Source organism: Streptomyces sp. NPDC050211, from assembly GCF_040656035.1.
In the GTDB taxonomy this organism is placed as follows: domain Bacteria; phylum Actinomycetota; class Actinomycetes; order Streptomycetales; family Streptomycetaceae; genus Streptomyces.
Map to the genome: position 1 here is coordinate 1 of NZ_JBFALC010000053.1, position 57,671 is coordinate 57,671.

Genomic DNA, 57,671 nt, shown 5'->3' on the forward strand with positions numbered 1-57,671 from the left:
GAGAAGGGTTTGGCCAGGTAGTCATCGGCCCCCGTGTCCAGGGCCTCTGCCTGATCCCAGTCCCCGTCCTTGGCGGTGAGTACCAGGATGGGGGTGGCGTTGCCCTCCCGGCGCAACTGGGCGCAGACCTTGTAGCCGTTGAGTCCGGGAAGCATCAAGTCCAGGACGACCAGGGCGTATTCGCCGGTCCGGGCCATCCACAGTCCCTGCCGGCCGTCATGGGCGAGGTCGACGCTGTAGCCCTCGGCGGTCAGACCGGTGTGCAGGGTGTGGGCAAGGTCCACCTCGTCTTCGACCACCAGGATGCGCATGCGGTGCAGCCTCGCACAGCGCAGGCCCGCTTTCCTGATCGGCCGGTCAGGTTGGATCAGCATCCGGTCAACGAGGTTCCGGCACGCTGGCGGCACGTTTCCGCCACTGCTGAAAGGCCCTGCCACACGTGTCCGTTGATGAACGTGCCCCCGCCGCGGCCAGGACGGTTTCCCCTTCCGCACCCGCCCGTCGACGATCACCGAGCCCAGCCAAAGCCATTGTCGTCACCGCACCCTTGTCGCTGACCATCGCTCTCGCCTCGCGCTTTCAGCGCGACGTGAAGTCGCTGTCATGCAGTGGTAGTTGCAAAGAGAGGGGTCGACTGCTCCGGCCTGTGACCGATGGCCGGTCCCCAGCCTCGGGTGCGTCACCGGTGACGCGGGGGTGCTGAGCCGAGGTGGTCAAGCTCAAGGGCACGAAGGGCCATCATCACGCCACAAGCGAAGGGGAAGTCCGAGCGGGCGGGCGAAAGCGAACCCTTGTCCTTACGAGCCGACATGAGGAACACCGCGTCAATGGCGAAGCGGGCGGCGGCAAATTTACGCCTGACCAGCAGAAACCCGGCGATTACACCCGGAAGACAACAAGTTCTCAGATAGCCTCCAGGGGGAGACTTGCGCAGACAAGTGAAAAGAGCGTGCGCGGCCACGATCGCCACGGCGGCAGCCGTGGCCCTGGCGGCGGGCATGACCGGCCCGGCGTCGGCGGAGGCCGAGCGTGCAGCCAATGACCCGGCCGGCGCCTCGGCCGTGCAGACCGCGCCCAAGCACCGCATCACCCTGATCACCGGCGACCGCGTCGTCGTCGACGCCAAGGGCCGTGTCATCGGCCTGGAGCGGGCCAAGGGCCGTGAGGGGATACCCGTCCAGATCCGCAAGGCCGAAGGACACACCCTCGTCGTGCCGGCCGACGCCGCGCGGCTGATCGCCACCGGCAAGCTCGACCAGCGGCTCTTCGACGTCACCGAGCTCAACAAGTCGGCCAACCGCAAGGCGCAGAAGCAGGGACTCAAGCTGATCGTCGGCTACCGCGGTGCGGCCGCGGCGGCGAAGGCGGACGTCCGTGACGCAGGTGACACCGAGGTCCGCAGGACTCTCAAGTCGCTGAACGCGGACGCCGTGCTGACACCCAGGGGTGACGCGCCCGACCTGTGGGCCGCGGTCACCGACGCGGGGTCCGGCGGCGCGAGGACCGCCTCCGGTGTCGCCCATGTGTGGCTCGACGGGGTCCGAAAGGCCAGCCTCGACAAGTCCGTTCCGCAGATCGGCGCCCCCAAGGCGTGGGCGGCCGGGTACGACGGCAAGGGCGTCAAGATCGCCGTCCTCGACACCGGTGTCGACGCGACCCACCCGGACCTCAAGGAGCAGGTGGTCGGGGAGAAGAACTTCTCCAGGTCCCCCGACGCCACCGACCGCTTGGGCCACGGTACGCACGTCGCGTCCATCGCGGCCGGTACGGGCGCCAAGTCGGCGGGCAAGTACAAGGGCGTCGCGCCGGGCGCCAAGCTGCTCAACGGCAAGGTGCTCGACGACGACGGCTACGGCGACGACTCCGGCATCATCGCCGGTATGGACTGGGCGGCCGAGCAGGGCGCCGACGTCGTGAACCTCAGCCTCGGCCGCGGGGACACTCCCGAGATCGATCCGCTTGAGGTCCAGGTCAACAAGTTGTCCAAGGAGAAGGGCATCCTCTTCGCGATCGCCGCGGGGAACGACGGGGGTGAGCAGACGATCGGCTCCCCGGGCAGCGCGGAGGCCGCGCTCACCGTGGGCGCCGTCGACGACTTGGACAAGCTGGCCGAGTTCTCCAGCACGGGCCCCGGCCTCGACGGGCAGATCAAGCCCGACGTGACCGCACCCGGCGTGGACACCACGGCCGCCTCGGCCCCGGGCAGCGTCATAGCCCAGGAGGTCGGCGAGAACCCGGCCGGCTACGTGAGCATCTCGGGTACGTCGATGGCCACCCCGCATGTCGCGGGCGCCGCGGCGATCCTGAAGCAGCAGCACCCGGAGTGGACGTACACCCAGCTCAAGGGCGCGCTGACCGGTTCCACCAAGGGCGGCAAGTACACGCCGTTCCAGCAGGGTTCGGGCCGCATCCAGGTCGACAAGGCCATCAAGCAGACCGTGATCGCCGACCCGGTGTCGGTGAGCTTCGGTACGCAGCAGTGGCCGCACACCGACGACACACCGGTCACCGACAAGGTCACGTACAAGAACCTCGGGACGACCGACGTCAAGCTGACCCTCGCGGTGGCGGGCACCGATCCGAAGGGGCAGGCCGCACCGGCCGGCTTCTTCACGCTCGGCACCAAGACGCTGACCGTCCCGGCGGGCGGCTCGGCCTCCGCCGACCTCACGGTCAACACCAAGCTGGGCGGCACGGTCGACGGAACCTACTCGGCATATGTGACCGCGACGGGCGGCGGCCAGAGCGTACGCACGGCGGCGGCGGTGCAGCGCGAGGCGGAGGCGTACGACGTCACGCTGAAGTTCCTCGGCCGTGACGGCAACCCGGCGAAGTACTACAGCGCCAACCTGGTCGGTGTCTCCGGGCTCGCCCAGGACAAGTACTACTCGCCCTACGACGAGTCCGGCACCGTCAAGGTCCGTGTTCCCAAGGGCGGTTACATCTTCAACACGGGGATCCTGGGCGACCCGGAGGACGCCGCCAAGGGTATCGACTGGGTGGCGCAGCCGAAGCTGAGCGTCACCAAGAAGGCCACGATCACGGTGGACGCGCGGACCGCCAAGCCGGTGGACATCACCGTGCCCGACGCGGCGGCGAAGTCGGGGGCCGTCTGGCCGACCTACACCGTCGGCACGGCGTACGGCTACGAGGGGTTCGGCTGGTCGCTGGACTCGTACGCCAACTTCCGTACCGCGCACGCCGGCCCGCAGGTCACCGACGGCACCCTGTACCAGCAATGGGCCGGTCTCTGGGCCAAGCCCGCCGAGGAGTACGACATCATCGTCGGCGGCAAGGTCAAGCAGCTCGCCACCGGTTACACCAAGCACTACAAGGCGAGTGAGCTGGCCACGGTGAAGACCGGTCTGGGCGCCTCGTCGAGCGGCAAGAAGGGCGCGATCTTCGTCGAGGGGAGGCTGCCCGGCAGTCCAGGCTACTTTCCGACCGGGATCCAGCAGACGCTGCCCGGCACGCGTACGCTGCACCTGTCCACCGCGGGCGGGGCGAAGTGGAAGCTCGACTTCGAGCAGCACGGCGGGCTCGACGAAGACGGCTTCCCGATCGTCGAGGCCCAATACAAGCTCGGCACTCCGCAGACCTTCAAGGCGGGCAAGAGCTACGAGAAGACCTTCAACACGGCTGTCTTCGGCCCGCGCGTCGGCTCAAGCCTCGGTATCTACCGCGAGGGCAACGGCATCTACGGCTCTCTGCCGCTGTTCACCGACGGCAAGACCCACGTCGGCGGGTCGCTCTACTCGTCGGCCACCACGACCCTCTACCGCAACGGCACCAAGGTCGGCTCGAACAGCGACCCACTGGAAGGGGCGGGCATCTTCAAAGTCCCGGCCGGCGACGCCGCGTACAAGCTGACCACCTCCGTCAAGCGCAGCGTCAAGGTCGCCGCGGCCTCCACCCGCGTCGACGCCAGCTGGACCTTCCGCTCCAAGAAGGCCGACCTGGCCAAGCTGCCCGCGTCCTCGATCCGCTTCGACGCGGCCGTCGGCCTGGACAGCAGGGCCCCGGCCAACAAGAAGGTCTCCGTCCCGGTGACCGTCCAGGGCTCGGCAGCGGGCTCGAACCTGAAGTCCCTGTCGGTGTACGTGTCGTACGACTACGGCCAGACCTGGAAGAAGGTCACCGTCAAGAACGGCAAGATCGCGGTCACGAACCCGGCCAAGGGCAAGGGGATCTCATTCCACGCCAAGATCGCCGACAAGAAGGGCAACAAGTCGACGATCTCGATCTACAACGCGTACTACGGGAAGTGACCTGATCCGGTGGATCACCGACAGGTTCGCTGAACGCGCTCATACACGGATGGCCCGTGTATGAGCGCGTTGCGGCAAAGGGAGTCTCTGTTCCATGTGCAAGGGCTTCTTCGTGTGCGGGGCGTGATCGCGACGGGGTAGGGGCAGGCAGCGGGCGGCTTGTTGTTGATCGAGGAGGTCGCGATGCCGTCGGTGCTGGGGCTGATGGAACAGCGTGAGGTGCGGGCGAGGCAGGATCTGGACACCACGATCATGTGTCCATCGGGGACGTCGCCGTGCGTGTCCGCGAACGCCACGTCCCTCCACCCCGGCGACCTCATCTTCACCGAAGGCTCCGCGTCCTGGCCGGAACACGTGTCGATGGCGATCGGCGACGGACTCCTCGTAAGCGCCCCAAAGCCGGGCCGCGTCGTCGAGGTCGCGAAGATCTCAACCCACGGCATCATCCTCGTCGTACGGCGGATCGTGTAGCGGCACATGGGTGGGACTGCAGTCATCGCCTGTTCTGGGCGCGCCGTCGGTGAAGGCTCATAGGCTTATCCCTCTGTTGAAATATCGGGGGGGACACGTGAGTTCTGCTGGCCAACCGTCGTGGGCGCACCCAAGGCTGCGGCTGCATCACCAATACGTCGTGAGACGCTTGACTGAGGCGCAAGCCGCGGCGGCCGAACTGGAGCTCGCACTGGCGGTGGACACGATCCGCTCCGCCCTGACGTACGAGCAGGGCTACTTTCGACGAGCGGCGCTCAAGATCGCCATCCCTGTGAACGTCCTCTTCGTGGTACTCATCGCCGGTAACCGCGCGGCGTGCACGCCAGGCGGAGTACTCGAGCCGCAACCCACCTCCGACTGCACAAGCGTGTACGCGCCTTGGCTCACCCAACTGGGAGCGTTCAACCTCTTGGTGGTGCTCGCCCTCTTCGTGCTGTGGACGCGTGTCACAGGAGAGGGCATCGCCATACCACGCTGCTCGAAGCCGATATACCCGCTACTCAGCCTGCTGACAGCCAGCGCAATCGTCACCCGCCCAACCACCAGATACACCGAAGCCATCAAGCTCAGCCAGCAGATCTCCCGCCCGGGACCCCCGTTGCGGACTGTCGCCAGCAACGCCGCTGCGGACTTCGGCAACCGCCGTGCCCTCCGGAGCGAACTGGCCACACACCTCAATCGTGTCGACGCCGCGTTCATTGAACGGTGTGCATCGTGAAGTCTCAGGTCACGGGTCTGGTGTGAATGGCGGGTTGGGTACTCGTGCGGGTCGGCGGCCCGATGGCCATGGCGTAGATCATCGGGCAGGTCCGGCTCCGGCGGGATGCCGGGTTCGGCTGCGCCCATGACCGGCCCCCGCCTACGATCCGTCAGCAGGTCGCTGCCCTAGCGGGGCCTCAGTCGCTATGGGTGACCGGCTCGGGACCGGCGTCGAGCGCATCGAGCACTGCGTCGCCGTTCGCCCTCGCCCACTCGGTCAGGATGTGGATTGGATCGATCAGCGTCGCTCCGAGCGGGGTGAGCTCGTACCTGCCGGTTCCTATCGGAAACCTAGCCTGGGTTCTCTCCCCCTTCAAAGCCAGGAGAGTCATGCGAGTCATCACCCAGCACACCCTCGGCGGTCCCGAGGTACTCACCATCGTGGAACGCACCCGAGCCCCAGCCTCGGCCGTAGTCGACCGATGTCGCCACGACATGCCCGCTTGCCCCGCATGAAACGAAGAATCGGGATCAGGTCTCATGCAGCCCTCTGGCGGGCGTACCGGCCGGGAGCCGATCCTGTAACGCGGGAAAACGCGGTGCTGAAGGCACTGGTCGAGCCGTAACCAACCTTCCGGGCGATCTCGGCGATCGGCTGATCCCCTTGTCGCAGAGCACGTTTGGCGATGGCCATCCGCCAGGACAGCAGGTACTCGATCGGCGTCAGGCCCACGCGCCGGACGAACCGCTCGGCCAGGACCGATCGTGAGATCCGTGCCTCGGCCGCCAGGCTGGCCACTGTCCAGGGCCGTGCGACGTTCGCGTGGATCGCGTGCAGGGCAGCCGCCACCGGGGGGTCGCCCAGGCCTGCCAAAAGGCTGGCCGGGGGTTGTTCCAGCGTCGCCGGAGCGCTGCGCAGCGCCTCCACCAGCATCACTTCGACGAGCCGGGTCAGCACCAGCGACGCACCGGGCCGGTCCGCGCCGGCCTCGTCGCCGATCAGCTCGAGCAGCCTCGCGATCCGCCCGGCGCCGTCGGTGCTCGCCCGCAGGTGGACCACGGTTGGCAGCAGGTCCAGCAGGAGATCGGCGTTTTCCGGCTCGATCGCGAAGTGCCCGGCGAGCAACTGCACTGCTGGCCCTCCTTCGCTGCCCAGTCTCAGGTGGTTGTCCTGGGTGCCGGCCAGTGTCTGTTCCCCGTCGACGACGTCCCCGCCGGTGTCCTCGCCGATGTCACTGCTGAAGGTGAAGGCAGGCGGGCCCGACAGCAGCAGGAAGTCTCCCTTCGCGAGGCGGACCGGGCTTCCCTCGCACTCCAGCCAGCAGTGGCCGGTGGTGACTACACCGAAGTTGACGTCGGGATTGGCCTCGAATCGCAGTCCCCACCGCCCGGAGCCCTCGATCTGTTTCCAGAGGACAACGCGCGGGTGCAGCAGGCCGATCACATCGGCCAGGGGATCGGTCAATCGGACGCTCGCTAACTAGTATAGGAGTATTGATGATAGACAGTCCGGACGGGTGACGTCGAGACTCAATGCATGAGCACACAGACCCGCAAGACCGTCCTGATCACCGGCAGCTCGTCGGGGTTCGGCAAGGCCACGGCCGCACTCTTCCTGGACCGGGGGTGGAACGTCGTCGCGACGGCCCGCCGCCCGGCGCCGGAGGGCCAACTCGGCCCGGACACCGAGCACCTGCTGACCTGCGCGCTGGACATCACCGACCCGGACTCGATCCAGGCCGCCCTCCGGGACGCCCTGATCCGCTTCGGCCGGCTCGACTGCGTCGTCAACAACGCCGGCGCCGGGCTGTTCTCCGTCTTCGAGTCCACCCCGATGGCCACCATCCGGGCGCTGTTCGAGACCAACGTATTCGGGATGATGCAGGTGACGCAGGCCGCCCTGCCGATCCTCGCGGCCCAGGGCAGCGGGTGCCTGATCGCGATCAGTTCCGGAGCCGCGATCGTCCCTGAGCCGCTGCTGTCGGTTTACAGCGCCACCAAGTTCGCCGTCGAAGGCTTCACCGAATCCCTGCGGTACGAGGCAGCTGCGCGCGGGGTCTCGGTCAAGCTCGTCGAGCCCGGGTTGGTGCGGGGAACCAACTTTCTGGCCCACACCGCCGAGAGTGCTCAGGCCATCCCCGTCGCCGCCGGCTACGAAACGCTCGTGCAGCAGGTGATGGGCGCATTCGAGCAGGAGTGGCCCTACCGGCTCGCGACCGCTCAGACGGTGGCCGAAGTCGTCGTCACTGCGGCCGGCGACGACAGCACGCAGCTTCGGTACCTGGTCGGCGAGGACGTCGAGACCTCCGCCCGGATGCGGCGCGAGACCTCCGAGAAGGACTACAACGACTGGGCCCTGGCCCGCGTCGGCGCTCAGTGAGAGCGCCGGTCGCCCGCCCTTTCACCCCATTAGGCGAAAAACCATGAACACAATGTGAGGCCGGCGGTGACGGCGTCGAGGTCAAGGCACAGGCCCTGTGCGAAGGAACGGATGGGGGGCCGGTGAGTCGTGTGGACCGAGGTCGGCCTCAACTACATTCTCCGCAAACCCCTGCCACCAGCCGAAACGCCGCGGACGGCGGCGGCATTCTCTTCCCGCTCGCCCCGCTCTCACACTCGTCGTTCGCATGAATATGGAAGTCGTCTCCTGAGGAGCGGGGCGAGACAAGGAGGTGCACGTGGAAGCCTTCTTGGAAGGCGGCCTCACCATCAGGGGTGCATCCGCTGAGGCCACGGCTCTTTCTCCTTGCCCTGGGGCACTGTCCCATGACACCAGAGCCTGGGCTGCCCGCGTGACTCGTTTGATCGCTGAGGCGCGGTTTGTTGATTGAGGGCCGCGGAAAGGCTGATGAACGCGGGGAAGCGTTCGGTCTTCCGCTCATAGCGGCGGTGCAGGCGTCGGTACTCCGAGAGCCAGACCCACGACCGTGATCGAATAGAGGAGTGAGTCCGAACGTTCTGGCGCTTCAGGGGAGTTGGCCAGGAACCCACAGGTAGTGGACGATGCTCTCGCCATTGTCGGATACGGCGGTCTGGCCGGTGGGTGTGAAGCCGATGCCTTCGTAGAGGCGTTGGGCGCGGGTGTTGTCGGCGTGTGTGAACAGTTGGAACCGGTTGTAGCCGAGGCCACGGCCGTGGGGGAGCAGTGCCTGGAGCAGTCGCCTACCGACCCCCATGCCCCAGTGCTCGGGGCGGACGGCGACGGTGCTGATGTGGCACAGCCCGGGGATGGTGGGGCCCATGCCGCCGTCCTGGCGGCCACTCATACCGACCGCAAGGCCGATCGGATTGTTCTCGGTGCTCTGTGCGACGAAGAAGAACGTGTCGGGACCGGCGAGTCTCTGGCGGAGCCGACCACGGCTTTCTTCCTCGAGACGTAAACGACCGCGCCGCCGGGCTTCGGCAGCGCGCACGATCGTCAGCGCCTCCTCGATGTCAGTCGCGGTTCCGGGGCGGATGGTGACGGCGTGATCGGCTGACACGGTGGCACGGTAGCCGTCGACCGGCAGGTGTGGTCAACCCCGGGAACGCCAACGAGCCGTGCCGCGTGATCAATGGTCGTGCAATGAGCGAGCGTGAGACCGCGGCGCCAGGCTGCAGACGCTCACCTCGCTCAGTTTGATTGTGGGGGCGGGAGTGCGCCCGGAGCGATGACGGCGGTTTGTGGCGTGTGGATGGTTCGGTGAGGGAGTTCGTGCCTGTGGTGCCCGGTGCCGTGGGAGCGGATCACATCGTCTATGGCACGGATCAGGACGCGTTCCATGACCTCAGGCGGATTGAGTGTGCCGCTTCCGTCGGGAGGGCAGAGCCAGCGCAGGTCTCCCCAGCGGCAGTGCGGGGCGGGGGTGGCGATCCATCCGTCCCTCGTGACATGGCGCGTGCCCTGGCCGACCCAGGTGGACGCGGGGTCAGGCGGCAGGAAGAAGCCGACGTGTTGCCGCCTCTCGTCGAGGAGGGCAGGGCCGGGCTCGAGGCGGGGAATGCGGTCGAGGAGGTCGGCGACGCGCAGGCCAAGGCAGGCGGGGACGATCAGTACGTCCCAGAAGCGTCCGGCGGCCAGGAGATGGGTTCCGGAAGTGCCGTGTTGCCAGTCGTTCTTGCAGGCCTGTGGGTCCTGTGCGGCCGCGGCCAGCCACTCGGTCGCGTTCGTCCACTGTGCCAGTGCCATGAACAAACCTCCTGCGTGATGCCGGGCCCTGTCCCCGGCAGGCCAAAGGGTGTTTCAACCACCACGGCCATCTGTTGCAGCGAGCCGGAAGGAGGCGACACGTGGGGCCCAGTGATGTGGGCCCGAGCTGGTGTCGCTGCCAGGGGCTCCCGCTGCGCACCGCCCCCGGCAGCTTCCGTGTGGTGGCGGACCAACTCGCTACGGAGAGCCGCACGGATCGGAGGGCGCACCCCCTATTGCGGTGCAGCGTGTACCAGATGGCACTTGGTGATCTTTATGCTCTTGTTGGCGCCTTGCTTCCGTAGGTGGGCGGTCAGTGTCCTATTGCTACGGGGCGCTCGACGGCACGGCCACATACCCGGGGCCCAGTTCACCGGACCTCGCGAGCGCCAGCGCACCAAGGGCGCAGATCTATGCAGACGGGCGCCGTCGTGCGGTTCTCTGCTGCTGTCCAGTGCGTTGAGAGTGAGCCGGTCCACCTATCTACGCCGAGCTCGCCGACCGGTGGGTCACCACCGGACGCTTCCTCCCCCAGGCCGACCCGGCTTCTCGCCCTCGCCTGGGCCGAGTTGATGACGTGTGCAGCGCGTGCCTGGTGCCCCTCCGTCCGATGGTCGCGGGCCGTCAGTCGTCCTCGTCGCCCTCCTCGTCCTGCCGCGCCTCGTATCGCTTCTCCAGCTCCGCCTTCTCATCGTCACGCTGTTCCTGGCTGTCGCTCGGCTCCGCTGTCGGGCTCGGGGATGTGGTGGGGGACGTACTTGAGGCCAGGGGTGACGCGGTGGCGGGCGTGCTGTTGCCGGGCGACGGGTCGGGTTGCGTGCCCTCGGCCGCGGTGTTGTCGGGGGAGAACCACAGCATGCCGAGGAGCACCGCGGCCACGAAGAGCACCGCGACCCCGGCCGTGGCCGCCACGCGTGGCTGGCGTGTGAGGAGGGCGAGAAGCCCGGGGTGCTGGCCTCGCCGACCTGATGCGCGCCTGGCCAGGTGTTGTGTAGCGTTTCGCGGCCTCGACCGGCGCCCGTGGTCGTGGTGGGGCCTGGGGACATCGTCGCCGGCCGGGCAGTCGGCGTCGCGTCGGGGAGCGGTTCGGGGCGCCCGAGCCAGGCGCCGTCGGCGAACCATTCGGCGGCTTGCTGGGCGGTGGGCCGGTGCTCGGGGTCCTTGGCGAGCAGGCCGAGGAGGGGACGATCTAAGCCGCTGCGGGCATCCGCCTACATAGTTCAGAGAAGTCCAGTGCAGCGCCGTGCGGGTACTCCACGTCGGCACCGTCAGGACGCTCGGCGCTATCGATGGCCAGGCGGATGCGGCCTTGCGGACCGCCCGCGAGAAGGAGCCGACCGCCCTGGCTGTGCCGGTGCCCGTCGCCGTTCATGCCTTCAGGTATCGGTCCTGCATGGTCGACTTGACTCATTGTACTTCTCCGGCAGGTGGACCCACTGTGTTCCGGTCGCCCTCAACCCCACCTGCCTTGTCCATCATGGGGACGGCATCGCAGCTGTCCCTTCTGCCTCGGCCGACACATTTTTAGCTGGCATCAGCATGCTCGGCCTGGGCTTTGGTGTAGGCGAGATCTCGTGGGGAGTTGGCGGCCCCGATGCCGCCCAAGTCCCAGGTCGATCCGCCGTGATGCCCGTGCGGGCCTGTAGAACCGGCCCTGCAGCGTAAGTGCGGACCGGCACGCGGAGTGAATGCAAGTCTGTTCGCCGGGGCAGCCTCGGCGTTCGCCGGTTCGGCGGGCCGCCATTGCCGCTGCCGCATCCAGCTGTGGCGGCCGCTTCTCAGCCTCCCAGGGTGAAGGTGTGCCAGTGGACGCCGTCGGCGGAGGCCTCGTACGAGCCCTGGCCGAGGCTGCCGGTGCCGAGATAGCCGATCGGGGTCCGAGTCGGTGCTCCGGCCGGCCCGGCGTCGGCTGTCCTGTGGAAGCTGCTGCCGCCGTCCGTGCTGCGGTAGGCGCCGGTCTCGCCATGTATCGTCAGGCTCCCGTCCGTGGCGGCCACGGGGTGCCCGAGGATGGACAAGGGCTCGTGTCCGGGGCGGTACGTCCACACGCGTGCCCAGCTGCGGCCGCCGTCCGTGCTCCGGTAGAGCGCCCGCAGGCCGTTCTTGATCTCTTCCTTCTCCGGTAGCTGTCCGGGCTCGGCCGCGTAGAGGGCGTCCTGTCCCTCGACGACCTGGAGTCCCCAGCCTGGAGTCGGCGCCTTCGGGCCGGGCAGCTTACCGGCCGTCCAGGTGTGTCCCTGGTCGTGCGAGACGGCGAGCGCCGACGTGCCGGTCCTGGCGTCCAGGCCCGACGCCCACAGCGCACCGCTGTTCGACGAGCCCGCGGGGAGCACCACCCCGGCCAGCGGAGGCTGCGCAGCCAGCGCCTTGCGCCGACCGCTGTCCGGCATGGTCACGACGAGTCGGCTGCGGCCGCACCCGCCCTGCTCCTCCGCCTTCAGGCAGTCCCAGGTGAGCTGGGCCGACCCCGGTACGGCGCGCACGGTGCCGGAAACCCGCGTTGTGCCGCTCTTCCAGGTCCTGGCGCCGTCGTCGGTGAACCAGGTGCGGTCCGGGTTCCTGCCGGTCCCCACGGTGATCAACGCCCGGCCCGGGCCCAGCGCGAAGATGTCGGCGGTGAAGCCGTCACCACCGCTGAGATCGGGCAGCGGAGACTCGCCCAACCGCCACTTTCCATCCTCCAGGACCGCCACATGCTGTCGGCAGACGTGGTCGTCGTCAGTGCCCGTCTCGGTCTCCTGGCCCGTGCATTCCCCCATGACGGCGAATCCGTTGTGCTCGTCGGCAAACGCTACGAACACGGCATGGCCCGGCAGTTCAGGCGCCGAAGGAATGCCCGGCGGAGGAAGCGAGGTCACGGCAGCCGAATGGGACGACGAACGCTCCGCAGCCGTCCCGGCCGCATCTGTGTCGCGGTCGGTGTCGCACGCCGTCAGGCACACGACGGCCGTGACGGTGACCAGAACTGACCTGCTGTTCAGGCGCATGGGCTTCCCCTATGGCTGCGGCGGGCCGCCCCTCGGCCCCGCTCACCTCCTATACACCGCAGCCCCCGGGGAGGTTCCCACCCTCGACTCGGAACGCCGCCTCGCTCCGCATGAGTCGACAAGATCACGACGATGGCCGGCCGACCATGCGTGTCTGACCGGACGGCACGGCCCGCATCTGCGGGCGGTGCCAATCCAGGCTCCGCCGTCAGGCCAACCCGTGCGCCGTCTGCGGACGTCACGACATCGCCTTCCGCGACCGGGAAGGGCGTCCCCGCTGCCGGTCGCACCCGCCCGAGGGTGGCACGGACCCGCTCGGCGAGTTGTGCGGGCTGGTTCAACGGGACTGCCCGGAGGTGTCCTTGGGCGTGATCGCCGAGGTCGCGCGTGGCATCGAGCCGGCCAGGAACCGCCAACGCCAGCTGCTGTGGGCTCTGTTGGACCACCCAGACCTGCTCACCGGCGGCGCGAGGGGCCCGCGCAAGACGGTCGCGCTGATCAAGGTCCTGCAGCAGCACGGCGCCAAGAGGCTGGTAATTCCTCCCTGACCCGCTGTGCGGGCGCCAGCAGACCCACCGTGCGGCCGACAAATCGGGCTCCGGCCCGGAAGATGCCGTAAGCGGTCCGCAGCAGGCACGTCTCCTCCGGCCACCACGGGACCACCACCCGGGCCCCGTACCTCTGCCGGTAGTACTCGCGCCGCTTCCGCTCCGGCGTCGTCGAGATCACCCAGCAACGCCGCACCTGGTGACCGCCGAGCAGCAGCCGCTCAAGGGCCGCGTCCCGGGCCTCGCAGACGATCGGCAGGTGCGCGGGGATGAACTGGCGACCATGGCCGTTGTCACGAGAGGCCGCCCGTCTCTGCCATGGGGTGTGGCCACAGTGCCCGGCAGCGCCGCTACTTGATCGCGCCTGTCCAGTGGGGGTCGTCGCCGAGGAAGCTGCCGTCCTCCAGCCAGGCCTCGTCCGTGCGGGTCATGGTGAACACGATGTCCTTGCCGTCGCTCTTGGCGATGGAGTACTCGGAGGTGAAGGTGCCGCTGCGCCCAGGGGCGAGGCGGCCGGCCATCTGCTTGGAGCCGGCCTCGACGTACAGGGATTCGGTCTGGCCGCCGGTGGTGGCGCCTTGGGCGTCGTAACCGAAGTTCTCTTCGAGGTCGTACGGCTTGGCCGTGCCGTTGGTGATGGTGAAGGTGACGCGGAACGGCGTCTCGTCAGCGTCGGGCTTGTCGTCGAAGTCGCCGAAGCGGGTGATGGTGCTGATCCTGTCGACCTTGACCTTGATGCCGTCGGTGTAGGCGAAGGTGTCGCCCACGGCGAGTTCGGTGTCCGCCTGCTTGGTGTCCGGCGGCTCGGTCTCCATGCCGGCGGCTGGGCCGCACTGGTCGATCCAATCGGCTTGCGACAACTGTGAGTCGGGGCCGCAGTCGGGCGTCTCGGAGGCCAGCGTGCTGCTGGTGGCGCGTTCGGCCTTGCCTTGCGAGGGCTCGCTACAGGCGGTGAGTGCGGCCGCGAGAATCGCGATGGTGGTGAGCGCGGCTCTGGCGTGCATGGTCCCCCCAAGGACGGTGCTGGTGGTTCGTCAGTGTGGGGAGCCTACGCAGGTACACCCGGGGCATGTGCACGGTTCGTGGCCGATTCGTGATGGTAGCAAGTGCCCACCTCCACTTAGGCGTTGACCTTGCAACCGTCCTCCGTCACCCGTGACACTGCATGATCGCGGGGCGCTGAAGAGAGTGACCCACCACTGGGGTCGAGGCGCCCGCCCTCTTGGGGGAGGTTCGCGGGCGCCATCGTGCAGGGGCAGGCTGGTTCCCCCCGTGACGGGTCTGCCCCTGCTCGAACGTGAAGGCTGGCCCTGGGTGCCCAACCGCCGTCCGGCACCCAGGGCCCTCTCATGTCGTCGTCGACCACACTTCGGGGCCTCCGCCGTGCCACTCGATCAGGGGCGATTCCATCACGTCGACTTCGTCCATGCCCGTCAGGCCGGCGCGGTCCAGGAACACGCTCACGTCGTGCAGGCCGTACGCGGTGCCGAGGGTCTCGCCGTCGACGCGGACCTGACGGCCGCCAGTGTCTGAGGGCGGGCATACGATCACGCGCAGCTGGGACATGATCCCAGCCTCACCCGGCCCGCATGCACGCGCACGTGGGAGAGGGCCGTCGATGATGCCGTGCTGCCGCCGCGCTGCTTTACTGACACGGACTCGGCTGCATGCGCCAGGGATGGTGAGCGAGGCGAGCCAGGTGTGGCCGACCAAGGTCGGCCCGGAGTGCGTACCCACGCTGACACGGGCGCCCTGCATGGTGAGGCATCTGCGACTGCGTCGCTCCCTTCGAGCCTGCGCTGATCACCCGTTCGGGCGCGCGCCGCGACGCCAGAGTGATCATTCGGGGCAAGAGTGATCACAGTGAGTGACGGAAGGCCGCGGCACCCATCGCCGAGGTGCCCGGGCCTTCCCGGTGGGCGGGGCGACAGGGGCGACTCGTCAGGCTTCGTCATGATCGACGGTGGCAGTTGAGGAAGTCGAAGCGGAGGGTGTGCGTCCCGGACGGTGATGACGGTCTTCGTCTGGGTCGTCGAGAAAGTTCTAACGGCCGCCGGAACCGAAGCCCCGGGTGACCGTCCAGCGCACGCCGACGTAGTTGCTGGGCAGCCCGGCGGCGGGGGCGCCGGTACCCCAGTTCGTGGCGCACTCTATGCCAGAGCCGTTCAGCGGCCCCGGCATGTTCAACTGGCTCCAGATTGTGGATGATTGGCGAAGATCAGGCGTCTTGAGATGACCCCGGAGGGCGGTCTGTTCCGGGACCGCCAGGGTGATGCGGGTGCGGATTCAGACGACAGGGCTTCTGAACGGATCAGTGGGGATGATCTCTGCTTCGTCGAAGAGTTGCTCCAATGCCTCGTGTCCGTGGCTCCTGCGGAACTCAATCTCGGCGGCCGTCACGGGCAGGGTCCACAGGATGCGGGCGTGTCCTTTGGGCAGTGGGCAGTGTTCTAGGTCCGGTCCGTGGAGGTAGGGCAGGCTGATGAGCAGGTGGTCGCAGGTAGAACCCGGGACCCAGGGTTCACCGATTGGCATGCTGTGTTCCAGGTCGAGCTGGTGGCCTCCGCAGTGGTAGTAGGCGATCATCGCCATGAGTTCGATGAATCGCTCGTCGCGGACGTGGGCGGTCATGACGAACTCAAGCCCGTGGCCGTCCTTCTCCATCGAGGCCCAGCACCCAACGGTCACGTAGGCCCAGCTGTCGCTGCGGGGACCGGGCGCCACGACGAGAACTCGCAGGTCGGGCACCACGTCTCGCCGTTCTGGCCCGAGGTCGTAGTCGACGACCTCCACGGAATGCCCCTCGAAGAACGCCCAGACATGGGACTCAACAGCCTCCGCGGCCGGCAGCCTCGCATCACTCACCGCGCGATCATGCCAGACCGTTCGACCGCTCCTGAATTCTTGTTGGGTGCGGATCCTCTGAAGTGAAGATCGGGATCAGGCGGTGAGCTCGTATTCCTGCTGGTGGAGTACGAGGCAAGGGTGCTGGCGGGCGGCTGAAGTTGCTTGTAGCAGTCGGTGTCTCCGCTGGTGATCAGGGCGCGGATTTTGAAGGCGGCTTCTGAGCGGTGTGCCTTCGCGATCATGCTTCGGTGGGTGGGAGTGGCCGCGAGCACGTTGAGGTGGCGATGTAGGCAAACCCGTCGTACTCCTGCGCCAGCACGGTGGGGCTTCGGTGCAGGTGGTAGGTCCAGTGTGGTACCTGGGCACCGAAGCTACGCATGGTTGAGGTGCTGTGGAGCCACTGCCGCACGGTTGCCGACGCATCGGCTCCGGAGCGGAGATCGACGAGATGGTTCCCAGCGGTAGCGGCGGCGAGCTGAGCCCCTGCCGTGGCGGGACCGGCCATACCGATGCTGTTCTCCTTCGGGCGTCGGAGGCGAGGGCCGGGCCATATCCGGCCGGCCCGGAAGGCTCCCTGGCCGAACAGCAGACCCAGGGCGTAGTAGGCGTCTCCGAGCCGTTTATGCAAGTGCTGTCCCAGGGGCGGCGGTCCGCTGCCGTACCGGCTCTTGGCGATATGGCCGTTGTGCGCCCATAGGGCGACCTTCGCGGACGGGTCGTCAAGCAACTCCCGTACCCTGTCAGCCATATACCGGTCGCGCACGGCGTACACGGTCTGCTCCGGGTCCTCATGCATCCGGTTGCGCGTCACCAAGTCGGCCGCTTGGGCCAGGATCCGCGCATGTCGGATTGCCTCGGCTGCTTCAGGAGCGTCATTGGATAGAACAGTCGACCAGCTGCTCGGCAGCATGCACCGGACGCCGCTGCGGGTCGGGGTACTGCCCCGGATGGGCCCCTCCGAGTACGCCGAGCTTGGCGTGAAGTCCCGCCACCCGTTCCGGCGCGCGCTCACGCAAGAAGGCGTCGAGCACGGCAATCGAGTCGCCGCACCGCTGCGGATCGATTCCCACGAAGCGGACTTGCTCGTCCTCGGCCCGCTCCCGGTTGTACTCACGCATCCACTCGATCATCGCAAGTACCTCGCCGGTCCGCCAGGTCCAGAACCCAAGCCCGGTGAGTGCCCTGCCCCCGTCCCCGATGCCGTGACGTACGTAAGCGTCGACGGCTAGCCCCGCCGACGCGCTCGCCTCCATGGCCAGTACGGAACAGCCCATCTCCGTGACCAGGAACTCCAGTAGTCGGTGCTTGAGTTGGAAGAACTCACGCGTACCGTGCGTGGCCTCCCTCAATCCCACAACGCGCACGTCCCCCAGCGTCTCCATCAGCGGCTGAAGGTCATCCCTGGGCGAGCCCGCAGCGAGGCTGGCCAGTGGCAGAGCGTTCTCTCGCAGCCAGCCCGTCACCTCGGCAGACACAACTTCCCCGTCCCGTCGCTCTTATGTGCGGATGAGGCTACCCACAACCAACCGGGAAGGGACATCTGATTCGGGTCCACCCCGCGGGTGTTCAGTGCGGCGCCGGACGCCGAGCTGAGCGTCCGTACCAGCGCGGCGTTCCTGGACCGTTGGACCGCGGGCGACCTCGGCTGGGACGACGGCCGCGCACGCGGCGAGGTGACGGTGGACGGAGCGGAGACGTCCTGGCTCCGCTGGCTGGCCGCCACCGGCTATCTCCTCCGTATAGAACCCGCGCCTGTGGAAGACGCCGAGCCCATGGATCCCGCCGAGCCCGCAGAACCCGCCGAGCCCATGGACCCCGCCGAGCCCGCAGAACCAGACAGCCCGCAGAACCAGCCGGGCGCGGCTGAACCCGAGCCACTGGAGATGTCCGATGCCTGAGAACCCTTCCGACTTCTTCACCGCTGTCAGCGCGCCCTTGCTGACCGAGCCCGGAGTCGCGACCGGCACGATGATGGGTTTCCCGTGTTCGCGGGTGACGGGCGCGTTCTTCGCCTCCGGCGACCCGCGTACCGGCGACCTCGTCGTGAAACTCCCCCGCGAGCGCGTTGCGGAACTCATCGCCGCGGGCCGTGGCAAAGCCTTCGCCCCGGCCGGGCGGACGTTCCGCGAGTGGGGTCCTGGTGGACGACCGCGACGAGGACCACTGGACCGAACTGATCGAGCCCGTCCCCACCCCCACCCCCACAGCACCAGGCACCCGCGCGCCCACAGGGCCGACGACCGTGTCCCTGCGTTCGAGCGAACTGGGCCGGATCCGGGTCGACGACAAGGGCCGCACGCTGTACTTGTTCGAGGCCGACAAGACGTCCGAGTCGACCTGCAACGACGCAATGCGCGCGAGCATGGCCTGCACTGACCACGTCCGGTGAACCCAAGGCCGGCGAGGGCGTCAAAGCCGACCTGCTCGGCACGACCACCCGCGACAACGGGAACACCCAAGTCACCTACAACGGCCATCCGCTGTACTACTACCGGGGCGATGAGAAGCCTGGTGACACGACCGGCCAGGGGCTCGACCAGTTCGGCGCCAAGTGGTACGTGCTCAACGCGGACGGCAACAAGGCCGAGGGCGAGGGGCAAGACGCAGACCAGGACGGCGGCTACTGAGCCGGAACATCCCCTCGCCGTCCCCTGATCTGACGCGGCCGGCATGCGGTCCATTTCCGCGACGCCGCGCAGCATCGGCACCATGCGCGAGCCATCCACGCGGGCCTGGCCCAGGGCGCCAGCCCCATGTACGGTCCGCGGTCCGTCCAGCACCGCGGACCCTACGGTGGCTGCTGCCGATACCGCCGGCCGGGAAGGGGCCACAGTGCCCCGCCCGGTCCGTCGGCGCTGGGTCGCTGACCTCGTCCCGGGTCTTGGCCGCCCCGCCGGGCCAGTGCGCCCGCGCGAACTCGGCCGCGATGGCGTACCAGCTCAGCCGGCTCCGCACCGAACTCGCCCGCCAGATGCGCGACCGTGCTGTCGCGGTCCCACCCAGGCGGTCAGGCCAGGGTGGTTGCCTTCCTCTTCTTGGCTGGTAGGAACAGCACGAACAAGACCGCTGCCGCGACCAGCGCGGCGGTGATGAGGTGGGCGGTTGCCATGGCGTTGGTGAACGCGGTCGATGCCGCTTGCTTCAAAGCCTGGCGATGGTCGCTGTCCAAGTTCCCCGCGATGACGATCGCTTCCGCGAGGTCGCTGGGCACCGGAGTGCCTGCCGGGCCGGTCATCGCGGCACGGAAATGTGCTGTGGTGATGCCGGCCACGACTGCTGTGCCGAGTGCCCCGCCGAGGTAACGGCTGGTGTCGGCGATCGCTGAGGCGACGCCTGCCTGCCCGGGGGGCTGCGCGTTGATCATCGTTGTGGGCACGAGCGGCAGGATGACGCCCATGCCAAGTCCGACCAGGAGCAAGGCCGTGAGTACGACACCGAAGCCGGCGCTCGCAGTCGCCTCTGACATCACTACGAGCCCCAGGATGAGAAGCAAGAGCCCGAGTGACACGACCGTCCGCAGCCCCAGACGCTTTGCCAGCTCGCCTGCGGAAATGAAGGAGATCGCTGTCGTGGCTACGACCGGCAGCACCCGCAGCCCAGCGTCGAGTGGGCTGTATCCCAGCACGAGTTGAAGGTACTGCGCGACCGCGAACAGGCTCCCCAGCAAGGCGAAGTAGCACCAGAACAGCACCGCGGCGCCTGCCGTCGTGACGCGGCTGAGGCTGCGCAGGGGCAGCATCGGCTGCGGTGTCCGACGCTGCCGGACGACGAAGGCCGTCAGCAGCGCGAAGGCCACGACCGTGACGACCGCCACCTGTGGGTCGAGCCAGGCACGTTGTGGGGCCTCCACGATTGACCAGACGACCGCGCTTGTGCCGGTAGTCGCCAGGATCGCGCCGCCCCAGTCGAAGGGGCGTGCGTCCTGCCTTCGGGCACGGGTCTCAGGCACCAGCTTCCAGGCCGACAACAGCAATGGCGCGGCCAGGAAGATGTTGACGGCGAAGACGCTCGGCCACCCGAAATGGCCCAGTAATGCTCCCCCGAGCAGAGGGCCGAGAGGAGCGCCGATCAGTCCGGCCGCGCCCAGCACTCCGGCGGCGAGAGCCCGGCGGTGGGAGACGAACACAGCGCTGATCGTTGAAAGCCCGGTGGGCATCATGAGTGCAGCGCCGGCGCCCATCACCCACCGTCCACCGATGAGGAGGGCAACAGATTCTGCGGCCGCGGCAGCCACTGAGCCCGTAATGAACAGCAACAAGCCGAGGTATAACGCGATCTTGCGTCCGATGCGGTCGGCGATCGCTCCGCCGAGTACCAGCAGTCCCGCCAGCGACAAGGTGTAGGCGTTCACGACCCATGACAGCGCAGCAGCATCTGCGCCCAGATGCCGGCCGATCACTGGGAGCGCGACGTTGACCAACGTCGCATCCAGCGTCGTGACCATCGCCAGCCAGCAGAACACGGCAAGCGTCCACCAACGGTGGCTGCAATCGACGGCCCGCCATCTGCGGCTGTTCGGACCGAGTAGCGCCCCGGCGACGCACGAGCCCCAATTGTCCAGTCGCCGCGACTCCATGAGCCTCCCCTTCCTGCATGGAACACCACCTCGCCGACGGGCTGCAGCACAGACCGCAGATCCAGGGCTACGGAGACGGGCCGACGATCAGCACCATTCTGGGCGGACTTGTGGCCCCCGAGGTTGCCGTCCCCCGAGGGTGTTCGGTCTTGACCACTTTCGTGACTGGAGTTGCGTTCACTCGTTGCGTACCGCGAGGCCGCAGCGACTGGCTCGGTTCGATCGGCCGGTGCTCAACAAGTGTCCGGTGTAACTGAATTGCCATGGGGGGAGCAGGGACCCAGTCTCGGACCCTTCTCCTGGGGGATGGAGAGCAGCGATGACCGCACGGCGTGTAGTGATCGTGGTGACGGGCCTTGCCGTAGCCGCGACGGGTGGACTGCTCGCAATGACGAAATCCAGCTGGACCGCCACGGTGTTGTCGGCGTTGGCCGCGGTCGCCGCCGTAGGGGTGGCGGTGTGGGCGGCCCTTCCCGGATCGAGTTCGAGGCCGGAGACGAGCATCCGTGTCTCGGGCAGCGGACCTGCGCGCAGCGGACCGGGCGGCAGCGCCAACACCGGCCTGACCGGACCGGTCACGGGGCTTCGGGGAAGTATGGACGTGGAGCGGTCCGGAGCTGCGGACGCATCCGATGGCGGGAATGCCAGCAGCGGAATCAACCTGACTTGACCGAAGCAGCGGGGAGTTGGGCATTCCCTCGACTCCATGAAGGCCGGAAGCGGGCACATGCCGCGTTGGCGGGTCAGAAGCAAGGTCAGTGATACGGGGCCGGCGATGGCTCAGGGCGAGAACGCCACCGCCAATACCGGGACCCTGATCAACGTCAATGTGCGCGGACCCGAGTGGCGAGGAAGGGATCCGCACTCGCCGGACTATCTCGACGAGTCTTCCGACAGATTGGCCGAGGTGGTCGAGGAGCAACTGCGGCAGCAGAAGAAGCACCACGGGCTCCATGATCAACTGCTGGTGCCGTTCTCGATACCTGATCGCCCCGTAGGGCATTCCATCGAAGAGATATTTGACAGCGATGCCGTGGGCGTGAGCTGGGCGGCGGCGTGTTCGTCGGGCCAGTTGGACAAGGTGATCCAAGAGTTCGAGCGGCTACCGAAGCGGCGGCTGGTGATCGTGGGCGCGGCGGGTGCAGGCAAGACCGGAGTAGTGATCAACTTTGCCCTCCTCCTGCTGGACGGCCGGAGCACGAAGCGGGAGACGGCAGGGCGCAAGAAGGTTGCCGTACCGGTGGTTCTGCCATTGGGTTCGGGGGCCATGGACCACAACGAGTCCCTGGATCACTGGATCGCACTCCGGCTGGTCGATCTGTACGGTGAGGCGTTCGGCGTGACCGGACGGATGGGGCGCAAACGCGCTATACGGCTCGCGCTGCGGCTAGTGCGCACCGGGCGTGTACTCCCAATTCTCGATGGCCTGGACGAGTGTGCGGAACCTCTGCAGCCTATGGTGGTGGCGAAGCTCAATGCCGATGGCCGACCCGTGGTACTGACCTGCCGGATGCCGGAATACGAAAAAGCTGTCACCGGGGAATGGGAAGACGGAACGGACTACCCAGTGCTGCATGGCGCCCCGGTACTCGAATTACAGTCTGTGCCTGTTGAGGAGGTTCAGAAACACCTGGGCAGGGCGACTCACCCCAAATATCTCCCAAAGTGGGATCAGGTCTTCGCCCGCCTGCAGGAAGACCCGTTCGGCCCGCTGGTCGAAGCCTTGTCCACACCTCTCATGGTTTGGCTGGCGCGGATCATCTACGCCCATCGGAAGAACGACCCCTCCGAATTGCTCGATTTCGCCGACTGCAGGAGCATCGAGGGACATTTGCTCGATCAGTTCATCCCGGCAGTGTACTCCGACGGGCCCCTATCCCAATTTCCCCAGCGAGGTCGGTCAATGAAGGATAAAAAAGCGGAGCACTGGCTAACCTCCCTTGCCCAGTTACAGCAGCGCCTCAAGACCAGGGATCTTGCTTGGTGGGAGCTGGCCAAGGCCACGCCCCCCTACGTGACAGGACTTCTGTCGGGGATCGTCGGCTGCCTACTGGCCACGCTCGGGGTGACGCTCGCGATCGGAATCAGCAACGGAGTCGAAGCAGGCCGCGCGCTCGGTCCGGCGGGCGGAATCGAGGCCGGCGTCTGGGCCGTAGGGAACATTGTCGGTGTCGGCATCGGGCTCGGGATCGTCGCTGGGATCGTCGCTGCGGTCATTGGCTGGTTCGCCGCCAAGAACCCGCCGTCACCTTCAGCATTGATGATCCAAGTTCAGAGGGGTTTCAAACCCTCCCTGCGCAGGCTCTTCGATGGGGCACTCCCTGGCCTCCTGGGCGCTCTTTTGTTCGGTGCCGCAGTTTGGCTTCTGTACGGGATCAAGGCAGGGGTGCTGGCGACATTGGTGGCTTGCGCGGTCGCCCCGACCTCGACTGCGGTCGCGTGGCTGACCAACACAATCGCGGACGCCCGGCGGACCAAGAGCAGCCGCCGCGCAACCCACGACACCCGCCCCTCGTCCGCATTTGATCGTGACCGCAAGGCAGCCCTCTGGAACATGCTCATGGTCGGGGTCATCGCCGGCGGCCTGGCGGCTGGGATCGTCGAGGTGCTGATCAGGCCGACTGACCTCCCCCCGGTTCTTGCCGCAGGATTCACGACTGGGGTCGGGTTCGCGGTTGCTGCCGGGACTCGCATGGCGTGGGTGCACTTCCTTATCGCTCAGGCATGGCTCGCTGCTCATGGCGAGACACCATGGCGTCTCATGGATTTTCTCGACGACGCCTACGACAAAAACGTGCTGCGTCAATTCGGAGATCGCTATCAGTTCCGCCACACTCTGCACCAAGACCGCTTGCTCGAGCGGTCGGAAGAACCTGATTTGCCCACAACTCATTCGAGGCGCCGCAGGAAACTGCGAGGCGCACTGATCGTCGTGACCTTGATCCCGTTCGCCTCATTTGGCTTGTGGGCGGTCTATCTCCAGTCTACGAAACGTGACACAGAGTGCTACCCATCCGTAGCTTTACAGACCCGGACTGACCCTCATTTTCGCGTCACAGTCTCCTCTGCGCATTCGGCCTCCCAGCCCGCTATATTGCTCCAGCGCGCCAACTGTGTACTCAGGCCATCGACCAGCCCGTCAAACAATTATCAAGACAAGGTCGACCTGGATTCAGGGCATCCGGGTCACGGTAAAACCAAGGTGCAGATCGGACACCGGCGCGACGGCGGCCTCGCCGAGATCATCCTGGAGCGCCATAAGATTCTGACCGCCTCTGGATCTCCCGCATACGTCAAGATCGATCATGGTCTCGCGATGGATTACTATGCATGCCGGTCAGCGCTACAGGCCACGGCTGAGCGAGTGAACGGCATTCGAAACGACGAACTACAGAAAGGCGACCGACTCTGCGTTGAGACCAGCCAGAAGAACATCGCGCTGGTGTACATCATTGAGCCCCCTGAAAGAGCGTCACCACGCCTGTTGATCACCTTCACTGTATGGGATTCCTGATCTCCACGGCCTGTACGCGCGGTGAGCCGTAGAGGCGCCGTCACACGCGGCCCTTCGACTCCTCCGGTACGGCGATGAAGGGGAAGACCACCCGTATCGACGGCAGGAAGGCACCCCTGAGCACGGACGACACCAACCGCTGACACCAGGACGCCTCACAACGGGCGCAGGTGCTCGATCGTGACGCGGTGCTGCCTGCTGCTCGTGCCGGCTCGACCGGCACGAGTGGGGAGGCGGCGAGGTCGCATCACGCGACGGCGGTCCCCTCGAGCTCGACCATCTGGCCTGGGATCGCCAGCCGTGTCACCCCGAGCATCGTGGTGGTCGGCGCCACCCTGGCGGCGCCCAACCGCGACGCCAGCATGCCGTAGTGCTGGAAAAGCAGATCGACGTCGGTGGTGTAGACGTTGAGCCGGACCAGGTTCGTGAGGGACATGCCGGCCTCGCCGAGCACGGCCTCCAGGTTGTCGAGGCTCAGCGCCAATTGGGCCGCCATGTCACCGTCATGCTGGGGGCTTACCGTCGTTGCTCATCGCGGTCTGCCCGGAGCAGTACAGGGTGCGGGTGTGCCCGGAGACGATCTCACCCTGGTTGAATCCCATCTCCGCCGACCACGTCACCGGGTTGACTGGGTCTTGGCGCCCGCTGGCGTCGTGTCGGGAGCCGATGTCCTCATCGACTCGTGTCCGTCTGGCCGGTTGCCCAACAAAGCCACCCGGAGGTGCGGATGATCGAGGGCCGGCTGCTGGTCGCCGTCGTCGTGATTGCTGCCACCGACACCCGGGGAGGCCGTCGCGTGTTGTTGTTCGGCCTGCCGTGCCGCATCGGTGAGGCGTCTGCCGTGGGGCCGGCCCCGGCCATGATGCCGTCACCGTAGGGTCTGTTGGCCGGGCTGATCGAAGTGGCGGGGCGGTAACCCGATTCGATCGAACCGTCGAGGCGCATGCCGCCGAGCCTGGCTTCTGTCGTCATACGGCTGCGGACAAGACACCTACCGGGCCGGGGTCCGAACACCGACTGATCCCCAAGTCGGCTCGTCAGATGCCGTGCGGACACCGACCGGATTGTCGGCGACAGATGCCGACCGCGACCGGTATGGGCCGCTTCAGCACCGTGATCGTCCTGGTCGATCCGTATGACTCCAACTGGAGCCTGGCATCACGTGGAGTGACCTTGTTGCTCAGTCCGGGCCGCGGGCCTTTCTCATACGCGGTGGCGGCGAGCGAGGGTAGTTGGTCGGCATCTGCAGCCGTCTGGTGCAGGCCGGGCATGGTGGCGGGCTAGCCGTTTTGAACCCGCGTCGCGCTACTCGCATTGCCCACCCTCTGGGGGTTCCTCAGACCATCCTGTGTGGCGAGGTGGAAGAGCCGCTTGCAGCAGGGTGGTCGCGGCACGTACGAGACCTTGTGGGCGATCCGGACTCCAACATGCCCGCCGCGCAACCGTCTTCTATTGGTCCCGGCGGTCGTGGGCCGTGTCGGCGTGCAGGTGTCGGCCTGTTCGCGAGCGAAGGTGGCTTGGCGCTTGCACGCTCGATCTTGCTGAGCGCCGACCGGTCGGATCAGCCCGTTCGCAGCGGTGCCCGCCTTGGGAAACAGCTTTGCGCTGCGCACGGAAGGAGTTCGCCGAGGTCGAGCTCGCCACTGCGGAATGGGTCACCTGGTTCAACCACCAGCACCTACGCACCGCGACCGACATCCGCCTGCCGAACACGAAGCCGACTCTGCGTTAAGCAGCCCCAACTCGGGTCTGGAGTCAACGCGTAGAGCGGCCACCAATCCGGGGCTGCTTCACTGCGGAGGGGTGTCGAGGGCAGACGGCGCCGGGAGGCCAGGACGCTTGACGAAGGCGTTCCTTCGAACGATTCGCACTAGCAGGTGGGTCGCGACGGCACGTGGGCCAGAGTCGCCTCAGAGCGTAAGGACCGCATACATGTTCCGACTCGCTGGCTCTTGGCCGAAGCGAGACGATGGAAAAGCAGAGTTCGCGGTTCCCGCTCGACGAGCGGAAGGCGGTGCGTGAGGCGACGAGGCTGCCTGGCGGAGGCCCGAGCACACAGACTCCTTTACTCGGCCGAGTACGCTGAACACTGACCTCGAAGAACGACCCTTCGCACGCCGCTCATCGACCACCCAACTGGGGGTCAAGGGGTCGCAGGTTCAAATCCTGTCGTCCCGACAGTTCGATGAACTGTCATCGTAGGTCAGGGCCTTGGATCACACTTCGTGAGACAAGACCCTTGATCATTTTCCGGCTCTCGTCTCGCAGTTCCTCACCAACACGGATGATCTCGACGCACGGTCGCAGAGTGACGGAGCGCTTCTGGACACCCCTTCATAACAAGCCACGCTCATCCTGTGGCTTCTCAGCGGAGCCGGTGTCTTGGCCGTGCTCCTCTTCTGCAGCGACGACCACGTAACCGGAGTCCTCGTAGCCTCGCCCGCTTGCTCTTTCTCCTTCTTCTGGAGGGCGCGCAAGACCACAAGCGCGCTATGAACGGGCTTGGGCAGTGGGAGTACCCGCTTGCCGTTGAAGGTCTTGGCTGCTTCTCAACGACCTTGTTTCGTGGACCTAGCTCTAGCTACCGCGATATCGCGCGATTCCAGGCCCGCCTCGGTCAGCATGACGCTGTCGTCCGCACACTCCAACTGCTTACGACGCCGAACCGCCCGGGGACCGGCACAGGGTCTTTTGCATGATCGCGATGTGTCCGGAGTGTCGAAGTCCCATGAGCACCGAGCGAGCCCGTGCCTGCCTGCTCCTCTTCCCGCATGCCCGCCGGCCTGGTCGATCTGGCCTCCGCCGCCGCACCGGCCCCGCTGGCCGACGCCGTCGACCTGCAGCGATTCCTCGCCCACGTGCCCGATCCGCGGGATCGGCGCGGGCGGCGCTACCCGCTGGCCGCGGCCGCCGCCGCGGTCCTGGCCGGAGCCCGGTCGCTGACTGCGATCAGCGAGTGGTTCGCCGATGCGCCCGGCTGGGCGCTGCGGGCGGTGGGCTTTTGGCCGGGCGGGGAACTCGGGGCCCTGAGCGGGTATACGGGCGGAGTCGCTGTCGTCCATACCGGCCTGGCCGCGAGCCGCAACCAGGCGCTTCGCCATGACGGGTGAACGGACATGGCGGAGGCCGCCGCTCCGGTGCGGGGCGGCGGCCTCCGGTGGTGAGGGCCGTCAGGTCGGGGGCGGGTTGCCCGGCTTGCACTCCGGGATGCCGTCCTGCCAGGCGCCGCCCTTGAGGTAGATGTTGCTGATCCACCCCTTGCGGTCCGAGAGGTAGCTCCAGGCGTCGTTGGTGTAGCCCTCGGACGTCACCGTCTGGGCGTGCTTCTGGCACTGCGCACGCACCTGGCTCGGCGCCGGCAGCGTGGTGACCACGGGTGCCTGCTGCGAGGCGTCCGCGCGGATCTGGACGTTGTCGCCCCAGGTGCCGCGGTAGTCGGGGCTGTCGCCGATGCCGCCGCCCGGTTCTGTGGCGCACTCGGGGACACCGTCGATCCAGGCGCCGCCGCGGATGTAGATGTTGGAGATCCAGGCGTTGTGATCGGGCAGATGGGACCAGGCGTCGTTGGTGACCCCTGCCGAGGTGACCTGCTCGCCGCGGGCCTGGCAGTCGATCCGCAGCTGCGTCGGCCCCGGTAGCACCTCGGTGGCCGGGGTGCCGGTCGACGGGCCGCTGCGCAGCTGCACGTCGGTGCCCCAGCTCATGTGCTCGCCGCCGGGGTCGCCGTCGGCCGGTGGTGCGGGTGAGCCGGCGTCGCCGGAGCAGGCCGGGATGCCGGGGAGCCAGCCCGGGCCCTTGACGTAGATGTTGGAGATCCAGCTGCCGCCGTGGTCCGGCAGGTGCGACCAGACGTCGTTGGTGTAGCCGTCGGCTGTCACTGTCTCGGCGCGTATCTGGCAGTCGATGCGGATGCCGGTCGGGCCGGGGAACGTCGTGTGCACCGGGGAGCCGGTGGCCGGCTCGGTGTGGGTGTTGACGTTGGTGCCCCAGGTGGAGTTCGGGGCGTTGCCCTGGCCGCCGCCACCGCCCTGGCCGCTGACGCGGACGGCGCCGGCGTAGTCGTCGTGGCTGCGCAGCTCGGCCACCCGGATCTTCTCGTTGGACTGCGGCGCCTCGACGATCATCCCGTTGCCCAGGTAGATCGCGACGTGGTGGATGCTGCCGGGACCGCCGAAGAACACCAGGTCGCCGGGGAGCAGCGCGGCCTCTCCCTGCTGTGCCGTCATGCGGACCGGCCAGGAGGCGTTGTACATCTGCGAGGCTGTGCGGTCGCCGAGGATGTCGTGCCCTGCCGCCTTGTAGTACGCGTAGCGCACGAAGCCGGAGCAGTCGAAGCCCTTGCGCTGCGGGTCGAACCGGCTGCGCTCGGGGTCGGAGGAGTCGACGTGCCCGAAGGTGGCCTGGGGCGGGCTGACGCTGTGGCCGCCGCCCCAAGTGTACCAGGTGCCGGCGGCGACCTCCGCGCACGCCTCCCGGATCGCGGCGGTGGACATGCCGTCGGTGGGGCCGTGCGGGTTGCACGACTTGTCGTTCGGGTCGAACAGCGGCGGCGGCGGGTTGTCCGGCTGCGCGGCCGGGGGCGGCGGCGCCTGGGGTGGTGCCACCGGGCCCGCGCCGCCGCCGGCACCGCCCTGGCCGGGCGCGACCGGCGGGCCGGGCGGGGTCTGTGCGCGGTGCTGTTGGTGCTGGATGGCTCGGTAGACGACGCGGTTGCCCATCTCGACCGGCGTGGGTCCGGGCTCGTACGGATCATTGCGGACCTGGTCCTCGTAGTCCGTGTGCGGACCCTGACCCATACCGAGCCTGACGAGCTGCGCGTTGATGTCCGCCGGCGCCGCGTCCGCGGTCAGCGGGATTCCGGTGTTGCAGAAGGGGTCCTCGGTACGGCAGATGTCGAAGTACCTGCCGTTCCCGCCCAACCCGGAGAACTCCTCCGGCACCATGATCCGTCCCAGCGCCCCTCCGAGTTGAGGGTCGGACTCCACCGAAGCAGGCGGATCGGACGGCCGCTCATACTCACCGGGGAGGACCGGGCTGTCGATCCTGATCGGTTCGAAGGACCCGGACTTGGTCTCCATCTGGCGGGCCTCGTACGGTCGGCCGGCCATCCCGCGCTGATTGTTCATCCGGCTGGGGTCCGCGATGTTCAGGATGCCGGCCACCACGTCCTGGTGCTCCTTCATCAGCGGCTCCTGCATGGCCCGCTTGATCACATGCGCGCCCATGGAGTAGCCGACGAGGATGACGTTGGTGCTCGTCCCGCAGGTCGTGTCGTACCACTCGATCCGCTGGGCGAGCGGGCCCTTGGCCGCCTCCACGTTCGCCCAGTAATCCGACCTGCCGGAGTTGTACGGGAAGGCGTGCAGGTCGACGAGGTAATTGCCGTTCGGATGCTCGTCGGACGGGACCGGAGGGCGAGGGTTCACGTTGGGCGGCGAGGACCCGATGCCGTGCCGGTCCAGAGCCTCGGTGATGCCCCACAGGTAGGGGTTGAGCTGCGGATGGCCGAAGGGCTCCTGGGCCGAGAGCTGGTGTCCCCCGCCGGCCAGGCTCAGGACCACCCAGTTCGCGCAGTGCGAGGGCTCGAAGTCACGCGCGTTCGACGGCGGAGGCTGCGTCGGTGGCGGAGGCGGCGGCGGTTGCGCGGCGGCCTGCTGTGCGGGCGCGGAGAGCAGCGTGCCCACCAGCGCTACGGCGATGAGGAGGGCCCGGGCGAGCAGTGCGGGTCCGGGCGGTCGTGAGCGTGCCAAGTCGGGATCCCCCGCTTTCGCGGTATGCGATGCCGGTACATTGCCGATCAATCACGCTGGCAACCTCGCCGGGAGGGCCTCAACTGCCGTTACTGAACCAGCGGTTGACGGTCACCACACCCTCACGTCGGCAACCCGCCGGTCACAGCCGTCTGCGCCCGCGCTGCGCCACGCGGGTAAGGCACTCCGGGCCGCGCTCAGCGCTTGATCAACCGCGCCGCCCCCCGCAGGGTCCTTTGCATGATCGCGATGTGTCCGGGTTGGTCAGGCTCGGCCGAGGGCCGTGAGCGGGCGGAGGAAGTCCGGCGCGTGTTGCCGGAGTCCGGCGGCGATGTTGTCCCAGCCGTCCTGGCGCAGGGGTCCGATGGCCAGGTTGCGTAGGCTGGCATGGCCCGGGGGAGCCGGCCGGTGCGGACTTTGGACTCGTCTTCGCGGAAGGTGCGGTCGCGCACGTGGTGGAGCCGGTTCTCGATCAGCCAGTGGCCGCGGATGAAGGCGGCGAGCTGGGCGCCGCCGACCGCGCCGGGCGGCAGGCTGGTGACCAGGTAGTGCCGCTCGATGGTCAGCTTCCCGGTGGTCAAGTCGCGGCGCCGGCGCACCGCCTGCAGGGCCTGGACGGCGTCGGGGTAGTCCAGGTGGGCGAAGACGGCGGTCTTCAGCCGGCGGATCTCGATGCGCTGATGGCCGCGTTCCTTGGCGTAGTGGTCCAGGGCGATGTCGCGCCAGGGCAGTCGGCGCAGCCGCCGGTGCAGGCCGGGGTGGTTGGCCTTGGCCGCCGCGAGGTAGTGGGCGCCGCGGGCGCGCAGGTAGCGGCCGTGGCCGTGTTGGGTGTGCAGCGCGTCGGCGGTGATGACGGTGTCGGTCAGATCGAGGCCGCCCAGCAGCGGCGCGAAGGCGGAGATCTCGTTGCTCCTGTGGGTGACTTGGCGCTGGGCGAGCACCTCGCCGGTGTGGGCCATGGCGGCCGGCAGGGCGACGGCCGGGTGGCGGCGGTGCGCGAGCCGCGCAGCGTCTTGCCGTCCACGGCGATCGCCCGCAGCCCGCGGGGGACTTCGCCGTCGGACCGGTCGGCGGCGCGGGCCGCCCGGAAGGTGCCGATCGCCGCGCCCAGCCCGTCGCCGTCGACACCGGCCGGCACCCGGTGCGGATGCGGCGCCGGCACCGCCGCGGTCAACGGGTCCGCGCCGTGTGGCGCCCATTGAGCAAGGCCTTGCCGAGGGGAGTGAGGGTGTGACAGACCGTTTTGCCCTGCCTTCGGGACGAAACCAATCCCGCCTCCCGAAGGACGGCGGTGTGCTGGCTGGCGCTGGCAGGCGAGATCCTGAGGCGGTCTGCGATCTGGCCGGTCGTGGCACCGGTCCCTGTGGTTTCGAGAACTGCTGCCCGTGTGCGTCCCAGTAAGCCGGCGACCGCCTGGCCGGCGGGGCCTGTGGCCGCGAATATCCCGGCCGCCGCCAGAACGTCTCTCACCACGGGGTAGATCAGCATCAGTTCCCCGCTGGGTGAGCGGAACATCAGGGGGTGGCGACAGAAGACCGAAGGGGCCAGTAGCAGCCCACCGCCCGCCAGGTCGATGTCAAGGCTGTTCGTCCAGGGCAGGAAGGGGAACTCCAGCACCGGCTGCTGCCAGCGAAGGGATGGGTGGAGCGATGCGAGCATGGCGCCGACGCCCTCCGCGGCCATGACGTGGATCGCGGCAGCCCGTTCCGTGTGAACGAGGGCCTGGATGCGCTCCCAGTACGGTGCGACGGTGGCGTGGTACGCATCGCGCAGGCCACGGTCCAGGCGACGGGCGGCTGCGCCGTTGCCCTGCGCTGCGGTGAAGACCCACGGGGGCAGCATCGCCTGTCCCTTCGGGGGATACAGGGACAGTTCGTTGCGTAAGGGCCGGGGGTCACTCAGCAGCCCGTCGAGGGCGCTGTCCACCTCGGGCACGGTGCCGACGAGGGTGAACAGATCCAGCATCCCCTTGCCCGGCACCGCAATACCGCGGGCGAGTACCGGCAGGTCGCCGGCAGACAGCCTCGATTGGGCGTGCGCACGCCAGCCGTCGAACAGGGCGGCTTCACCGCGGTGCTGGACCACCTCCAGGCTGAGGTGTGCCTCTGCCAGCGGTCCAAGGGGCGCGATCCGAGTCCGTGCGAGGTCCTCGAATGTGAAGTGGATACGGATCACTGCTCCCCCTGCGCGTCCCTGCCGGACGTTTCAGCCTGAGCCGAAACGTCTGTCCCGCGCCCGAGCCCAGGCCCCAGTCTTGAGGCGTTGGGCGGGCAACGACAAGGCGGTATGCGGACGTTGGAGGCAGCACAGTCACCGCCAGACAGATCCCGGCCACAGCGCGCCCTCATTCAAGGGAACGAACACAGCTTCAATCCATGGCGGCGGTGCGGGGCACCGCTCGACGGGACGCTCGTGGCGATCGGACAAGGTCGCAGAACACGTGAGCCCCTGCCTCTACGCGGCCGTGAGCAGCCGACGGCGAAGGGAAACCCGTGCGCACGAAGACAAGAGTGGGCCTGGTGAGGATCACCCTCACATCGACGATGATGGTGCTCGCCACGGTCGCCGGCACCGGCGGGGCGGGTGCCGCCGGCGATGGCCGCGCAGCGTTCGTTGCGGAGGCCCGCGCGGCGGGGCTGAGCACCGCGCAGGCCAACGGCCTCCAGGACAGGGTGGATGCCTACCTGGTCAAGCTGGGTGGAAAGGGCACCCAGGCGTCACCCAACCAGATCGACCTCAACGGCGCAGTCCTGAACATCCCGGTGCCGGGGGAAGACCAGCCCCGTCAGCTGGGTGAGACGACCGCGAACGGGATCAGTGCTACCGAGTGCGTGGGCGGAACGCCCTACGGGTGGTTCTGCGCGTATTCAGCGTCAGGCTTCGGCGGCGCCAACATCGGCATGTACGTGTGCGGCGAATACGGCATCCCGCTCTCCTGGGACGACACCTCCGGCTCGTGGCGTAACAACCAGACCACAGGCACTCGCCCCCTGCTGACCTTCGATGACGGGACGCCCTGGCGGATGCCCCCTGCCTTCAGTTCGGTTCGCGAGTTCGTGAAATGGGGCCCGGTTCAGAAGATCCTCAACTGCTGACGAGGCATACGGCCTTCCTCCGGGGCCATGCCGGGCCGGCAGCGGTCGCGCGCCCATGTTGGACGGTGGCCGGTCGGCACCTCGGGTCGAGGAACGAGCCCCTGGGAGTAGTAGTCCTCGAACGGATACAAGCAGCTCTCCCAGGTGTACCAGCCCGCGACGAGATGGACATTCGACCGTATGACGGTGTCCCCGACGCCCTCCCGGGTGTGGCCCCAGTCGTAGTTGCCGGACGCCAGGTGGATACGGCGTTCGATGCACGACACGTCCATGTCCGGGATTGGGACAGGCCGTCTGATCCTGCTCCCTGGTGAGGTAGGCCGTCGCGGCCTCGGGGGCCACTGGCTGTCGTGCACCACGGTGAGCGGATGGGTTGGCGCGCCCAGTGCTACGGCCTGGTGGGCGGGTGCGGGGAGCGGAGCACGAGCAGGGTGATCTCGCTGGGGGCGAAGACGCGGAATGGCGGGCCCCAGAAGCCGGTGCCGCGGCTGGTGTAGAGGAGGGTGCGGGCGCCGTGGTGGCTGAGGCCGGCGAGGGCGGGCTGGTCGATGCGGACCAGGTGGTGGAAGGGCCATATCTGGCCGCCGTGGGTGTGGCCGGAGAGTTGGAGGTCGATGCCGTCGGCTGCCGCCCGGTCGACGAACTTGGGCTGGTGGGCCAAGAGCAGGACAGGGTGGTCGGGGTCGGCGCCGTTCAAGGCTCCGGCGAGGTGGGCGCCGTGGCCTGCCAGGCCGGAGGACTCGGCGGTGACGTCATCCACGCCGGCGACCACGAGGGTGTCGCCTCCGCGTTCGAGCAGCAGATGGCGGTTGCGCAGCGGCTCCCAACCCAGTTCGTCCATCAGGTCGACCCAGCCCTGGGCCTCGCTGTAGTACTCGTGGTTGCCGGTGACGTAGACCCGGGCCCGGCTGGCCCGCACGGTGGCGAGTGGGGTGGCCTGGGCGCGGCGGCGTTCGGCCGTGCCGTCCGCGATGTCGCCGGTGTGGCAGACCAGGTCGGCTTCCAGCGTGTTCACCGTCTCGCACACCCGCTCCGACCAGCGGGCGCGGTCGAGTGGGCCGTAGTGGGTGTCGGTGATGAGGACGACGCGTGTGCCGTCCAACCCGGCACCCAGTCGTGGGAGTTGTACGTCGAGGCGGCGCACGCGTGGCACGCGGCGGGCCTCGGCGTACCCCCAGGCGAGCAGTACGGCGGTGATGCCGAGGACGGCCCACGTGACGATCCGGGCCCGGTCCTGACTCTCGCCGACGCCGGCCAGGGTCAGGGCGAGCCGCAAGGGGACGCCGAGCAGAATCGACCAGGTGAACAGAACCCAGCTGGCGCCCAGCAGGGTGTCACCGACGATCGCCGCCCCGTCCTGCTGGCGTCGGCCGTGGCCGCGCCCCATCGCGAGCGGCATACCGACGAGGCCGAGGGCGAACAGGGCGGTGCCGACCAGCGTGACGGGCAGCGGCCAGTGCTGGCCGGTGTGCAGGAGCATCCAGCAGGGAACGGCCCACAGCAGGACGGGGGCGATCAGAGGGAGGTAGCGCATCAGGCGGAGCAGTCGGCTCTGCCGCGGAGCTTGCACTTCGCTGTCGGCGGGGCGGGTGTCGCTGGTGTCGGTCACGCTTCCCCTCTCTGACCAGGCTGCCGTCTCGCGCACTGTATCCGGTCGTCCTCGGGCCGGCCGGACGGGCGTTCATGGGTGCGGCCCTGTGGAGCGAACGGTTCTGGTGTGGTTGTGCCGCAGGAATGCGGCTGCAGCCCCCGCGTAGCGACGCCGACTACTTCGCCGAGGTCTAGCCGCGTTTCGCCGAGTTCACCGCGCTGCGTGACCGACTCGACCCCGACCGGTGCTTCACCAACGTGTACGTGCGAAGGCTTTGGGCCAGTGAACCGGCTCGGGTGGGCTCCCGGCAGGTAAATTCCGCCGAATCGGCCCCGAGCGCGGCCCAGTTGGTAGTGCGGCCACGCCTCGGGGTTGCCGGTGCGGGCACCCCGGAGACATCCCGTCATCACAGGTCAGAGGGCATGTCCTCGTCGCCGAGGCGGTCTTGGGAGGTGAATGATCTGTGGATGCGGCTTCAAAGGTTCAGCACAAATTACTCACGTCCCCCTCTTCAGACGGGGTCCGATGGTCTAGATTGACCTTGCTTCACATGCGGGACACGAGCCGACAAATGATGATCTATAGGTCTGCCGCTGCGAACGACGCAGTCGCGTCTCCGGCGCCAGACGTGAGGGTGATCAATTCGTGGAGCCCGAGAGGGGCTTCGGGTGCGGGGAGCATCCGGGGCTTCGACGGGTTTCCGCGCACCTCGAGTGGCCGGCAGGACGTACGAGTCTGCTGCCACCGGGGCGAGTTGTTCGCGTAGCGCTGCAGTAGCCGGGATGCCATGCGCGGGGCAGGAGCCGCCCGCGGGGAGGGAACAGCGCGGCGGGGGGCGGGGGGCCTCCCGAGGGGAGGAAGCGTGCGGGAGGCGGGGGCCTCCCGGGGGGAGGAACGGTGTTTGGCGACCACGTCGTACCACTGGGGACCGGGGGGGTTCTGTGCGGCAGGGGGGATTAGTCGACCCTTTTTCGTCGGCGCGCGGAGGTCTGGCGAGTGGGGCAATCAGCCAGCCCGCGATCGAGTGGGAACAGCGGTACCGCCGGGCCGTGATCACCAGCGACATGGTGGCCACCGCCCTGGTGGTAGCGGCGATCGGCAACTTCTTCGGGGTCCGGGACGCGGCCAACTGGCACGAGAAATGGGGAATTCTCGCCTTCGGTACGGAGCTGCTGGTGCTGGGAGCGTTGGCGGTGAGCCGGGCGTGGGCGCCGGCCGTGCTCGGCCAGGGTGCCGAGGAATTCCGCCGGCTCGGACGCGCACTGTTCGCGGCGACCGTCGTACTGGCACTCGGCGGGATAGCCCTCACCTCGCGCAACATCAAGCTCTGGATCTTCGTCGCGATCCCCGCGATCGCGCTCGTCACCATGACCGCCCGGTATGTGCTCCGCGTCCGGCTGCACAGACAGCGGAACGAAGGGCGGTGTCTGAGACCGGTGCTCGCTGCCGGGAGCCCGGCCACCGTGCGCGACCTGATCAACCGGACCCGCAAGTTCCCGCACCTCGGCTGGCGGGTGGAGGCGGTGTGCACGCCGGACGGGCGCGGGCTCGACGGAGACCACCTGGACGGGGTGCCGGTCGTCGGCCGACTGGCGGATGTCGCGGGCCACGTCCGCCGCGACGGCTACCGGGTCGTCGCGGTCACAGCGGACCCGCACTGGTCACCGGACCGGCTGCAGCGGCTGGCCTGGAACCTCGAAGGCAGCGACGCCGAGATGATCGTGGCCCCCGTACTGATGGAGGTGGCCGGCCCGCGGCTGCACGTCGACGCGGTGCTCGGAATACCGCTGCTGCGGGTCAGCATGCCGACCTTCACCGGGGGACGCCGGGCGGTCAAAGAGGTCGCCGACCGGCTGGGCGCGGCGGTCCTGCTGGTGCTGTTCGCGCCGCTGATGGTGGTCGTCGGGCTGCTCGTGGCGGCGGACAGCCGGGGCGGGGTGTTCTACCGCCAGCGCAGAGTCGGCAAGGACGGCCGCGAGTTCACGATGTACAAGTTCCGCACCATGGTCGCCGGGGCGCACGGGGCCCGTGCCGCGCTGGCCGGCCTCAACGAGGGTGCGGGGCTGCTGTTCAAGCTCCGCCGGGATCCGCGGGTGACCCGGGTGGGAGCGGTGCTGCGCCGGTACTCGATCGACGAGCTCCCGCAGCTTTTCAACGTGCTGTCCGGATCGATGTCGCTCGTCGGTCCGCGGCCTCCGCTGCCGGAGGAGTCCGCCGCGTACGGCCCGGACATCCGGCGGCGACTGCTGGTCAAGCCCGGGCTCACCGGCCTGTGGCAGATCAGCGGACGCAGCGACCTGCCGTGGGAGGAGGCGGTCCGCCTCGACCTGCGGTACGTGGAGGACTGGTCGCTCGCCCTGGACGCGGTGATCTTGTGGAAGACGCTACGCGCGGTGCTGCACGGGCAGGGGGCCTATTGATGCGCGGGGGTCGTCGTTCGGTGCGTGCGCGGACCGCAGGCCAAAAGGGCCTGCTTGGGGGGAGGGACAGATCATGAAGGTCAGCGTTTTCGGGCTCGGCTACGTGGGCTGTGTGTCGGCCGCGTGCCTGGCCAGCATGGGTCACGAGGTCATCGGCGTGGACGTGAACCAGGTGAAGGTCGACCTGGTCAACGACGGCAAGGCCCCGGTGGTCGAGGAGCGGATCGGCGAGCTCATCGCCGAGGTCGTGCGGACCGGTGCCTTAAGAGCCACCGGCGACGTCCGCGAGGCGATCATGGGCAGCGAGGTGTCGCTGGTCTGCGTGGGCACGCCGTCGGAGCCCAACGGCAGCCTGTGCACCACGTACTTGGAGCGGGTCACCGAGGAGATCGGTGCCGCGCTGGCCGAGCGGGGCGGGCGGCACACCGTCGTGTTCCGCAGCACCATGCTCCCGGGCACCTGCCTGAACCTGCTGGTACCGATCCTGGAGAAGTACGTCGGCGGCACCGCCGGGGTGGACATCGGAGTCGCGGTCAACCCGGAGTTCCTGCGCGAGGGCACGAGCGTGCGGGACTTCTTCGACCCGCCCAAGACCGTCATCGGCGAACTCGACCCGGCCAGCGGCGACGCGGTGCTGGCGCTGTACGACGGCTTGCCCGGCGAGGTGTTCCGGGTGCCGGTCCCGACGGCCGAGGCGATCAAGTACGCGGACAACGCGTTCCACGGCCTCAAGATCGGCTTCGCGAACGAGCTGGGCGCGGTGTGCCAGGCGCTCGGGGTGGACTCGCACCAGGTGATGGACGTCTTTCTGGCCGACCGCAAGCTGAACATCAGCCCCGCCTACCTGCGCCCCGGCTTCGCCTTCGGTGGCTCCTGCCTGCCCAAGGACCTGCGCAGCCTGGTCCACGCGGCGCAGCGGGCCGACATCTCGGTGCCCATCCTCGCCCATGTGCTGCCCTCCAACTCCGCACATCTGCAGCGTGCGGTGGAGCTGGTCGAGCGCACCGGCAAGCGCCGGGTGGGCCTGTTCGGGCTGTCCTTCAAACCCGGCACCGACGACCTCCGCGAGAGCCCGCTCGTCGAGCTGGCGGAGAGACTCTTCGGCAAGGGGTACGACCTCAAGATCTACGACGCCAACGTGAGCCTCTCCCGGCTGATGGGCGCGAACCGCGAGTACATCGAGACCCGGCTGCCGCACCTCGCGCAGCTGCTCGCGGACTCCGTCGACGAGGTGATGGAGCACGCCGAGGTGTGCCTGGTCGGAACCAGGGATACGGCGGTGCTGTCGGCGCTGCCCCATGGCGACGGCCCGGTGATCGTCGACCTCATCCACCTTCCCGACGCCGAAGCGCGGCGGGCCGAACCGGGGTACGTGGGCCTTGCTTGGTAACACAACGTTCGATGACACAGTCCGCGGCGACGGGTCGAAGCGACGCGCGCTGATCCTGGTGGAAAACCTGTCGGTGCCGTTCGACCGGCGGGTGTGGCAGGAGTGCACGACGCTGCGCGACGCGGGCTGGGAAGTGCACGTCATCTGTCCCCGCGGGGAGAAGCGGGACACGGAGCCGGAGGCCGTGATCGACGGGGTGCGGATCCACCGCTACCCGTTGCGCGCGGCCGCCGGAGGACCGGCCGGCTACCTGCGGGAGTACGGATCGGCGCTCTGGCACACGGCCCGGCTGGCCCGCAAGGTCGGCCCGGTCGACGTGGTCCACGCCTGCAACCCGCCCGACCTGCTGTTCCTGCCGGCCCTGTGGCTGAAGCGGCGCGGCGCGCGGTTCGTCTTCGACCAGCACGACCTGGTACCCGAGCTGTACCTCTCCCGGTTCGACCGCGGCGAGGACCTGCTCTACCGCGCCGTGTGCGCGCTGGAACGGCGGACCTACCGGGCCGCGGACATCGTCCTCGCCACGAACGAGAGCTACCGGGACGTCGCGATACGCCGCGGCGGCCGGCGTCCTGAGGACGTGTTCGTGGTGCGCAGCGCGCCCGCGATCGAGCGGTTCCAACCGGTGCCGCCCGAGCCGGAGTTGAAGCGCGGCAAGCCTCATCTGCTGTGCTACCTCGGCGTCATGGGACCTCAGGACGGCGTCGACTACGCCCTGCGGGCCCTGGCCAAGCTGCGCGACGAGCTCGGGCGGACCGACTGGCATGCGGTGTTCGTCGGCTCCGGCGACGCCTTCGACGCGATGGTGGAGCTGTCCCGCCGGCTCGGACTCTCCGAACAGGTGCAGTTCACCGGGCGCATACCGGACGCCGACCTGGTGCGCTACCTGTCCACCGCGGACGTGTGCCTTTCCCCCGACCCGCGCAATCCGCTCAACGACGTGTCGACCATGAACAAGGTCCTGGAGTACATGGCGATGGGCCGGCCGATCGTCTCCTTCGACCTGAAGGAGGCGCGCGTCTCCGCCGATGACGCCGCCGTCTACGCGTCCGCCAACGACGAGGCCGAGTTCGCCAAGCTCATCACGCTGCTCCTGGACGACCCGGAGAAGCGGGCCCGGATGGGCGAGATCGGCCAGGAGCGGATCAGCGGGCAGCTTTCCTGGCGGAACTCGCAGGCGTCGCTGCTCGCCGCCTACGCCGCTGCCTGCCGTGACCACGCTCCGGTGTCGGCGGGCAACCCGGTCCGGACAGGGAAGAGGCCGCGCCGATGAGCGATGACACAGTTCGTCTCGTCACGGTCGGGCGGATTTTCCGACGGCGCTGGCGGCTTCTCGCCGTCCTCGCCGTGGTGGGCGCGCTCGTCGGCTACGGCACCTCCTTGCTGATTCCGCCGAAATACACGACGTCGGCATCGGTGCTGCTGCCGGGGGCGTGGGAGGAGCGCGAGCTGCTGACGCAGGCAGAGATCGCGACCAGTTCGGCGGTGGTCGACCGCGCGGCCGCGCAGCTCGACTGGAGGGGCGTCAGCGGCAGGGAGCTGCGAGAGCGAGTGAGCGCCAAGGCCGGCGACGGGAACATCATCAAGATCTCGGGTACGGCCGACACTCCGGAGCGCGCACAGCGGCTCTCGGACCAGGTGGCCAAGCAATTCGTCGCGTTCGTCGCGCGGATCGCGGGCGACAGCACCGCGGCGGGGCCCGAGGCACTGCGGAAGCAGGTGGAGCAGACCAGCCGCCGCATCACCGACCTGGCCAATGCGACTGATCCGGGGCAGACCGTGGAGAGCGTGCAGGCCCGCACTCAGCTCGAGCAGCTGCGCACCTCGCTGGAGGAGGCCATGACCAAGCTGGCCGAGGCCGACCCGGCGACCACCAAGGCCAGCCTGGTCGTCATGGGGCCTGCGGTCCGGCCGACCGGCGAGGCCCCGCCGACGAGGATGCAGCTGATGGTCGCCGGGGCGCTGCTGTTCTTCCTGCTCGCGGTCATCGGCCATCTCGCCGCCGCACGGGCGAGCCGCCGACTGCGCACCGAACCGGAGATCGCCGCCGCGCTGAGCTCGGCGCTGCTGGGCACCGTCGACGTGCCTGGTGAACGGTCCGCGCACCGGCCGGAAGACCGTAGCCCGCGGGCTTTGATCCGCCGGCTGCTGGGCGTCGATACCCGGTGGGACATACCGACCCCGCGGAGGTCCGGCGACGAGGCCAGCAGGCGGATCCGCTACCGGCGGGTGTGCGCTCGCCTCCGGGAAAAGCTGCCGGCCCCCCGGCGGCTGCTGGTGGTCGTACCGGACGGCGACGAGATCGCCCGCCGGGCCGCCGGGCAGCTCGTCACCGAGGCCGGGAGCGATCCGCTGCTTCGGGTGGTGGAGGTGTCGGTGTCCCAGCCGATGGTGCCGGACCGCGCCAGGGAGTCCGGTGCCCTGGTGGTGCTCAGCGCGGGCAGTTGGACCGCGGCGGAGCTCACCGGCATAGCCGAGGCGTGTACGGACGGCAAGCACCAGGTCGTCGGCTTCGTCGTCGCCGGCACCGTCGTCGCCGGAACGGTCCAGGCCCGTCCGACGCCGTCTGCCGGCCGGACGCCGGATGACGCCACTCCGGCGCTCGCGGTTCGCGGCCCCGCACCGGGAGGTTCGTTGTGACGACGAGTACGACTTCGGAGTCGTCGGCAACCGCTCCGCTGTTCGACCTACAGGCGCTGGTGGTGGCGGTGCGCAGGCGCCGCCGCCTCTGGTGCTCCATGGCGCTGCTGGGGCTGCTGATCGGCGCGGCGGTGGCGGTCCTGCTGCCGGCGCCGCCGACCGCGGTGACCACGGTGCTGGTCGCGCATCAGGACGACCAGCCGAACGACCCCGGAACGCTGATCCGCACCGACGTCGAGCTGCTGCGGACCACGCGGGTCGCCGGCAAAGCCCTCGAATCCCTCAACTCCCCGGAACGCCCGGCCGACTTCATGCGGGACTACCGCGGTACCGGCTTGACCAACAACCTGTTGCAGATCAATGTGACGGGTGACAGCGACGCTCAGGCGGTGGCCCGGGCCAAGGCGCTGGCCGACGCGTTCATCGCTGACCACCTGACGCGGATACGGGAAGCCGCGAACGCTGAGGCCGAGGCCCTGCTCGACCGGCGCGACCGCTTGCGGGACGAGCTCGCCAAGGTCAACGAGGCCATCGGAAACCGGCCTCCGGAAGGCGACCCGTCAGCGTCGGCGGACCTCGAGTCGCTCTTCGACCGCCGGGCCAAGCTCAACTCGCAGATCGACGAATACGACCAGCGCGCCGAGGAGGCGCGCATCGGCACGCCCCAGCTCATCGCCCGCACGCAGATCGTGGACGGCCCACGCACGGTGCGGCATTCCCTGCCCAAGGCCGTTGTCACCAACGCCGCGATCGGCCTCGTCGTCGGGCTCGCCCTCGGGCTCGCCCTTGCCGCGGTCCGCACGGTGGTGGCCGACCGCCCCGTGTTGCGCCGGGACATCGCGGCGAACCTGGGCGCCTCGGTCATCGCCGAGCTGCCTCGCCGGTCGGGCAGGCTGTGGCAGCGCCGACGGACCCGGGTGACACGCGAACGGCTCACCGCGCACCTGGCCCGCACCGTGCGCGGCTCCGCGGAAGCGGAACCGGTGTCGCTCCTGGAACTGGGCTGTGCGCGCAGCACGAGCGTGATCGCCCTGAACCTCGCCCGGGCCCTGGCGGCGGAGGGGCCGGCGGTCATCATCGACGGTCTGCCCGGCCCGCAGCTCGCGAAGCGCCGCCAGAAACCGGGAGACCCCACCGTGGTCAGCGGCGAGCGTGCCGCGGCCGTGCCGCATCAGGAACTCCGGATCGGCGTCGGCTCGGTGGCGCCCGGCACAGCGTGGACGGACCTCCGGTACCTCGGTACCCGGACCGTGCTGGTCGTACGTGCCGGGCACGGCAGCGCCGCATGGCTGCACACCGTGGCGCGGCAGCTCGCGGACCAGCGCATCCCGGTGATCGGCGTGGTGCTGATCGACCCCGATCCGCGTGACCGGACCGACGGCACGCTGTGGGACGGGCTGCACGCCGCGCTGCGCGGCCGCAGCGAGACGCCGGTCCGGCAGAACGGCACGGGCCAGCGGCGGACGGAGCGGCTGCCGGTGTGGGCCGCAGGGGGCCCGGACAACGACCAGGAAGCGCGGTAGCACATGTGTGGCATCGCAGGTACTTACCGATGGCCGGACGGGAAGGTCGTGACCGACCGGCTCACCGAGACCCTCACCCACCGCGGTCCGGACGGGGCGGGCCGGTACGGCCACCCCGTCGGTGACGGCGAAGTGCAGCTGGGGCACCGCCGGTTGGCGATCATCGACCTGTCCGAGACCGGCGCTCAGCCGATGGTCTCGGACGGCCTCGCCCTGACCTACAACGGCGAGCTGTACAACGCGCCCGAGCTGCGTGCCGAACTGGAGGCCGCCGGGCTGCGCTTCCGCGGCACCTCCGACACCGAGGTGCTCCTCGAGGCGTGGCGGCGCTGGGGCACGGACTGCCTGCCCCGGCTGCGCGGCATGTTCGCGTTCGGGATCTTCGACGAGCGCACCGGTGAACTGGTGCTGGCCCGGGATCAGTTGGGCATCAAGCCGCTGTTCCTGCTCCGGCGTGGCGCGGGGCTGGTGTTCGCCTCCGAGCTCAAGGCGCTCGCGGCCGTGACCGGCGGGTCGCTTGAGGTGGACCATGCGGCGCTGGTGGCCTCGCTGCTGTACTACTGGGTGCCGGACTCACGGTGCGCGTTCCGCGAAGCGGAGAAACTGCCGCCGGGGAGCTGGCTCAGGTGCCGGCCCGACGGCCGGGTGGAGCGCGGCCGGTACTGGAACTTGAAGGACGTCGCCGCCGAGGGCCGGGAGCGGGCCCGGGCCGGCGAGCACCCGGACCTGGCCGCCATCGTCGAGGAGTCGACCCGGCGGCACCTGCTCTCCGACGTCCCCGTGGCGACCTTCCTCTCCGGCGGCCTCGACTCCAGCTACCTGACCGCGCTGGCCGCCCGCCATCGACCCGGGATCTCCGCCTACACGATCGGGTTCCGCGCCGAGGACGCCAAGTTCGAGGCGATGCCGGACGACCTGCGCTATGCCCGGCAGGTGGCCGAGCGGTTCGGTGTCGATCTGCACGAGATCGAGATCGCCCCGAACGTGCTCGATCTGCTGCCGCAGATGACGTACCACCTGGACGAGCCGATCGGCGACCCCGCCGCGATCAACACGTTCCTGATCTGCTCGGCCGCCCGGGAGGCCGGGGTCAAGGTGATGCTCTCGGGGATGGGCGCCGACGAGCTGTTCGCCGGGTACCGCAAGCACCTGGCCAACCTGCTAGCGCTGCGCTACCAGCGCGTCCCGCGGCCCTTGCGCCGCGGCCTGTCGAGGGCCGTGGACCGGCTGCCGGTTGCCACGTCCCGCCGCGGGTACCGGTCGGTGCGCTTCGCCAAGCGGTTCCTCTCCTTCGCCGATCTGCCGGAGGAGACCGCGTTCCGGCGCAGCTACACCATGTACGACCAGGACGAACTGCTCGGCCTGCTCGATCCCGACCTGGCAGGGACGGTCGACGACGTACTGACCGAACATGCGGACACCTACGAGGACAACGACCTCGACGACTTCGTCAACCGCATGTGCCTGACCGACGCCCGGATGTTCCTGCCGGGCCTGAACCTCGCCTACACGGACCGCTCCAGCATGGCCGCGTCGACCGAGGTGCGGGTGCCGTACGTGGACGTCGAGGTGGTCAAGGCGGCGTTCGCCGTGCCCGGCGACCGCAAGATCGTCGGACGGCAGGGGAAGGCCGTCCTCAAGGAGGCGGCCACCTCGGTCCTGCCCCAGGAGATCGTGTACCGGCCCAAGGGCCTGTTCAGCGCCCCGCTACGCGCCTGGATGAGCCGGGATCTGGCACCGCTGGTGCGCGAGGTGGTCAACGACGGCCTGCTGGTCAATTCCGGGTTCCTGCGCCGCGACGCGCTGGCGCGGATGGTCGCCGAGGACGCCTCCGGGCAGCGGGACTTCTCCAAGCATCTGTGGCATGTGCTGACGCTCGAGTACTGGTATCGCGACGCGACGTCCGGGTCCGGCCAGAGCGCTCGCTCGACGGCGTAGAAGACGCGTAGAAACAAGGGGACTTCGGGTGAAACAGGTTGTGCAGAACTACAAGAGCGGCGAGCTGGCGGTGCTCGACGTTCCGGCGCCGGGGTGCAAGCCGGGCGGTGTGCTGGTCCGCAGCGCCTACTCGCTGATCTCCACGGGGACCGAGCTCATGAAGGTGTCCGAGGCCGGTATGTCGATGCTGGGCAAGGCCCGCTCCCGGCCGGACCAGGTGGCCAAGGTCATGCAGAGCGTGGCCACCAACGGGGTGCCCGCCACCTACCGCAAGGTGATGGGCAAGCTGGACTCCTACACGCCGCTGGGCTACTCGCTGTGCGGGGTGGTCGAGCAGGTCGGCGCCGGCATCGACGACGTGAAGGTCGGCGACCTCGTGGCCTGCGCCGGCAACGAGCACGCGCTGCACGCCGAGCTGAACTGGGTGCCGAAGAACCTCTACGCCCCGGTGCCGGACGGCCTCGCGCCGCGGCACGCGGCCTTCGGCACCGTCGGGTCGATCGCGATGCAGGGCGTCCGCCAAGGCGAGTCACAGCTGGGCGAAGTGGCACTGGTCATCGGCCTCGGGCTGATCGGACAGCTGGTGGTGCAGCTCCTCGCCGCCTCGGGAGTGCGCGTCGTCGGCGTCGACCCCGACCCGGTGCGCTGCGAACTCGCCGCGCGCCTGGGCGCGGTGGCCTGCGGCGATCCCGCGTCCGCGTCCGTGGAGGCTTCCGTCGCCGAGCTCACCGACGGTCACGGCGTGGACCAGGTGTACCTGGCCGCCGGCGGCGGCAGCAATCAGCCCGTGGAGCTGGCCGCCCGGCTCTGCCGGGACCGCGGCCGGGTGATCGACATCGGCAAGTGCCGTCTGGACCTGCCGTGGAACGCGTACTACGAGAAGGAGCTCGACGTCCGGTTCTCCCGCAGTTACGGCCCCGGTCGCTACGACCCGGAGTACGAACTGGAGGGCCGGGACTACCCGATCGGCTACGTGCGCTGGACCGAGCGCCGCAACCTGGCGTGCTTCCTCGACCTCGTCGCCCGCGGCCGCGTCGACGTGGAGCCCCTGGTCTCCCACGTCGCCGACTTCGATGACGCCGTCGAGACGTACCAGCGCCTGAAGGACGGCGAACTGAAGGCCGTGGCCGTGCTGTTCCAGTACCCCGGGCACGCGGCCGAAAAGGCCGAAGTGGAAGCCCCGGCGGTGGCCGTTCCCGCGGTGAAGCGCCCCAGCGGAGTGTCCACCCCGGCCCGGTCCGCCAAGACGCCGGTGCGGCTCGCGTTCGTCGGCGCCGGAAACTACGCGACGTCGATGCTGCTGCCGCACCTCGCACAGCGCGACGGCGTCGAGTTGTCGACCGTCGTCACCACGACGGCGCTGTCCGCGGCCAACGCGCAACGGAAGTTCGGCTTCGCCGAGGCGACCACCGATCTCGACGCCGTGCTCGGCGACAAGTCCATCGACGCGGTGTTCGTCGTCACCCGGCACAGCTCGCACGCCGAACTGACCCGGAAGGCGCTGCTGGCCGGCAAGACCGTGTTCGTGGAGAAGCCCCTGGCCCTCACCGAGGACGAGCTGGCTGACGTACTCGCGGCGGTGGAGGAGTCCGGCAACGACCGGCTGCAGGTGGGCTTCAACCGCCGGTTCGCACCGCTGCTTCAGGAGGCCAGGACGCGGTTCGGCGCCCGGACCGGTCCGGCGAGCCTGCGCTACCTGGTCAACGCGGGCCGGCTGCAGCACGGCAGCTGGTACCTCCAACAGGGCAGCGAGGGCTCGCGGTTCGCCGGCGAGGGCGGACACTTCATCGACACGGCGAGCTGGCTGCTCGAGGCCGACCCGGTCTCGGTGTACGCGGTCGCCCCGTCCGGCAACGAGGACCTCCAGGTCGTACTCCGCTACCCGGACGGGTCCACCGCCACCATCAGCTACGTCACCACCGGACCGGCCACCCTCCCCAAGGAAACCCTCGACCTCGTCGCGGACGGGAAGGCTCTGCGCCTCGACGACTTCGTCCGTGCCTCGGTGTACGGCCGTAAGAAGTGGGTCAGTTCGCGGTTGCCCAAGGCCCGGGACAAGGGCCAGAACGCCGAACTGGCCGCGTTCATCAAGGCCGTGCGGACCGGAGGGCCGATGCCGGTGCCGCTTCAGTCGCTGGTCGCCACCACCGCGGCCACCCTCGCCGTACAGACCGGCCTGGCCGCCGGTGCGCCGGTGACGTTGGCGGGGCCGCGATGACCATGAGTGCGGGCTGGTACCTGCGGCGGCTTTCCCGGATGGGGCCGCGGGAGGTCGCGGGCCGGGCGGGCGACGCGGTGCGCAGGCGCCGGTGGCGGTCGGCGCGGCCCGACTGCCCGAGCGTGACCGGCGCCCGGTTCACCGCCGTGCTCCCCGCCGGGGCGATCGCCGCCGTGCCTCCGGACGCCGCGAAGCGTCTCGTCGCCGAGGCGGACCGGCTGATGTACGGGCACGCCGAGTTCTTCGGGGTGGTCCGCGACGACCTGACCGACCCGGACTGGTGGTGCGACCCGAAGACCGGGCGCCGGGCTCCGTGGGGCTACGCCTTCGACGTGCCGTACCGGAACGAGGACGCGGTCGGGGACATCAAGCAGATCTGGGAGCTGTCCCGGCATCAGTACCTCACCGTGCTCGCCGCCGCCTACGCGATCACCGAGGACGAGCGGTACGCCGAGCGAGTGGCCAAACACCTGCGGTCGTGGTGGGCGGCCAACCCACCGCTGCGCGGCGTGCACTGGATCAGCGGCATCGAGCTGGGCATCCGGCTGCTGTCCTGGGTGTGGATCCGCCGGCTGCTCGACGGCTGGCCGGGCGCGGCCGACCTGTTCGAGGACAACCCGGTGGCGCTGAGCCAGATCTGGCACCACCAGCGCTGGCTGGCCGCCTTCCCCAGCCGGGGCTCTTCGGCGAACAACCACGTCATCGCCGAGGCCGCAGGACAGTTCGCCGCGTCCTGCGCCTTCAACTGGTTCCCCTCGTCGGAGCGTTGGCGGGCGGGCGCGCTGCGGTCGCTGGAGCGGCACCTGCGCGGCAACACCTACGTCTCCGGCCTCAACCGCGAGCTGGCCACCGAGTACCACGGGCTCGTACTGGAGTTGGGCCTGGCCGCGGTGGCCGAGGCGGATGCCGCGGGCGTCCCGGTCCCCGCGACCGTACGCCTCGTACTGCTGCGGATGACCGACGCGCTCGCGGCCGTCGTGGACAACCGGCTGCGGCCGCCGCGCCAGGGGGACGCGGACGACGGGCACGGTCTGGTCGTGGACGGCGCGGGCACCGACCGCTGGGCCTCGCTGCTGGCCACCGGGGACGCCGTGTTCGGACGGCTCGACTGGTGGCCGGCGGTGACCGGCACCGATGTGCGCACCCCGCTGCTGGCCGGGCTCATCAAGCCCACTGAACTTGCCGTGACCCGCCCGGCGAGCCGACCGGCCCACTTCGCCGACGCGGGGCTCACCATCCTGCGTGGTCCGGACGAGATCTGGTGCCGCTGCGACGGCGGCCCGCACGGCTTCCTGTCCATCGCCGCGCACGCCCACGCGGACGCGCTGTCCGTGGAGGTCCGGCACGACGGGGTCGACGTGCTCGCCGACCCGGGGACGTACTGCTACCACGGGCAACCCGAATGGCGGCAGTACTTCCGCTCGACCCTCGGCCACAACACACTGCAACTGGACGGCGGTGACCAGTCCGTCTCCGGCGGCCCGTTCCTGTGGACCCGGCATGCCGAGACCCGTGTCCTGACCGCCGACACCTCCGGCGAAGGCGTGGCCCGCTGGTGTGCCGAACACGACGGTTACGAGGGCTCCGTGCACCGCCGGAGGGTGGAACTGACCGCCGAGACCCGGGAATTGACGGTGGTCGACGAGGTGCGCGGCTCGGGCCGGCGCGTACGCCTCGCGTTCCACCTCGGCCCGGCGATCGCCGCGGACCTGGTGGGGAACCAGGCCGTGCTCACCTGGACCCGGGACGGCGAGGAGCGCTCCGCGGTGCTCGACCTGCCCGGGCAGCTGTCCTGGCAGGCGCACCGCGGCGAGACGGACCCGCCGCTGGGCTGGTACTCCGCGGGGTTCGGGCGCAAGGAACCCGCCACCACGCTGGTCGGCACCGGCTTCGCCGACGGCGCGGAGGGCTTCACCACGGTGCTCAGGTTCCGGGGCCAGGGGGGCACGTGAGGTTCAGAAGGCGGCACTGGGCGTTGGCGGCGGCACCGCCGGCGCTGGCCCTACTGGCGGCGACCGGCTGTACGAGCACGCCGGACGACTCGGCGAAGCCTGCCGACGCGCCGCCCACGTCCGGTGCGTCGTCCACGTCCGGTGCGCGGTCCACGGACGTGGCCCGGGTGTGCGCCAAGCCCGCCGCCGGGCCGGCGAAGGCACCGGCGGGCGCGGTGACCGTCGACCCCGCGGTGGTCGGTGACCTGGCGGCGAAGACCAAGAGCAGCCCCCCGAACACCACGTTCTGGCTTCGGCCGGGCAAGCACAGGCTCGACCCGGACCGCTACGCCCAGGTCATTCCCAAGGAGGGCAACCGCTACCTCGGTGCGCCGGGCGCGGTGCTCGACGGCCGGAAGAAGAACCAGTACGCGTTCGGCGGCAGCGCCCGCGACGTCACCATCCGCTACCTGACCGTGCAGGGTTTCGTCGCACCGCACGACCAGGGCGTGGTCAACCATGACTCCGCCGACGGGTGGGTCATCGAGCACGCGACGATCCAGTACAACTCCGGTGCCGGGCTGATGGCCGGTGCCCGCCAGCGGGTCAGCGCCAGCTGCCTGCGCGAGAACGGTCAGTACGGAATGAACGCGTACAAGGCCGGCGGCTCTCTCCGAGACCTGGTGGTCGAGGGCAACGAGATCGTGGGCAACAACACCGACGACTGGGAGCGGCGGCGGGAGGGCTGCGGCTGCACCGGAGGCATCAAGTTCTGGGCCGTCGACGGCGCCGACATACGCGGCAACTGGGTGCACGACAACCGCGGAACAGGGTTGTGGGCGGACACCAACAATAACGACTTCCGCATCGAGAACAACGTGCTCGAGGCCAACGACGGTGCCGCGCTGATGTACGAGACCAGCTACAACGCGGTCATCCGGAACAACACGATCCGGCGCAACAACTGGGTCGAGGGCCGCAAGTACACCGCCGGCGAGGACAACTTCCCGTTCGCGACCGTCTACCTGTCCGAGTCCGGCGGCGAACCACGGGTCCGAGCCCGCACGGACAAGATCGAGATGTACCGGAACGTGCTGGAGAACAACTGGAACGGGATCACCCTGTGGGAAAACGCCGACCGGTTCTGCAACAGCCCGGCCAACACCTCGTCCGGTGACTGCACTTTGCTGGTGAAGAAGACCGACCGCTGCGCGAAGCCGGCGATCGCCAAGCCACCGCTCTACGCCGACTGCCGGTGGAAGACCCAGCGGGTAGACATCCACGACAACCGCTTCGTGCTGGACAAGTCCGTCCTCAAGTGCACCGTGAAGTGCGACCGAATGGCGGTGCTGTCCAACTACGGCACCTATCCGGACTGGTCGCCGTACCAGGGCGAGAAGGTGGCTCAGGCGATCACCCACAAGCAGGACAACCGCTGGCACGACAACGTCTACCTCGGACCGTGGAAGTTCGTCGTCCAGGACCAGAGCCGGCTGATCAACTTCGCGCAGTGGCAGGGGAAGAGCTACCGGCAGGACGCGGGGAGCACCCTCGACCCACAGGCCGGTGGTTGAGATGGCGACACAGTTCGACGCCGAACCGCGCCCTGCCGGCACGGCGAAGATCGTCGGGATCGCCTGGGGATTGCTGGCCCTCAACACGCTGGGCTCCACCGGGGCGGACACCATCATCCCGCTGCCCCGCTCCCTCATCCAGTTGGTCACCATGGGCGCGCTGGTCGCCGCGTTCGCGCTGGCGCTCGCGGTCAATCTCCGGCTGCGCATCAGAGCCAGCGCCTTCTTGTTCCTGCTCACCCTGCTGCTGGTGCCGAGCGTGATCTCCAGCGTGTACCTGGAGTCCGGGTTCGGCGCGCTGTTCCGCTGCGCCCGGCTGGCTCTCTTCATCGGCACGCTGTGGCTGCTGAGCCGCTGGTGGGACGGCGGCCTGACGTTCGTCCGGCACCACATCCGGACGTACTTCGCGGTGCTCGCAACGGTGGCCGCCGGCGCGCTCATCTCACCGGGCGCGGCCATGCCCGGGCGCTATGGCGGGCGGCTGGTCGGCGCGTTGTGGCCGCTCACCCCGCCGCAGATCGGACAGTACGCCGCAGTGATCATCGGGCTCACCGTGCTGCTCGTACTGGGCCACCGGACCGATCGGACCAGCGCGGCGGTGGTCATCGTGCCGTCACTCGTCCTGCTCGCGCTGACCCATACCCGGACGGCCACGCTCGGCCTGCTCATCGGGCTGGTGCTGGCGATCGGCTCGCTCATCCTGACCAGCGCCGCGGCCCGCCGGTTCTTCACCTGGGCGGTGCTGTGCGCCGTGGTGGCCGCAGTGGTGTTCGCCTCCGCGCTCCAGGCATGGTTCCTGCGCGGACAGAGCAAGGAGAACTTCTCCAACCTCACCGGTCGGGCCAAGGTCTGGGACGCCCTGCTGGCCGAACCCCGGACGACCGGGGAGAAGGTGTTCGGCATGGGCCTGGGCGACAAGTCGTTCGGCGGGCTACCGATCGACAACAGCTGGCTGGCCGTCTACCAGGAACAGGGTCTGATCGGAGTCGCCCTCGTGGCGGCGATCATCATCGTCCTCGGCGGCGTCGCGTTGCTGCGGCCACCGTCGCTGCAGAGGGCCTGCGCGATCTTCCTGATCAGCTACTGCGCGATCGCGTCGTACACCGAGGCCGGCCTCGGCGACGCCTCGCCGTATCTGCTGCATCTGGCCCTGGCCGCCTCGCTGTTGGCGGCACCGGCCACGACGGCTCCGCTCGCGTTGCCCGAAGTCCCGCGACGACACGTCCCGCGCTGGGCCCGTAGATCGGAGGTGGTCTGAGCATGCACGTCCTCGTGGTGCACAACCGCTACGCCTCGGCGCAGCCGAGCGGGGAGAACAAGGTCGTCGACCAGGAGGTGGAGCTGCTGCGCGCGGCCGGCCACCGAGTCGAGGTGTTCGAGCGGCGCAGCGACGACATCGCCGCCCGGTCCCTGCTCGGCAAGGTGGCGGTGCCGCTGCTCGTGCCGTGGAACCCGGGGGTCCGCACGGAACTCGCCGCCCGGCTGCGTGCCGACCGGCCGGACGTGGTCCACGTCCACAACGTCTTCCCGCTCCTGTCGCCCGCGGTGCTTGCCGCCTGCGCCGACGCCGACGTGCCCGCCGTCGCCACGCTGCACAACTACACCCAGATCTGCCCGCCCGGCACGCTGCAGCGGGACGGCCGGCCGTGCACCGAGTGCGTCGGCTCGACGCCGCTGCCCGCCGTCCGGCACGGCTGCTACCGCGGCTCCCGCCTCGCGACGGTGCCGCTCGCGGTCAGCCTGTCGGTCAACCGGCGGCGGTGGTGGTCCGGCGTGGAGCGGTTCTTCTGCATCTCCGCGGCGCAGCGCGACGTCCTGGTGTCGGCCGGAATGCCGGCCGAACGCCTTGCGGTGAAGCACAACTTCGTGCCCGACCCGGATGACCGCCGGTCGGGCGAGGGCGAGCATCTGCTCTATCTCGGCCGGCTCGCGGAGGCCAAGGGCGTACGGCTGCTCATGGCCGCGTGGGACGAGATAGCGGCCGGCGGCGGTGTGGGCGTACCGCTCGTGATCGCCGGGACAGGGCCTCTGGAGCGAGAGGTGACCACCTGGGCGGCGGGCCGGGACGACGTGCGCTACGTCGGCCTGCTGGACCCGGCGGAGTGCCGGAAGGCCGTCGCGCGGTCCGTCGCTGTGGTGGCTCCCTCGACCTGGCTGGAGGCGTTCGGCCTGGTGGTCGTGGAGGCGATGGCGGCGGGGGTCCCGGTCGTCGCCGCGGGTCACGGTGCCTTCGTCGAGCTGGTCGAGGACGGGGTGACCGGGCTGCTGCACCGGCCGGGCGAGTCGGCCTCGCTCGCGTCCGGCATACGCCGGATCGCGGCCGAGCCGGCCCTGGGCCGGGAGATGGGTCAGGCGGCCCGGCTCCGTTACGAACAGGGTTTCAGCCCGGCCGTCGGGCTGGAGCGCCTGCTGGAGGAGTACCGCACCGCGATCGCGGGTCGGTCGGAATCAATGGGGGACGGAATCAATGGGGGGAAGTAGATGACACGATGCCGACTGTGCGGCTCGGAGGCGCTGACGAGCGTCGTCGATCTCGGGGCGACGCCACCATGTGAGAGCTTTCTCGCCGCGGACCAACTGGACCAGGCGGAACCGGCGTACCCGCTGCACCTGCGGGTCTGCACCGGCTGCTGGCTGGCGCAGATACCGCCGCTGATCACGCCGGAGGAGACGTTCAAGGAGTACGCGTACTTCTCCTCGTACTCGACCTCCTGGGTGGAGCACGCGCGCACGTTCGTCGCCGACGCCGTGCGGCGGGTGGGTCTCGACACCAACGGCTCCGACGCCTTCGTCGTCGAGGTCGCGAGCAACGACGGATACCTGCTGAAGCACGTGGTGGACCGGGGGATCCGCTGCCTGGGCGTCGAGCCGTCGGTGAACGTCGGCGCCGCGGCGCGCGAGGCGGGCGTACCCACGCTCACGGAGTTCCTGAGCCCGGAGACCGGCTCGGCCGTGCGCGCCGAGCACGGCCCGGCGAACCTGGTCGTGGCGAACAACGTGTACGCGCACATCCCCGACGTGGTCGGGTTCACCCAGGGGCTGCGCGCTCTGGTCGCCGACGACGGCTGGGTCTCCATCGAGGTGCAGCACCTGCTGACCCTGATCGAGGAGAACCAGTACGACACGATCTACCACGAGCACTTCCAGTACTACACGGTCGCGTCCGCGATCCGGGCCCTGGCGAGCGGCGGACTCACGCTCGTGGACGTCGAGTTGCTGCCCACGCACGGCGGCTCCATCCGCCTGTGGGCCCGGCCGGCCGAGGTGGCCGGCGAGCCGACGCAGCGGGTGGCCGACGTGCTGGCCCGGGAGAAGGCCGCCGGGCTGCAGGAGCTGTCCGGGTACACCGAGTTCTCCTCCCGGGTGGCGAAGGTGCGCCGGGATCTCCTCAAGTTCCTCATCGAGGCGGCCGAGCGCGGCGAGACGGTCGTCGGCTACGGCGCCCCGGGCAAGGGCAACACCCTGCTCAACCACTGCGGCATCCGCCCCGACCTGCTCGCGTACACGGTCGACCGCAACCCCTACAAGCACGGCCGGTTCACCCCGGGCACCCGCATCCCGATCCTGCCACCCGAGCAGATAGCCGCCGACGAGCCGGACTACGTCCTCGTCCTCCCGTGGAACCTGCGGGCCGAGCTGGTCGAGCAGCTGTCCTTCATCCACGAGTGGGGCGGCCGACTGGTCTTTCCCATCCCGGAACTGAGCATCGTCGAGGTCGCGTCCAGAAAGGTCACAGCATGAAGGTCGTTCTGTTCTGCGGCGGTTACGGGATGCGGATGCGCAACGGAACCTCCGACGACGTCCCCAAGCCGATGGCGATGGTCGGCCCGCGACCGCTGATCTGGCACGTCATGCGCTACTACGCGCACTTCGGGCACACGGAGTTCATCCTGTGCCTGGGGTACGGGGCGCACCACATCAAGGACTTCTTCCTCAACTACGAGGAGACGGTGTCCAACGACTTCGTGTTGCGGGGCGGGCGGACCGAGCTGCTGTCCACCGACATCGCGGACTGGACGATCACGTTCGCGCAGACCGGCATCGAGTCACCGATCGGGGAGCGGCTGCGCCGGGTGCGGCACCACCTGGACGGCGACGAGATGTTCCTCGCCAACTATGCCGACGTGCTCACCGACGCCCCGCTGCCGGAGATGATCGAGAAGTTCGCCCTGCGCGACGCCGGTGCGTCGATGATGGTGGTGCCGCCGCAATCCTCCTTCCACTGCGTGGAGTTGGGCGAGGACGGCCTGGTGGGAGGCATCACCGCGGTGAGCGACATGCCCCTGTGGGAGAACGGCGGCTACTTCGTGCTCCGCCAGGAGGTCTTCGACCACATACCGGAGAACGGGGACCTGGTCGCCGACGGTTGCGCCCAACTCGCCAAGCAGGGGCGGCTGGTGGCGCACCAGCACCGCGGCTTCTGGAAGCCGACCGACACCGTGAAGGAGCGGGCCGCGCTCGACACCGCCTACGCCCGAGGCGACCGTCCATGGGCCGTGTGGGAGCAGGACAGTGCCGGGGTGAAGGCGTGATCCGGCTCGGTGCCGGGCGCCTGGACCGGATCGTCGCGGTGGGCGCCCACTGCGACGACATCGCCATTGGCGCCGGCGGCACGCTGCTGACGCTGTGCCTCGCGCACCCGGGTATCCGTGTCGACGCGCTGGTGCTTTCCGGCGGTGGCAGCGAGCGTGAGCAGGAGGAGCAGGCCGCGCTCGCCGCCTTCTGCCCGGGCGCCGACCTGCGGCTGACCGTGCACAAGCTGCCGGACGGCCGGCTGCCCGTGCACTGGGACGAGGCCAAGGCAGCGGTCGAGGAGCTGCGCGGGCAGACCGACCCGGATCTGACCCTGGCCCCGCGTACCGACGACGCGCACCAGGACCACCGCGGCCTGGCGCAGCTGATACCCACCGCGTTCCGCGACCACCTCGTGCTCGGCTACGAGATCGTCAAGTGGGACGGCGATCTCGGCCGTATGGCGGCGTACCAGCCGCTGTCGCCTGAGATCGCCGAACAGAAGGTGCGGCTGCTGCAGGAGCACTACGCCTCGCAGCGGCACCGGCCCTGGTACGACCGGGAGGCCTTCCTCGGTCTTGCCCGGATCCGCGGCATCGAATGCCACGAGCGATACGCCGAGGCGTTCGCCGTCACCAAACTCACGCTCAATCTGGGGGACTGAACTTTGCGCGTACTGCTGACCGGACACCAGGGCTACCTGGGCACCGTGATGGCCCCGGTCCTCGCCGCCGCCGGGCACGAGGTCGTCGGCCTCGACGCCGGCCTGTTCGCCGACTGCGTCCTCGGCCCGCCGCCCGCCGACCCGCAGGGGCATCGGGTGGACCTGCGTGACATCACAGCCGAGCACGTGGCCGGGGTGGACGCCGTGATCCACCTGGCCGCGCTCTCCAACGACCCGCTGGGATCGCTGGCGCCGGACCTCACCTACGACATCAACCACCATGCTTCCGTGCGCCTCGCCCGGCTGGCCCGCGACGCCGGAGTGCGGCGCTTCCTGTACGCGTCGACCTGCTCGGTGTACGGCGCCGCCGGCGGTGACGGCCTGGTGGGCGAGGACGCCCCGCTGCGCCCGGTGACGCCGTACGCGGAGTCCAAGGTGCGGGTGGAGGACGACCTGCACGCGCTGGCCGACGGCGACTTCACCCCGGTGTTCATGCGCAACGCCACCGCGTTCGGCTACTCGCCCCGCCTGCGCGCCGACATCGTGCTGAACAATCTGGTGGGCCACGCGCTGCTGTCCGGCGAGGTCCTGGTGCTCTCCGACGGCACCCCCTGGCGCCCGCTGGTGCACGCCGCCGACATCGCCCGGGCCTTCACGGCGGCGCTGGCCGCGCCGCGGGAAGCGGTGCACGACCGGGCGTTCAACATCGGCAGCGAGATCAACAACGTCACGGTCGCCGAGATCGCCGAGCAGGTCGCCGAGGCGGTGTCCGGCGTGAAGGTGGTGATCACCGGGGAGAACGGTGCCGATCCGCGGTCGTACCGGGTGGACTTCTCCCGGTTCCGGGCCGCGATACCCGGCTTCGACTGCGAGTGGACGGTGAAGCAGGGCGCGCTGGAACTCGCGGACGCCTACCAGAAGTTCGGGCTGACACGGGAGGACTTCGAGCAACGCTTCACACGCCTCGCCGTGCTGCGCGCGGGGTCCGAGGCCGGAACCGTCGACGACACCCTGCGGTGGTGCCGATGACCACACCCGGTGAGGAGATGTACGCCCTGGTGGAGCGGCTGTACCCGCTCTGCCGGAGCATCACGGGCGACGGCGTGCGCGCCACCTTGGACATCGTCGGCGAGTACATCCCGCTGCAGGTGCACGAGGTGCCGACCGGAACGCAGGTGCTCGACTGGACGGTGCCGCAGGAGTGGAACATCCGCGACGCGTACATCGCCGACATCGCCGGCAAGCGGGTCGTCGACTTCGCCGCGTCCAGCCTGCACGTGCTCGGCTACAGCGTGCCGGTGGCGAGGACCATGCCGCTGGCCGAGCTGCGCGAACACCTGCACACCCTGCCGGACCACCCGACCTGGGTGCCGTACCGCACCAGTTACTACAAGCCGGAATGGGGATTCTGCCTGGCCCAGGACACCCTGGACGCGATGCCGGACGGCGACTACGAGGTGCGCATCGACTCCACGCTCGCGGACGGCCACCTCACCTACGCCGAGCATGTCGTCCCCGGGCAGGTCCAGGACGAGGTGATCGTCTCCTGCCACGTCTGCCACCCGTCGCTGGCCAACGACAACCTGGCCGGGATCGCCGTGGCGACGTTCCTGGCCCGGGAGCTGGCCCGGCAAACGCCGTACTACACCTACCGGTTCATCTTCGCCCCCGGCACCATCGGGGCGATCACCTGGCTGGCCCGCAACGCGGAGCGGGTGGAGCGGGTCAAGCACGGCCTGGTACTGGCCTGCGCCGGCGACTCGGGCCAACTGACGTACAAGCAGAGCAGGCGCGGCGACGCGGAGATCGACCGGGTGATGCGGCACGTGCTGGCCGCCTCCGAACGCCCGCACCAGGTCAAGGAGTTCACGCCGTACGGCTACGACGAGCGGCAGTACTGCTCGCCGGGGTTCAACCTGGGCGTGGGCTCGCTCACCCGGACCCCGTACGCCGGCTACCCCGAGTACCACACCTCGGCGGACAACCTGGACTTCGTCTCCCCGGAGGCGATGGCGGACACCCTCGCGGTCTGCCGCGAGGCGTCCGCCGTCCTCGACCGCAACCGGCGGTACGTCAACCTCAGCCCCTACGGCGAACCACAGCTGGGCCGGCGCGGGCTGTACGACGCACTCGGCGGCCGCAGCGACACCAAGCAGGCCCAGATGGCCATGCTCTGGGTGCTCAACCTCTCCGACGGCGAGCACAGCCTGCTGGACGTCGCCGAGCGGTCCGGGCTGCCGTTCGGCGCCGTCGCCTCCGCGGCCGACGCCCTGCACGACGCCGGGCTGATCAAGACATGACGCCGACGACCACCGAGGGGGAGCAGACG

General features: G+C 69.1%; 49 protein-coding genes and 3 pseudogenes (1 of these 52 running past the window's edge). 31 read left to right on the forward strand and 21 right to left on the reverse strand.

Annotated features, from left to right (window positions below; all coding sequences use genetic code 11):
• The coding region (locus AB0I98_RS36820; protein WP_362949471.1) for a response regulator at window positions 1-311 on the reverse strand (311 nt) is incomplete at its 3' end.
• Window positions 312-938: 627 nt separating this feature from the next.
• On the opposite strand from AB0I98_RS36820, the gene AB0I98_RS36825 reads away from it, so the two are divergent.
• The 3 genes from AB0I98_RS36825 (at window position 939) to AB0I98_RS36835 (ending at window position 5,478) form a co-directional block, all read left to right on the forward strand.
• Window positions 939-4,268 (forward strand): S8 family serine peptidase, encoded by a 3,330-nt coding sequence (locus AB0I98_RS36825; protein WP_362949473.1) that lies wholly within the window; start codon window positions 939-941, stop codon window positions 4,266-4,268.
• Window positions 4,269-4,451: 183 nt separating this feature from the next.
• Window positions 4,452-4,739, forward strand: coding sequence for a hypothetical protein (locus AB0I98_RS36830; RefSeq protein ID WP_362949474.1), 288 nt, complete (start codon window positions 4,452-4,454; stop codon window positions 4,737-4,739).
• Window positions 4,740-4,899: 160 nt separating this feature from the next.
• On the forward strand, window positions 4,900-5,478 hold the full coding sequence (locus tag AB0I98_RS36835; protein WP_362949476.1) for a hypothetical protein: 579 nt from the start codon (window positions 4,900-4,902) through the stop codon (window positions 5,476-5,478).
• Between the two features lie 178 nt (window positions 5,479-5,656).
• Here AB0I98_RS36835 and AB0I98_RS36840 read toward each other — a convergent pair.
• Window positions 5,657-5,788, reverse strand: a pseudogene (locus tag AB0I98_RS36840) (transcriptional regulator); the annotation flags it as partial.
• A gap of 209 nt (window positions 5,789-5,997) precedes the next feature.
• Entirely contained in the window at window positions 5,998-6,924 is a 927-nt protein-coding gene (locus AB0I98_RS36845; protein ID WP_362949478.1) for an AraC family transcriptional regulator, read from the reverse strand.
• A 72-nt stretch (window positions 6,925-6,996) separates the two neighbouring features.
• On the opposite strand from AB0I98_RS36845, the gene AB0I98_RS36850 reads away from it, so the two are divergent.
• Window positions 6,997-7,839: an SDR family oxidoreductase gene (locus tag AB0I98_RS36850; protein ID WP_362949480.1), complete on the forward strand. Its 843-nt coding sequence runs from the start codon at window positions 6,997-6,999 to the stop codon at window positions 7,837-7,839.
• 586 nt (window positions 7,840-8,425) lie between these two features.
• Here the strand turns inward: AB0I98_RS36850 and AB0I98_RS36855 are convergent.
• From AB0I98_RS36855 to AB0I98_RS36870, 4 genes are all read right to left on the reverse strand, one after another.
• Window positions 8,426-8,941: an N-acetyltransferase gene (locus AB0I98_RS36855; RefSeq protein WP_362949482.1), complete on the reverse strand. Its 516-nt coding sequence runs from the start codon at window positions 8,939-8,941 to the stop codon at window positions 8,426-8,428.
• A gap of 131 nt (window positions 8,942-9,072) precedes the next feature.
• Window positions 9,073-9,627: a hypothetical protein gene (locus tag AB0I98_RS36860; protein ID WP_362949484.1), complete on the reverse strand. Its 555-nt coding sequence runs from the start codon at window positions 9,625-9,627 to the stop codon at window positions 9,073-9,075.
• A gap of 624 nt (window positions 9,628-10,251) precedes the next feature.
• The gene (locus AB0I98_RS36865; RefSeq protein WP_362949485.1) at window positions 10,252-10,539 is read right to left on the reverse strand and encodes a hypothetical protein; all 288 of its coding nucleotides are present in this window, start codon (window positions 10,537-10,539) and stop codon (window positions 10,252-10,254) included.
• Between the two features lie 866 nt (window positions 10,540-11,405).
• Window positions 11,406-12,386: an exo-alpha-sialidase gene (locus AB0I98_RS36870; protein ID WP_362949487.1), complete on the reverse strand. Its 981-nt coding sequence runs from the start codon at window positions 12,384-12,386 to the stop codon at window positions 11,406-11,408.
• 596 nt (window positions 12,387-12,982) lie between these two features.
• Between AB0I98_RS36870 and AB0I98_RS36875 the strand changes: the two genes are divergently transcribed.
• Window positions 12,983-13,162, forward strand: coding sequence for a hypothetical protein (locus AB0I98_RS36875; RefSeq protein ID WP_362949489.1), 180 nt, complete (start codon window positions 12,983-12,985; stop codon window positions 13,160-13,162).
• A gap of 350 nt (window positions 13,163-13,512) precedes the next feature.
• Here the strand turns inward: AB0I98_RS36875 and AB0I98_RS36880 are convergent, their stop codons facing one another.
• The 7 genes from AB0I98_RS36880 to AB0I98_RS36910 all read right to left on the reverse strand — a co-directional run bounded on the left by AB0I98_RS36880 (window position 13,513) and on the right by AB0I98_RS36910 (window position 17,373).
• Complete coding sequence (locus AB0I98_RS36880) at window positions 13,513-14,166, reverse strand: hypothetical protein (protein ID WP_362949491.1); 654 nt, start codon at window positions 14,164-14,166, stop codon at window positions 13,513-13,515.
• A 343-nt stretch (window positions 14,167-14,509) separates the two neighbouring features.
• Window positions 14,510-14,728 (reverse strand): hypothetical protein, encoded by a 219-nt coding sequence (locus AB0I98_RS36885; RefSeq protein WP_362949492.1) that lies wholly within the window; start codon window positions 14,726-14,728, stop codon window positions 14,510-14,512.
• Window positions 14,729-15,205: 477 nt separating this feature from the next.
• A complete protein-coding gene (locus tag AB0I98_RS36890; protein WP_362949494.1) occupies window positions 15,206-15,343 on the reverse strand; it encodes a hypothetical protein in 138 nt (45 codons plus the stop codon).
• 105 nt (window positions 15,344-15,448) lie between these two features.
• Complete coding sequence (locus tag AB0I98_RS36895; RefSeq protein WP_362949495.1) at window positions 15,449-15,955, reverse strand: suppressor of fused domain protein; 507 nt, start codon at window positions 15,953-15,955, stop codon at window positions 15,449-15,451.
• Between the two features lie 68 nt (window positions 15,956-16,023).
• On the reverse strand, window positions 16,024-16,251 hold the full coding sequence (locus AB0I98_RS36900; protein ID WP_362949496.1) for a hypothetical protein: 228 nt from the start codon (window positions 16,249-16,251) through the stop codon (window positions 16,024-16,026).
• The gene (locus AB0I98_RS36905) at window positions 16,248-16,919 is read right to left on the reverse strand and encodes an erythromycin esterase family protein (protein ID WP_362949498.1); all 672 of its coding nucleotides are present in this window, start codon (window positions 16,917-16,919) and stop codon (window positions 16,248-16,250) included. Before AB0I98_RS36905 ends, AB0I98_RS36900 begins: the two co-directional genes overlap by 4 nt.
• Window positions 16,882-17,373: an erythromycin esterase family protein gene (locus AB0I98_RS36910; protein WP_362949499.1), complete on the reverse strand. Its 492-nt coding sequence runs from the start codon at window positions 17,371-17,373 to the stop codon at window positions 16,882-16,884. The genes AB0I98_RS36905 and AB0I98_RS36910 overlap by 38 nt, the downstream gene beginning before the upstream one ends.
• 198 nt (window positions 17,374-17,571) lie before the next feature.
• On the opposite strand from AB0I98_RS36910, the gene AB0I98_RS36915 reads away from it, so the two are divergent.
• From AB0I98_RS36915 to AB0I98_RS36925, 3 genes are all read left to right on the forward strand, one after another.
• A complete protein-coding gene (locus AB0I98_RS36915) occupies window positions 17,572-17,907 on the forward strand; it encodes a hypothetical protein (protein WP_362949501.1) in 336 nt (111 codons plus the stop codon).
• 242 nt (window positions 17,908-18,149) lie between these two features.
• Window positions 18,150-18,398, forward strand: a complete 249-nt coding sequence (locus tag AB0I98_RS36920) for a hypothetical protein (protein WP_362949503.1) — start codon at window positions 18,150-18,152, stop codon at window positions 18,396-18,398.
• Between the two features lie 91 nt (window positions 18,399-18,489).
• Window positions 18,490-18,636, forward strand: coding sequence for a hypothetical protein (locus AB0I98_RS36925; protein WP_362949578.1), 147 nt, complete (start codon window positions 18,490-18,492; stop codon window positions 18,634-18,636).
• Between the two features lie 380 nt (window positions 18,637-19,016).
• On the opposite strand, the gene AB0I98_RS36930 is transcribed toward AB0I98_RS36925, so the two are convergent.
• Complete coding sequence (locus AB0I98_RS36930) at window positions 19,017-20,471, reverse strand: MFS transporter (RefSeq protein ID WP_362949505.1); 1,455 nt, start codon at window positions 20,469-20,471, stop codon at window positions 19,017-19,019.
• Window positions 20,472-20,904: 433 nt separating this feature from the next.
• On the opposite strand from AB0I98_RS36930, the gene AB0I98_RS36935 reads away from it, so the two are divergent.
• The gene (locus AB0I98_RS36935) at window positions 20,905-21,255 is read left to right on the forward strand and encodes a hypothetical protein (protein WP_362949506.1); all 351 of its coding nucleotides are present in this window, start codon (window positions 20,905-20,907) and stop codon (window positions 21,253-21,255) included.
• 105 nt (window positions 21,256-21,360) lie between these two features.
• Window positions 21,361-24,099, forward strand: a complete 2,739-nt coding sequence (locus AB0I98_RS36940; RefSeq protein ID WP_362949507.1) for a hypothetical protein — start codon at window positions 21,361-21,363, stop codon at window positions 24,097-24,099.
• A gap of 247 nt (window positions 24,100-24,346) precedes the next feature.
• Here AB0I98_RS36940 and AB0I98_RS36945 read toward each other — a convergent pair.
• Window positions 24,347-24,701 (reverse strand): annotated as a pseudogene (locus AB0I98_RS36945) (RidA family protein).
• Between the two features lie 80 nt (window positions 24,702-24,781).
• Between AB0I98_RS36945 and AB0I98_RS36950 the strand changes: the two are divergent.
• Together AB0I98_RS36950 and AB0I98_RS36955 are read left to right on the forward strand one after the other, a co-directional pair.
• Window positions 24,782-24,976 (forward strand): hypothetical protein, encoded by a 195-nt coding sequence (locus AB0I98_RS36950; RefSeq protein ID WP_362949508.1) that lies wholly within the window; start codon window positions 24,782-24,784, stop codon window positions 24,974-24,976.
• A gap of 1,894 nt (window positions 24,977-26,870) precedes the next feature.
• Window positions 26,871-27,209 (forward strand): transposase family protein, encoded by a 339-nt coding sequence (locus AB0I98_RS36955; protein WP_362949510.1) that lies wholly within the window; start codon window positions 26,871-26,873, stop codon window positions 27,207-27,209.
• A 60-nt stretch (window positions 27,210-27,269) separates the two neighbouring features.
• On the opposite strand, the gene AB0I98_RS36960 is transcribed toward AB0I98_RS36955, so the two are convergent.
• The 3 genes from AB0I98_RS36960 to AB0I98_RS36970 form a co-directional block, all read right to left on the reverse strand.
• Window positions 27,270-29,849 carry an NlpC/P60 family protein gene (locus AB0I98_RS36960; protein ID WP_362949512.1) on the reverse strand — a complete coding sequence of 860 codons (2,580 nt, stop codon included), beginning with the start codon at window positions 29,847-29,849 and terminating at the stop codon, window positions 27,270-27,272.
• Between the two features lie 197 nt (window positions 29,850-30,046).
• Entirely contained in the window at window positions 30,047-30,808 is a 762-nt protein-coding gene (locus tag AB0I98_RS36965) for an ISAs1 family transposase (protein ID WP_362949514.1), read from the reverse strand.
• Window positions 30,809-31,019: 211 nt separating this feature from the next.
• On the reverse strand, window positions 31,020-31,934 hold the full coding sequence (locus AB0I98_RS36970; RefSeq protein WP_362949516.1) for a helix-turn-helix domain-containing protein: 915 nt from the start codon (window positions 31,932-31,934) through the stop codon (window positions 31,020-31,022).
• A 458-nt stretch (window positions 31,935-32,392) separates the two neighbouring features.
• On the opposite strand from AB0I98_RS36970, the gene AB0I98_RS36975 reads away from it, so the two are divergent.
• Entirely contained in the window at window positions 32,393-32,944 is a 552-nt protein-coding gene (locus AB0I98_RS36975) for a hypothetical protein (RefSeq protein WP_362949517.1), read from the forward strand.
• Here AB0I98_RS36975 and AB0I98_RS36980 read toward each other — a convergent pair.
• Complete coding sequence (locus AB0I98_RS36980; protein WP_362949519.1) at window positions 32,923-33,216, reverse strand: hypothetical protein; 294 nt, start codon at window positions 33,214-33,216, stop codon at window positions 32,923-32,925. The genes AB0I98_RS36975 and AB0I98_RS36980 overlap by 22 nt on opposite strands.
• A gap of 116 nt (window positions 33,217-33,332) precedes the next feature.
• Window positions 33,333-34,553: a metallophosphoesterase gene (locus AB0I98_RS36985; RefSeq protein WP_362949521.1), complete on the reverse strand. Its 1,221-nt coding sequence runs from the start codon at window positions 34,551-34,553 to the stop codon at window positions 33,333-33,335.
• Window positions 34,554-34,699: 146 nt separating this feature from the next.
• On the opposite strand from AB0I98_RS36985, the pseudogene AB0I98_RS36990 reads away from it, so the two are divergent.
• The 18 genes and pseudogenes from AB0I98_RS36990 to AB0I98_RS37075 all read left to right on the forward strand — a co-directional run.
• Window positions 34,700-34,810, forward strand: a pseudogene (locus tag AB0I98_RS36990) (D-arabinono-1,4-lactone oxidase); the annotation flags it as partial.
• Between the two features lie 666 nt (window positions 34,811-35,476).
• Window positions 35,477-36,955 (forward strand): sugar transferase, encoded by a 1,479-nt coding sequence (locus tag AB0I98_RS36995; protein WP_362949523.1) that lies wholly within the window; start codon window positions 35,477-35,479, stop codon window positions 36,953-36,955.
• Window positions 36,956-37,028: 73 nt separating this feature from the next.
• Entirely contained in the window at window positions 37,029-38,345 is a 1,317-nt protein-coding gene (locus AB0I98_RS37000; RefSeq protein ID WP_362949525.1) for a nucleotide sugar dehydrogenase, read from the forward strand.
• Window positions 38,335-39,615 (forward strand): glycosyltransferase family 4 protein, encoded by a 1,281-nt coding sequence (locus AB0I98_RS37005; protein ID WP_362949527.1) that lies wholly within the window; start codon window positions 38,335-38,337, stop codon window positions 39,613-39,615. Before AB0I98_RS37000 ends, AB0I98_RS37005 begins: the two co-directional genes overlap by 11 nt.
• The gene (locus AB0I98_RS37010) at window positions 39,612-40,982 is read left to right on the forward strand and encodes a Wzz/FepE/Etk N-terminal domain-containing protein (RefSeq protein ID WP_362949530.1); all 1,371 of its coding nucleotides are present in this window, start codon (window positions 39,612-39,614) and stop codon (window positions 40,980-40,982) included. Before AB0I98_RS37005 ends, AB0I98_RS37010 begins: the two co-directional genes overlap by 4 nt.
• Window positions 40,979-42,505: a Wzz/FepE/Etk N-terminal domain-containing protein gene (locus AB0I98_RS37015; RefSeq protein ID WP_362949532.1), complete on the forward strand. Its 1,527-nt coding sequence runs from the start codon at window positions 40,979-40,981 to the stop codon at window positions 42,503-42,505. The genes AB0I98_RS37010 and AB0I98_RS37015 overlap by 4 nt, the downstream gene beginning before the upstream one ends.
• A gap of 3 nt (window positions 42,506-42,508) precedes the next feature.
• Window positions 42,509-44,443, forward strand: coding sequence for an asparagine synthase (glutamine-hydrolyzing) (gene asnB / locus AB0I98_RS37020; protein WP_362949534.1), 1,935 nt, complete (start codon window positions 42,509-42,511; stop codon window positions 44,441-44,443).
• A 28-nt stretch (window positions 44,444-44,471) separates the two neighbouring features.
• A complete protein-coding gene (locus AB0I98_RS37025; protein ID WP_362949536.1) occupies window positions 44,472-46,661 on the forward strand; it encodes a bi-domain-containing oxidoreductase in 2,190 nt (729 codons plus the stop codon).
• Window positions 46,658-48,613, forward strand: a complete 1,956-nt coding sequence (locus AB0I98_RS37030; RefSeq protein WP_362949538.1) for an alginate lyase family protein — start codon at window positions 46,658-46,660, stop codon at window positions 48,611-48,613. The genes AB0I98_RS37025 and AB0I98_RS37030 overlap by 4 nt, the downstream gene beginning before the upstream one ends.
• Window positions 48,610-50,166: a right-handed parallel beta-helix repeat-containing protein gene (locus AB0I98_RS37035; RefSeq protein ID WP_362949540.1), complete on the forward strand. Its 1,557-nt coding sequence runs from the start codon at window positions 48,610-48,612 to the stop codon at window positions 50,164-50,166. The genes AB0I98_RS37030 and AB0I98_RS37035 overlap by 4 nt, the downstream gene beginning before the upstream one ends.
• A gap of 1 nt (window position 50,167) precedes the next feature.
• Window positions 50,168-51,424, forward strand: coding sequence for an O-antigen ligase domain-containing protein (locus AB0I98_RS37040; RefSeq protein ID WP_362949542.1), 1,257 nt, complete (start codon window positions 50,168-50,170; stop codon window positions 51,422-51,424).
• Window positions 51,425-51,426: 2 nt separating this feature from the next.
• Window positions 51,427-52,647 carry a glycosyltransferase gene (locus AB0I98_RS37045; protein ID WP_362949544.1) on the forward strand — a complete coding sequence of 407 codons (1,221 nt, stop codon included), beginning with the start codon at window positions 51,427-51,429 and terminating at the stop codon, window positions 52,645-52,647.
• Window positions 52,648-53,907: a class I SAM-dependent methyltransferase gene (locus AB0I98_RS37050; protein ID WP_362949546.1), complete on the forward strand. Its 1,260-nt coding sequence runs from the start codon at window positions 52,648-52,650 to the stop codon at window positions 53,905-53,907.
• Window positions 53,904-54,698, forward strand: coding sequence for a glucose-1-phosphate cytidylyltransferase (locus AB0I98_RS37055; RefSeq protein WP_362949548.1), 795 nt, complete (start codon window positions 53,904-53,906; stop codon window positions 54,696-54,698). The genes AB0I98_RS37050 and AB0I98_RS37055 overlap by 4 nt, the downstream gene beginning before the upstream one ends.
• Window positions 54,695-55,342, forward strand: coding sequence for a PIG-L deacetylase family protein (locus tag AB0I98_RS37060; RefSeq protein ID WP_362949550.1), 648 nt, complete (start codon window positions 54,695-54,697; stop codon window positions 55,340-55,342). Before AB0I98_RS37055 ends, AB0I98_RS37060 begins: the two co-directional genes overlap by 4 nt.
• Window positions 55,343-55,345: 3 nt before the next feature.
• On the forward strand, window positions 55,346-56,371 hold the full coding sequence (locus tag AB0I98_RS37065; RefSeq protein WP_362949552.1) for an SDR family oxidoreductase: 1,026 nt from the start codon (window positions 55,346-55,348) through the stop codon (window positions 56,369-56,371).
• Window positions 56,359-57,642, forward strand: a complete 1,284-nt coding sequence (locus AB0I98_RS37070) for a DUF4910 domain-containing protein (RefSeq protein WP_362949554.1) — start codon at window positions 56,359-56,361, stop codon at window positions 57,640-57,642. The genes AB0I98_RS37065 and AB0I98_RS37070 overlap by 13 nt, the downstream gene beginning before the upstream one ends.
• Window positions 57,639-57,671: the start of a hypothetical protein gene (locus AB0I98_RS37075; protein WP_362949556.1), read on the forward strand. 1,266 nt of this gene lie beyond the right edge of the window; the window shows 33 of its 1,299 coding nt (coding positions 1-33); its start codon is at window positions 57,639-57,641; the stop codon falls past the right edge of the window. Before AB0I98_RS37070 ends, AB0I98_RS37075 begins: the two co-directional genes overlap by 4 nt.

What these genes read in the sequence shown, in the direction of transcription:
- AB0I98_RS36890 (WP_362949494.1), bottom strand. Translation starts at nt 15,343, where the DNA reads ATGCCGGGGCCGCTGAACGGCTCTGGCATAGAGTGCGCCACGAACTGG.
- AB0I98_RS36975 (WP_362949517.1), top strand. Translation starts at nt 32,393, where the DNA reads ATGATGGTGCTCGCCACGGTCGCCGGCACCGGCGGGGCGGGTGCCGCC.
- AB0I98_RS36940 (WP_362949507.1), top strand. Translation starts at nt 21,361, where the DNA reads ATGGCTCAGGGCGAGAACGCCACCGCCAATACCGGGACCCTGATCAAC.
- AB0I98_RS36860 (WP_362949484.1), bottom strand. Translation starts at nt 9,627, where the DNA reads ATGGCACTGGCACAGTGGACGAACGCGACCGAGTGGCTGGCCGCGGCC.
- AB0I98_RS36830 (WP_362949474.1), top strand. Translation starts at nt 4,452, where the DNA reads ATGCCGTCGGTGCTGGGGCTGATGGAACAGCGTGAGGTGCGGGCGAGG.
- AB0I98_RS36870 (WP_362949487.1), bottom strand. Translation starts at nt 12,386, where the DNA reads ATGGGGGAATGCACGGGCCAGGAGACCGAGACGGGCACTGACGACGAC.
- AB0I98_RS36850 (WP_362949480.1), top strand. Translation starts at nt 6,997, where the DNA reads ATGAGCACACAGACCCGCAAGACCGTCCTGATCACCGGCAGCTCGTCG.
- AB0I98_RS36965 (WP_362949514.1), bottom strand. Translation starts at nt 30,808, where the DNA reads ATGGCCCACACCGGCGAGGTGCTCGCCCAGCGCCAAGTCACCCACAGG.
- AB0I98_RS37010 (WP_362949530.1), top strand. Translation starts at nt 39,612, where the DNA reads ATGAGCGATGACACAGTTCGTCTCGTCACGGTCGGGCGGATTTTCCGA.
- AB0I98_RS37045 (WP_362949544.1), top strand. Translation starts at nt 51,427, where the DNA reads ATGCACGTCCTCGTGGTGCACAACCGCTACGCCTCGGCGCAGCCGAGC.
- asnB (WP_362949534.1), top strand. Translation starts at nt 42,509, where the DNA reads ATGTGTGGCATCGCAGGTACTTACCGATGGCCGGACGGGAAGGTCGTG.
- AB0I98_RS37040 (WP_362949542.1), top strand. Translation starts at nt 50,168, where the DNA reads ATGGCGACACAGTTCGACGCCGAACCGCGCCCTGCCGGCACGGCGAAG.
- AB0I98_RS36900 (WP_362949496.1), bottom strand. Translation starts at nt 16,251, where the DNA reads ATGATCGCGAAGGCACACCGCTCAGAAGCCGCCTTCAAAATCCGCGCC.
- AB0I98_RS37030 (WP_362949538.1), top strand. Translation starts at nt 46,658, where the DNA reads ATGACCATGAGTGCGGGCTGGTACCTGCGGCGGCTTTCCCGGATGGGG.
- AB0I98_RS36955 (WP_362949510.1), top strand. Translation starts at nt 26,871, where the DNA reads ATGCCCGCCGGCCTGGTCGATCTGGCCTCCGCCGCCGCACCGGCCCCG.
- AB0I98_RS36885 (WP_362949492.1), bottom strand. Translation starts at nt 14,728, where the DNA reads ATGTCCCAGCTGCGCGTGATCGTATGCCCGCCCTCAGACACTGGCGGC.
- AB0I98_RS36880 (WP_362949491.1), bottom strand. Translation starts at nt 14,166, where the DNA reads ATGCACGCCAGAGCCGCGCTCACCACCATCGCGATTCTCGCGGCCGCA.
- AB0I98_RS36935 (WP_362949506.1), top strand. Translation starts at nt 20,905, where the DNA reads ATGACCGCACGGCGTGTAGTGATCGTGGTGACGGGCCTTGCCGTAGCC.
- AB0I98_RS37055 (WP_362949548.1), top strand. Translation starts at nt 53,904, where the DNA reads ATGAAGGTCGTTCTGTTCTGCGGCGGTTACGGGATGCGGATGCGCAAC.
- AB0I98_RS37000 (WP_362949525.1), top strand. Translation starts at nt 37,029, where the DNA reads ATGAAGGTCAGCGTTTTCGGGCTCGGCTACGTGGGCTGTGTGTCGGCC.
- AB0I98_RS36980 (WP_362949519.1), bottom strand. Translation starts at nt 33,216, where the DNA reads ATGGACGTGTCGTGCATCGAACGCCGTATCCACCTGGCGTCCGGCAAC.
- AB0I98_RS37050 (WP_362949546.1), top strand. Translation starts at nt 52,648, where the DNA reads ATGACACGATGCCGACTGTGCGGCTCGGAGGCGCTGACGAGCGTCGTC.
- AB0I98_RS36905 (WP_362949498.1), bottom strand. Translation starts at nt 16,919, where the DNA reads ATGCTGCCGAGCAGCTGGTCGACTGTTCTATCCAATGACGCTCCTGAA.